This is a genomic window from Nocardia sp. NPDC055050, assembly GCF_053608345.1.
Window position 1 is genome coordinate 1 of record NZ_JBSGVG010000009.1, and the last position, 56,344, is coordinate 56,344.

Below are 56,344 nucleotides of genomic sequence, written 5' to 3' on the forward strand. Positions count from 1 at the left end.
GGCTCCGGCGAGCCCGCCGGTCCCGCCGAGTCGGTCGTCGACGACCCGGGGCGGGCCGTACTGGATCTGCGTCGTGCCGGACGGCTCGCCGTCGACTACCCCCGGCTCGGGGCGCTCCTCGCACGCGCCAACGAGGCTCAACTCGTGCGAGCGGGGCGGCTGTTGGCCGGGATCGAGCCGGACGAGGTGCTGCGCGAGCACCCCTCCAGAGCCATCTGGCGCAGGCGGATGTAGTAGAGCGTCTTGATGCCCTTGCGCCATGCGTAGATCTGCGCCTTGTTCAGGTCCCGGGTGGTGGCGGTGTCCTTGAAGAACAGCGTCAGCGACAGACCCTGGTCCACGTGCTGGGTGGCCGCGGCGTAGGTGTCGATGATCTTCTCGTAGCCGATTTCGTAGGCGTCGTCGTAGTACTCGAGATTGTCGTTGTCCAGGTAAGGGGCCGGGTAGTAGACGCGGCCGATCTTGCCTTCCTTACGGATCTCGATCTTCGACGCCACCGGGTGGATCGAGCTGGTCGAGTGGTTGATGTAGGAGATCGAACCGGTCGGCGGCACGGCCTGCAGGTTCTGGTTGTAGATGCCGTATTCCTGCACCGAGGCCTTGAGCAGACGCCAGTCGTCCTGGGTGGGGATGCGCACGCCGGCGTCGGCGAACATCTGAGCCACCTTGTCGGTCTTGGGTTCCCATGCCTGGTCGGTGTACTTGTCGAAGTACTCGCCGCTGGCGTACTTGGAGTCGGCGAACCCACCGAACGCGGAGCCGCGCTCCTTGGCGATCAGGTTCGAGGCCCGAATCGCGTGGTAGACCACGGTGTAGAAGTAGATGTTGGTGAAGTCCACACCTTCTTCGGAGCCGTAGTGGACCCGCTCACGCGCCAGGTATCCGTGCAGGTTCATCTGACCGAGGCCGATGGCGTGGGACTCGTTGTTGCCCTGCTCGATCGAGGGCACCGAGAAGATGTGGGTCTGATCCGAGACGGCGGTGAGCGCGCGGATCGAGGTCTCGATCGTCTGACCGAAGTCGGGCGAATCCATCGCCTTGGCGATGTTGAGCGAACCCAGGTTGCACGAGATGTCCTTGCCCACCTTGGAATACGACAGATCATCGTTGAATTCCGAGGGGGTGGAGACCTGCAGGATCTCCGAGCACAGGTTCGAGTGGGTGATCTTGCCCTTGATCGGGTTGGCCCGGTTCACCGTGTCCTCGAACATGATGTAGGGGTAGCCCGACTCGAACTGCAGCTCGGCGATCGTCTGGAAGAACTCGCGCGCCTTGATCTTCGACTTGCGGATGCGCTTGTCGTCGACCATCTCGTAGTACTTCTCGGTGACGTTCACATCGGCGAACGGCACACCGTAGATACGCTCGACGTCATAGGGCGAGAACAGGTACATGTCCTCGTTCTTCTTCGCCAGCTCGAAGGTGATGTCGGGGATCACCACACCGAGCGAGAGCGTCTTGATGCGGATCTTCTCGTCCGCGTTCTCGCGCTTGGTGTCGAGGAAACGGTAGATGTCGGGGTGGTGGGCGTGCAGGTACACCGCGCCCGCGCCCTGACGCGCACCCAGCTGGTTCGCGTAGGAGAAGGAGTCCTCCAGCAGCTTCATGATCGGGATGACACCCGAGCTCTGGTTCTCGATCTTCTTGATCGGGGCACCGTGCTCACGAATGTTGCTGAGCAGCAGCGCGACACCGCCACCGCGCTTGGACAGCTGCAGCGCGGAGTTGATGGAGCGCCCGATGGACTCCATGTTGTCCTCGATACGCAGCAGGAAGCAGGACACGGGCTCGCCGCGCTGCTTCTTGCCGGAGTTGAGGAAGGTGGGGGTGGCGGGCTGGAACCGGCCGTCGATGATCTCGTCGACCAGGTTGCTCGCCAGCACCTCGTCGCCGGCGGCCAGCGTCAGCGCGACCATGCACACGCGATCCTCGAAACGCTCCAGGTAGCGCTTACCGTCGAAGGTCTTGAGCGTGTACGAGGTGTAGTACTTGAACGCGCCGAGGAAGGTCGGGAACCGGAACTTCTTGGCGTAGGCCTGCTGGAACAGCTGCTTGACGAAGGGGCGACCGTACTGGTCGAGCACCTCGGTCTCGTAGTAGTTCTCCTTGACCAGGTAGTCCAGCTTCTCGTCCAGATTGTGGAAGAAGACGGTGTTCTGGTTCACATGCTGCAGGAAGTACTGGTGCGCGGCCTCGCGATCCTTGTCGAACTGGATCTCGCCGTTGGGGCCGTACAGGTTCAGCATCGCGTTGAGGGCGTGGTAGTCGAGCACCTCGCCCGCCTCGCCGCGCACCGCCGACTGCTCTAGGCGTGCTGACTTGCCTGCCGGTGCTGTGGTTGCTGTTGCCAAAACAATCCCAATCCCTCTCGGACGCGCGCGACGTCCTCAGCGGTTCCCATGAGTTCGAAGCGATACAGATACGGCACCCCGCATTTTTGCGAGATGATGTCTCCTGCAACGCAATAGGTATCGCCGAAGTTCGTGTTGCCGGCCGCGATCACCCCGCGCAGCAGCGCGCGGTTGTGTGGGTCGTTGAGGAACTTGGCGACTTGCCGCGGAACGAGGTCCTTGTCGGGACGCTCTCCACCCATGACGTGCCGACCACCACCATAGGTGGGGGTGATCAGCACGTAGGGTTCGTCGATCCGCGGCGATTCAGCGGTGGTGTGTAGCGGAAGTCGAGTTGCCGGGAGACCGAGCTTCTCGACGAAACGATGAGTGTTCTCCGAAGCGCTGGAGAAGTAGACCAGCCCGCCCGGAGTCCTCTGCTCGGGCATGGCGCCTCCTTACCGGCGAACCGGTGCGAACTAGGCAGCCGCGACGGCGAGCGCCTTGATGCGATCGGGACGGAAGCCCGACCAGTGATCGTCACCCGCGACGACGATCGGCGCCTGCAGGTAGCCCAGCGCCATGACGAAGTCACGCGCCTCGTCGTTCTCCGAGATGTCGATGACGTCGTAGTCCACGCCGACCTTGTCGAGAGCCTTGTAGGTGGCGTTGCACTGCACGCAAGCGGGCTTGGTGTACACGGTGATGGTCATGATGGAAGTCCCTCTCTCCTATGCCTGATCCACAGCCTGTGATCCGTATGCAATGCACGAACGGGTGATGCTGCGCAAACTCCTGGATCTAGCGAAGAAAGCCCTGCTCGCAACCCCTTCCCTTGGGCCCGATCAGTGGTGGCTCCACACCGTCTTCCAGTACGACAGACACTACACCTAGTGTCCGACAGATGGGAACAACACAAGGTGTTGCGAGTCGCACGGATGTAATTCCCACGCGGTAAGTCCCAGGACGGGCCACCGGCCAGCAGGGAAAACAGTGGTTCAGATCACGATTTCATCTACCGGCGAGTCTTCAGCAAACTCGGTGGACAGCGAAAGGGCGTCGCATCCGTGACGGATGCGACGCCCTGCCGAACGACCAGCTTACGCCGTGACCAACGTGCCGTTCACCGCGGCGACCAACTCGTGCACGGTCGCGCCGAGCTGGGTCAGCGCCTCGGCGTCCTCGGCCGGATGGGTCTGCGCGAAGCGCTCGCCGATGGTCGCGAACTGCGCATGCGCCGACTCGACGACGACGCCGCCCGCCACGCCGACGGACTTGACGGTGTCGCCGTGCGCCCACGCCGCGGCGTTCGGGCTGATCGACGCGCTCACCACGGCGACCGGCTTACCCTTGATCGCACCGGCGCCGTACGGACGCGAGGCCCAGTCGATGGCGTTCTTCAGCACGGCGGGCAGGGTGCCGTTGTACTCGGGGGTGACCAGCAGGACGGCGTCGGCGGCGGCGACGGCGGCACGCAGCGCCTCGGCCTGCGCGGGCACCTCGCCGGGAACGTCGAGGTCTTCGTTGTAGAACGGAATCTCGCCGAGACCCTCGTAGATGGCGATATCGACACCGGCGGGCGCGGTCTGTACGGCAGCCTCGGCCAGGCGGCGATTGATGGAGCCCGCGCGCAGGCTTCCGACGAGAGTAAGGATGCGGGTCTCGCTCATTGCGACTCCTGGTGTACTCAGTGGAATGATCCAAGTTTCATCCGACATTAACCGGACCCCGGTCCGATTACTTCCCGCGGAGGACGTGTGAGCGGCGTGAGCTATGGCACACCCCAGTCCGACGAGCCGCCCCTGCTGGGGATCGGGCGGCCGCTGCCCGGCAGCGCGGAACCCGTCGAACGTGCCGACGCCGCGCGCAATCGCGCGCTGCTGCTCGACGCGGCCCAGCAGCTGGTGCGCGAGCACGGCGTCGACGGCCTCACGATGGACGCGCTCGCCAAACGCGCGGGGGTCGGCAAGGGCACGGTCTTTCGCCGGTTCGGCAACCGGACCGGGCTCATGCTGGCCCTGCTGGATCACTCCGAGCAGAAATTCCAGGCCGCGTTCATGTTCGGGCCCGCGCCGCTCGGTCCCGAGGCAGGCCCGGTCGAGCGGCTGATCGCCTTCGGGCGCACCCGGCTGCTCGATATCGAGGTCGAGGGCGACCTGCACCAGGCCGCGGAGAAGGACGGGCGTTTCGGTGGCGGACCCTACGCCCTGCACAAGGCGCACGTCATGCTGCTGCTTCGCGCGATCGGCGTCGACGGTGAGGTTCCGCTGATCGCCGACACCCTGCTGTCCACACTGACGGCGGCGCTGGTCATCCACCAGGTCGAAGTGCTCGGCTACACGCGCGATCAGATCGGCGACAACTGGGAATGGCTCGTTCGCCGGGTCGTTTCGCCTGTCCCCCAAGTAGAGTGAGACCGCATGGGGACACTGCGTGAACAGATCATTGCCGAATTGGGTGTGCTGCCCGAGATCGAGGCGAAGCAGGAGGTCCGGCGGCGCGTCGACTTCCTGAAGGACTACCTGGCCACCACCCCGGCCAAGGGATTCGCCCTCGGGATCAGTGGCGGCCAGGACAGTGCGCTGGCCGGTCGGCTGTGCCAGCTGGCCGTCGAGGAGCTGCGCGCCGACGGTGTCGAGGCGAAGTTCCTCGCGGTGCGGCTGCCCTACGGCGTGCAGGCCGACGAACACGACGCGCAGACCGCCTTGAATTTCATCGACCCCGATCGCACGGTCGTGGTGAACATCCGGCCCAGCGCCGATGCGGTGGGCATCGAGGTGGCGGGCGCGCTCGATCACGAGCGCCTGCGCGACTTCGTGCGCGGCAACATCAAGGCACGTGAGCGGATGGTCGCCCAGTACGCCCTCGCGGGCCAGGAAAGCCTGCTGGTGGTCGGCACCGATCACGCGGCCGAAGCGGTCACCGGGTTCTTCACCAAGTTCGGCGACGGCGGTGTCGACCTGACTCCCCTCACCGGTCTCACCAAGCGCCAGGGCGCGGCCCTCCTGCAAGAACTCGGCGCCCCCTCGAGCATCTGGTCCAAGGTCCCCACCGCCGACCTCGAAGACGACCGCCCCGCCCTCGCCGACGAGGACGCACTCGGCCTGCGCTACGCCGAGATCGACGACTACCTCGAAGGCAAGGACGTCACCCCCGAGGTAGCCGCCCGCGTGGAGTCGATCTTCACCAACACCCGCCACAAGCGCACCGTCCCGGTGACCCCGCTCGACACCTGGTGGCGCTAGGGGCGTGCTCCCGGCCCCACCGGATCAGCAGATCTGGGCGCCCTCACCGGACGCGGTAGCTCGCAGCAGGTCCCGAACCAGCTCGTAGTCCGGTTCTTTGCGAAAGCGCAGGCATCCTTTGCCCATGTCCTGGCTCGCGAGACGGTCGGCGAACGCCGCGCGGACGTCGGAGCGCAGGAGGTAGAAGGAGATGTAGTGCTTCTGGCCGGCGAAGGCGACCTCGCCGGTGCCGTCGCGTTCGTAGGCGGGCATCCCGTAGGACATCACCTCGGTGAAGCCCGGCAGCTCTTGGAGGCACAGGTCGCGCAGCCTGGTGAGCGCCTCGCGGCGATCCGCCGGGACTTCGGCGAGGTAGGTCGCAACGTCGGGGGCCTTGCTCTGGACCACGGCTAGCCGCCCGCGAAAGGCGGGAGAACGTCGACTCGGTCGCGGAGCATGGCCGACGGGTCGCGGGTGAGCTCGTCGCCGATGAGGAAGGCACAGACGCCGACGAGGCTGTCGATGTCGGAGCCGTAGGTGGCGGCGAGAGTGGCGCGCAGGTCGGCGACGGTGGCGCCGTCGGGGAGGTCGAGAGATTCGGTGTTCTTGCCGACCGCGTCGGCGATGGCGGCGAAATAGCGGACCTCAACCACCGATGGCTCCCATCGTGCGTTCCGGGGGGACGAAACCGGCGGCGTCGATACCGTGACCGGCCCATTTCTGCCACATGGCACCGCGCCACAGTTCGGCGACCTCGTCGTCGTCGGCGCCTGCCCGCAGCGCGGTGCGCACGTCGAACTCCTGGTCGCTGAACAGGCACGAACGCAGCATGCCGTCGGCGGTGAGCCGGGTGCGGTCGCAGCTGTCGCAGAACTTGCGCGTGACCGTGGCGATGATCCCGACCGTTGCCGGGCCACCATCGACCAGCCATTTCTCGGCCGGGGCCGACGGGTCGGCACGGGCGGTGGGGGTCAGGGTGAAGCGCTCGCCGAGGACGTCGAGCAGGTCGGCGGCGGTCACCATGTGATCGCGGGCCCACTCGTGGTCGGCGTCGAGGGGCATCTCCTCGATGAAGCGCAGTTCGCACTGTTCGGCCAGGCACCACGCGAGCAGGTCGGCCGCACCCGCCAGATTCTGGCGCATCAGCACGGCGTTGACCTTCACCGGCGCCATCCCCGCGTCGCGCGCGGCACGGATGCCGTTGAGGACCGACTCCAGCCGGTCGCGGCGGGTGAGGCGGGTGAAATCTTCCCGGTCGACGGTGTCGAGGGAAACGTTGACCCTGGTCAGACCAGCCGCGGCGAGCTTATGGATGCGATGTTCCAGGCCGACGCCGTTCGTCGTCATAGCCAGCGGGGTGCCGGGCACCGCCGCATGACAGCCCGCGATGATCTGTTCCAGTTCACGGCGCATCAGCGGTTCGCCGCCGGTGAACCGCACCTCCCGCACACCCAGCTCGCGCACCGCCAGCGACACCAGCCGCACGATCTCGTCGGCGGTGAGCAGTTCCTGGCGCGGGATCGGCGGCAAGCCCTCTTCGGGCATGCAATAGGTGCAGCGCAGCGAACACTTCTCGGTGATGGACACGCGCAGGTCGCGAGCGATCCGGCCGAAGCGGTCGACGAGGAACGGCGTCTCGGGCCTGCCGTCCAGGGACGGCCGCTCCGATCGCACGGCGGGTATCCCCATCTCGACCAGCGTCATCTCTACAGTATGACCCGTAAGGCCCGTCACATTCCGTGCGCCGGGCCGATTCTTCGCGAACTCGTCAGCTCACCGTCGCCCACCCACCACCGTGAGCAACGCGACCCCGACCGGCCCCGACACCGACGATTAAGCTGGCAGCATGACTCCCCGGCCCGCTACCGCGTCGGCGCGCAGCGTCGACGAGTACCGCGACACCGTCGCCGCGCTGCTGGCCCGCCTCGCCGACCGCCCGGATGAACAGGTGCCGGTCCCCGAGGCGCTCGGCCGCACGCTGTCGGCCGATGTGGTGTCGCCGATCGATCTGCCGGTGTTCCGTAACTCGGCGATGGACGGCTACGCGGTGCGGGCGGCCGATGTGGCCGTCACCCCGGTCACGCTGCCGGTGGCCGGCGTGGTGGCGGCGGGTAGGCCGGGCACCGACGCGCTGCCCGCCGGATCCGCGGTGAAGGTGATGACCGGTGCGCCGATGCCCCCCGGCGCCGACTGTGTGGTGCCGGTCGAGGATGTGCAGGCGGGCGAGGGGCGGATCGTGGTCGAACGTGGCCGCGGACGTGGCGAATTCGTGCGCGAAGCCGGTACCGATGTGCGCACCGGCGAGCTCGTCGCGCGGGCAGGCACGGTGCTCGCGCCCCGCCATATCGCCGCACTGGCCGCTGTCGGCCTGCCCACGGTGCCTGCCCTGAGCCGATTACGCGCTGTCTGCATCACCACCGGGGACGAACTCCGGCCCGCGGGCGCCGCGCTGGCCCCGGGCCAGATCTACAACTCCAACGGCATCGCGCTGGCCGCCGCGTTGCGGGCCGACGGTGTCGAGGTGGTCGAGGTCGCGCACAGCACCGACGACCCCGCGGTGTTCACCTCGGTACTGCACGCCGCGACCGCCGTCGCCGACCTGGTCTTCACCTCCGGTGGCGTGTCCAAGGGTGACTTCGAGGTCGTCAAGGATGTGCTGGGTCCGCTCGGCGGGACCTTCGGCTCGGTCGCGGTGCAGCCGGGCGGACCGCAGGGCTACACGGTGGTCGACGAGGTCCCCGTGCTCAGCTTCCCGGGCAACCCGGTGAGCACGATGGTGTCCTACGCCGTGTTCGCGCGCCCCGCCGTGCGCGCGCTGGCCGGATTGCCGGAGCTCGTGAGCGGCGAGACCACTTTGCTCACACCGCTTCGCTCCCCCGCCGGTCGTCGCCAATACCTGCGCGGCCTGCTGACCGAGGACGGGGTGGAAGTGATCTCGGGCCCCGGCTCACATCTCATCGCGGGGATGGCCTGGGCCGATGTCCTGGTCGACGTTCCCGCCGAGGTCACCTCGCTGGCCGCCGGTGTCGCTGTGCGAATCTTATCGCTATGAGCGAGTTGTCCCACGTCGACCGCGAGGGTCGCGCGCGCATGGTCGACGTCAGCGCGAAAGCCGACACCACCCGGATCGCTGTCGCCGCAGGCGAATTGCAGACGACCGCGGAAGTGGTCGCGTTGGTGCGGGCCGAGGGAATGCCCAAGGCCGATGTGCTGTCCACGGCACGACTGGCCGGAATCGCCGGTGCGAAAAAGACTTCCGAGCTGATTCCGCTGTGCCATCAGCTGGCGTTGTCGTCGGTGAAGGTGGAGTTCGGGTTCACCGAGACCACCATCACAGTCGAGGCGACGGCGAAGACCAAGGGGCCCACCGGGGTCGAGATGGAGGCACTGACCGCGGTCGCCGTGGCCGGGCTGACCCTGCACGACATGGTGAAGGCGGTGGATCCCGCTGCCGTGATGAACAGGGTTCGGCTGGTCACCAAAGAGGGTGGAAAGCACGGGCATTGGGTGCGACCCGAAGATCGATCCGACACCGGCACACCGGCGCTCGACCGATCGGCACAGGTGGACGCGAGCGCCGGTGCCGAATCCGCGCTGCCTGCGACCACCGAATCCCAGGGCGGCGCTGCGACGGAATCACCTGACGCCCCGATCTTTTCGCGGACCGCGGTCGTGGTTGTCGCGTCTACCGGTACCGCGGCCGGTACCCGCACCGACACCACCGGGCCCGTCCTCGTCGACTGGCTGACCGCGCGAGGTTTTTCGGTGCGTGGGCCACTGGTCTACGCCGATGCCGAGATCGCCGCCGGGCTGGCCGACGCACTCAGCGGGGCGCCGGCGCTCGTCGTCACCACCGGTGGCACCGGTGCCTCGCCCACCGACGCGACACCCGAGGCCACCCGCGCCGTGCTCGATCGTGAGCTACCCGGTGTCGCCGATGCCATTCGGCAGCGTGGGACCGCGAAGTTCCCCCTCGCCGCGCTGAGTCGCGGCGTTGCCGGGCTGGCCGGTGGGACCGTTGTCGTGAACCTGCCCGGTTCGCCCGGCGGGGTGAAGGACGGGACGGTGGTGCTGGAACCGCTGTTGGATCATCTGCTCGCGCAAGTAGCCGGAGGCGGCAACCATGAGTGACTTCGGTGCGGTTCGGCTGGCGACCATCAGCGATCACGACCTCGATCCCCTCGCCGTCGAAAAGGCGGTCGACGGACCGGAATTCGGCGCGGTGGTGGTGTTCACCGGCAAGGTGCGCAACCACGACGGTGGCCAGGCGGTGACCTCGCTGGAGTACTCCGCGCATCCCCAGGCCGAGCGCTTCCTGCACGCGATCTGCGCGGAAGTGGCGCAGGCGAGCGGACTTCCGGTCGCGGCGACGCATCGCATCGGGTCACTCACGATCGGCGGACTGGCGATCGTGGTGGCGGTGGCCGCGCCGCATCGGGCCGAGGCGTTTACCGTCTGCGCCGAGCTGGTCGACCGGATCAAGCACGAGGTGCCGATCTGGAAGCGGCAGTTGTTCGCCGACGGGCTTTCCGAATGGGTCAACGCCTGCGGCTGACGCTACTGCGTGGCGTACCGCCACACGCCGAGCATCTCCTGCTCGTCCAACGGCGTCTCACCGTCGAAGACGGTGTCGTGCAAGCGTTTCAACGCCGCGACCGTATCCAGTCCGGCACCGATCAGCACCAGATTCGAGACACGGCGCTCGCCGCGCGCCCAGCTTCCGGGGGTGACGACCACGTGCCTGCCTACCAGGTGGACTTCGAACTTGCGGCGCTCCCCTGCCACCGCGAACGCGACACATCCCTTGGCACGGAACAGTCCTGACGGCGGATCTTCCAGAAAGGCCACCAGCGCACGCGGATTCAACGCGCGCTCGCTCGTGAACGCCACCGAGACGTAGTCGTCGTGAAGGTGGCGATGGTCGGGGTCGTCGTGATCATGGTCGTCGAGCAATGTGTCGAAGCTCAGTTGCTCGGCTGTTTTCAGCTGCTCGGGTGCCCGATCGTCGAACAGCAGACCGGGGTCGATGCGGCCGTGCGTCGTCGCGTAGACCGGCACCTGCCCGACGCAGTCGGTCAGCTGTGCGCGCAAATCGGCCAGCGCCTCGGCCCCGACTCGATCGGCCTTGTTCACCAGCACCAGATCCGCCATCCGCAGATGCGTCACCAGCGCAGGATGTTGCGTGCTGGTGGCGGCGAACTGCTCGGCATCGACCACTTCGACCAGGCCACCGTAGGCGATGCGCGGGTTGGGGTTGGCGATCACCATCCGGATCAGGTTGCGCGGCTCGGCCAGTCCGCTGGCCTCCACCACGATCACATCCACCGCGCTGCGCGGCTGCGCCAGCTGCGCGAACAGATCGTCGAGTTCGGACACGTCCACCGCGCAGCACACACACCCGTTGCCGAGCGACACCATCGCGTCGACCTGCCCCGCCACCAGCATCGCGTCGATGTTCACCGCCCCGAAATCGTTGACCACTACCCCGATCCGGGTTCCCCGATTGTTGCGCAACAGGTAATTGAGCAGGGTCGTCTTCCCCGAACCGAGAAACCCAGCAACGATCACGACAGGAATCACCGCACCCATGCTGCCACCATGTCACCGCGGCGACGTCGACCGGTCCACCACGCCGGATTCCCTCCGTCCGTCCCTATGCAGCACACCGCCCACCCCTGCGATCAGAGGTGGGCGGGTCGACGTGCGGCCAATGGTTGTCAGGACGGGCTGAAAACCATGCCTACCAGGGTGTACGCGAGATTGATCAGCTGGCCGGGGATGGTCGACTCGTCCATGCCGAGCGCTTGCGCCAGCGGCATGAGCAGCGTCATGACGGTGGTGATCGGACCGCCGAGCGTGCTCAGATCGAGCTCGGATTCGTTGGGCGTCGCCTGGGTTTTCGGGCTGGTGCCGCGGTTCTTCGGGGTGGTGGTGGACGGTGCGGCGGGAGCCCCGGGTGACGCGGTGCGGGCCGGGGCGCCGGGAGACGCGGTGCGGACGGGGGCTACCGGACCCGGGTTCGCGATCGGGACCCGTTGGGGGATCGGAGCAGCAGTGGCAGGCGCGTTGGCGTCGGCGGAAGCCGGGCGCTCGGACGGTGCCGTCTGTTCGCTCGGGCCACTGGGAGGTGCGGACGAATCGGCCGGTGCCCGGTCGGGCGCGGGAGCTTGCGCGGGTGCCGGTGCGGGAGCGTGTGCGGGCGCTGTCGCTCCCGGCGTCGCAGTCGTCGCAGCGGGCGACTGGGCCGGTGCGGGTGTCGTCGTGTCGGATTCCGGCGTCGACGCGGTGGTCCCGCTGGGCTTCTTCGACGGCTGCGTGGGCTCGGCCGGATCGGTGGTGGGCGCCGGCGCGCCGTTCGTACCCTCGGCGGGAGTTCCGGCGGCGTTGGGATCCTCGGCCGGGGCGGAAGCTCCGTTCTGGCTCCCTGCCGGTCCGGGCGCGGGTGCGTCGGTGCTGGGCGTGGGGGTCTCGGTCGGGTCGGCGGCGGGTGCGCGCTGGGGTTCCTGTGCGGTCGTCGCGACCGGGATCCGACCCGGCGCGGCGGCGTAGGCGGGAATCGGCTTGTTCAGCAGGAACCCGACGACGCCGGTCGCGATGGCGACGGCGTGCTCGAGCTGGCCTTCGCGCGATTCCAGGCGGGCGGCGTCGCCGACATTGGCGCCGTTGCCCATCTCGACGAACACCAGCGGCACCTGCGTCAGCGCCGGGCCCGCCACATCCTCGCGGGTCTGCAGGCCCGCCTTGACGCCCGCGTAGTTCGCGGGTGAGAAGCCGGCCGCCAGGTAGGCGTCGCGGACCGCGCTCGACACGAGTCGCCCACCACCGGATTGCGCCTTGTCGGCGATCGAGTCGGGAATGGGGAGCTGGGGCACGATCATGTGGAAGCCGTGCTGGTCGGGGCCCGCGCTGTCGGCGTGAATGCTCACAGCCACGTCGGCGCCGGACTGGTTGGCGGCGCGGGCGCGATCGTCGACGCAGCCGCCCCACCCGGTGTCGTCGGCGCGGCTCAGCACCACATCGGCACCCAGTGCCTCCAGAGACGCGCGCACGAGCTGGGCGACATCCCAGTTGATGGTGTGCTCGGGGATACCGTTGAGCGAGGTCATGCCGGTGGTCTGGCAGTCCTTGGTACCGCCGCGACCGTTGTCGACCTGGCGGCTCAGGTCCTCGGAATGCGCCGTCCCCTGATGACCGGGGTCGAGGAAGATCGTCTTACCGGCGAGCTGCTCGCTGGTCGCTGGTTCAGGGGCGGCGTGGGCGGTCACGGGGACCAATCCCGACAGCGACACCACCACCGCGGCGGAGACGGTAGAGCAGATTCCGGCCTTGATGATGTTTGGTTGCATGTTCGGTCGGTGCTCCGGGACCGGAGCACCCCTCCCTTCCCATTGGTAACACCTGGTAACACCAAACCCAGTGGTTCACTCTTGCAACGTTGACAACCACAGGGCAAGCACAGTTACCGAAATGTAACTGGATAGGAGTATCAAAAGACGCTGGTCGGATGCCCAGATGAGCCGTCAGCGGGCTAAGTCAGGCAACTTCTGGCAATTGGCGCAGCGACCGCAGCGCATAGTGAACCCGGGTCTTCACAGTCCCGATCGGAACGCCGAAATCGGCGGCGACTTCCCGGTAGCCGCGGTCGTGCAAGATCACCTCGGTCACGGCTGCCCGCTGCGGTTCCGGGAGTCGGGCGAGGAGTTGATCGACCAGTAACCCGTCGACCAGTCCGTCGGCGAAGTCCGGTTTGCCGCAGACGGACACCTCGGTGATGTCGTCCCAGCCCACATCACCGGGGCGGATGGCTCTGGCCCGCACGATGTCGATGATGACGTTGCGTTCGATCGCCAGCAGCCAGGTCCGCACGCTGCCCTTGCGACCGTCGAAGTCCTGGCACGAACGCCAGCCGCGCAGCAACGTTTCCTGCACCGCGTGCTCCGCCAGGCCCGCGTCGCTGAGACTGCGCATGGCCCGCCAGTGCAGCAGACCGCGATCGGTGGCCAGCACCTCGGCCAGCCCGTCCCTGGTACACAGGCGCGCGCAGTGCGCACCGCAGGAGTTGTCCGTCATATGGGGTTATCGCGGCGGACCGCGACGATGACAACGCCGCGCGTTAAGCGACTCTTCAGGATCCTGCTGGGGCCGTGCCGGAAGGTAGTTCGTGCGAGCCCGGCCGGGCCTGCTCCAGGAGGGGGGAGCAGGGACGCCGGGCTCGTTCGTTTCCGGGCCCGATCATTACGGGTTCGCGCATTCGAGCGAAGTCCAGCACGATCGGACCGGGGCGACGACAATCGCCCGCGAGGAGCGAACAAGTGGACATCCATGCATATCCGACCGACGCGCAGACGCCGGTCGACCGGGCGGAGGCCACCCGAGTGGCGGCCGACCACCTACCAGCCGACCTGCCGGGTCATGATCGGCAGATCGTCGAATTCGCCGACGGCTTCGCGGTTTTCGCGGTGCAGCCGTTGCACGCGCCACCGGATCGGCCGATCCCGATCGGCGGCTCGGTGTACGTGATCGACAAGGCGACCGGGGCGGTGTCGTTCTGGCCGACCTATCCGACCAACGTGATCGCCGCGCACTACGCGCTGCTCTTGGCGGCGGGACAGTTGGTCGTCGCCGATTCCTGGCCCGATCAGGACTGATCGAGTAGTTCACGAGGTCTCCTCGGTCGAGTGGCCAGGGCGACGCAGGGCGGCGAGTCCACAAGCCACAGCCAGTGCGATCGAGAGTGCGCCGAACCAGTCGCCCCAGCGGACGTAGGGAGTGCGATCGCCGGCGGTGCGGATGTCGGCCAGCACCGTGCGGGTTTCGGTGATGCCGGTGCGGACCGAGGCTCGAACGGCACCCTGTGCGTCGACGGCGGTCAGCTCGCCGAGTTGGGCGGGGCGGGCGATGGCGATGCCCGATTCGACGGCCCGCACCGCCGCCATCCGGCTGTGTAACCAGTGATCGACGCTGAAATCCAGCGCAGGCGCGAGCAAGAGCGTCGCGCCGTCGGCGCGGTTCTGGCGAACGAGGGCCGGGTGGTCGAGGTCGGCGCAGATCGCGAGCGCCCACGGGCGGCCGGGGATCTGGACCGGGGTCGCACCGCGTTGCAGGCCGGACTCGAGCCCGGGGACGAGATAGCGCTTGGCATAGATGGTTTCGCCCGGATAGGCGATGGCGGCGTTGACGGTGCCGCCCGGTTGCTCGAGTTCCAGGCCGACGACCACGTGGATGCCACGACGAGCGGCTACGGCGGTGAGCGGGTCGCGCAATAGGAAGAGTTCGGATCGTCGTGCATGCCATGCCTTCTCGGAGAACACGATGACTTCGGCGCCCTGATCGGCGAGTTCGTCGACGGCGGTGACCGCCTCGGCGATCATCCGCGCACCGTCGGGCGACGCGACAGGAACATACATCGGCGGCTGTGCGAGAGCCACCAGCCCCACCCGCGTTACCGGACCGCCGCTTGCCGCCGCGGAACACCACAGACCCGTGCCGATGGCGAAGGTTACGGCCACGGCCGTCACGACCGCTGTCCTCAGCAGGCGGGGCGTTCGGATGCCGGGTGCCGTCATCGTGCCAACGGCACCGGGCACCGCGAGCACGAGGAAGCTGATCCCCCACACCCCGGTGAGCGAAGCGACACCCACGATGGGGTCGACCTCGGCCTGGGAGTAGCCGATGCTCCACCACGCGCCGATCCCGCCGACCAGACCGAAAAGGAACTCGACGGCAGTCCATGCGGCGGGTAACGCGAGCACGGACCACCCGAACCTGTTCTGTATCAACAGCTTTCGGAAGAGCAGCACACACGCTCCGAAGGTGAGTGCGCTGCCGACCAGCAAGGCGACGGCAGTCACCCTGGGTTGTTCCAGAGTGCCGGTGAAATAGGACCAGTACTCGGCGTTGCCGCCGAGCCAGGACAGCACCGCGGCGGCGTACGCCGCCGCAGCTGAGCGCCGCGGCGCGAGCCACAGCACCGGGAGCGGGGCGAGGAGGGCGACTCCGGGCACCGGGTGCAGGCCGGTGCCGATACTCCACAGCACCGCCGAACTCACGGTGGCGGCCGACCACGTCGTCAGCTCCCGACCGGGCAATCGTCGGCCGATTCGCCCGGAGAACTCTTCGCGCACAGCCTCTTCAGTAGATGTCACTCGACAATCGTCACGGTGGAGCGGGTCCCCGCACATCGCCCGTGCGAGCGGACTCGTCTCCCTCTCGCGAGTGAGATCACCTCACACCACCCGGCAATTGATTGTCCCCCGGCGCCACCATTCCGGATTCGTAGGCGAAGACCACCGCCTGCGCCCGATCGCGCAGCCCCAGCTTCGAAAGAACGGAGCTGACATGAGTTTTCACGGTGTGTTCGGTGACGACCAGCCGCGCCGCGAGTTCGGTGTTCGATCGGCCGGCGGCGAGTTCACGCAGAATGTCGCGTTCCCGCGGGGTCAGCATTGCCAGCTGCGCGGACGCTTCCGGGTGGGCCCGCGCGCGTCCGGCGACCTCGGCGATCAGCCGCCGCGTCACCGAGGGAGCCAGCAGTGCGTCACCAGCGGCGACGACTCTGACGCCACCGATCAATTCGGCCCTGCGTGCGTCTTTGAGCAGGAACCCGCTCGCACCCGCCCGCAAGGCGGCATAGACGTACTCGTCGACATCGAACATGGTGAGCACCAGTACTTTTGCCGCGGTTTCCGCGCAGATCCGAGCAGTGGCCGCCACCCCGTCCAGCCGGGGCATCCGCACGTCCATCACCACCACATCGGGGGTGAGCCGCCGGGCTGCCGTCACCGCTTCCACGCCATCGCAAGCCTCCCCGACCACCTCGATGTCGGGTTCGGACTCCAGGATGAGGCGGAACCCGGCACGGAACAATTCCTGGTCGTCGACAACGAGCACCCGCACGGTCAACTCCTCTGTGCCAGTGGCAGATCGGCCGACACCACGAACCCGGCACACGTCGGCTCCGCCCGCAGCGAGCCACCGCACGCCTGTACCCGTTCGGCCATCCCGACCAAACCGAAGCCCGTCGGGCCTGCGTCCGCCCGCGCATGGTCCACGGCGGTGCCGTCATCGGCGATCCGCACCCCCAGCCGACCCGATGACCAACTCAGCGCCACCTCGACCCGCGTTGCCTTCGCGTGCTTGCCCGTATTGGTCAGCGCCTCCTGCACGATCCGATACGCGGCGGCATCGGCTTGCGGTGAGATCGGCACGCGGGTTCCGTGCTCGGTGAAACGCGCGGCCAGACCCCCGTGTTCGGCGAGGGCGACCAGATCGGCGATAGCCGCTACGCCCGGTTGATGCGGCGGATCGTCCTCGCGGAGCACACCGATACTGTGGCGCAGTTCCCGCAGGGCATCACGCCCACCGTCGGCGATCGCCGCGAAGGCCGCGTCGGCATCCGCCCGATCCAGCAGCGGACCGGTTTCGGCGCGCACGATCATCGCGCCGACCGTGTGGGCCAGCCCGTCGTGCATATCCCGCGCGATCCGCAACCGCTCGCGGACCACCGCGGCCTCGCGTTCGTCGTCGAGACGTCGTGTCCGCTCGGCGAGCGCGTCGATCTGCGCCTGCTTCGCGCGCACGCCCGACCCGAGCGCCCATGCCGTCATGAACGACATCGCGGCATAGGCGTACGAGTCAGCGGGCTCGCGTGGCACCAGCAGCGACACCAGAATTCCCACCGCGACCAGTACGAAGGTCAGCCGGCGCTGCCGTGCCGAACAGTGCGCCGCGATCGTGTACACACAGACGACCGTGCCGAACGGCAGCACCGGCAACGCGTGTACACAGCCGAGCGCCGTGATCGCCGGGCCGACCACGCACAACACACCCACCGGCGCCCGGCGCCGCCACAGCACCGGTGCCGATGCGAGGACCGACAACCCGACGACCCACCACGACGCACCGACGACGAGCGCGGGCACGACGCTCGCGGCCGTGACGACGGCGGCGATCAGTGCGTCCAGCGGCGACGGATGTTCCCGAGGTACTCCCACGACGTCCCAGTCTGTCCGGAAACAGTCCACCGCACCTCACTCTCGAGAGTGATTCGATGGGCAGCACCACGACCGTACGCTCAGGCATAGGGTGGAATTCGACGCGGCAACATCCGATGACCAGCGACGATCACGCTCGACCAAGAACGAATTGCACACATAGCGATGTGTGCATATGATTGCGACCGATCGGACCGCAGGAGAAGGGGAACGCGATGGGCGCAGGGCACGGGCACGACCACGGGGTATCGGCCGACAGCGATCGACGCTGGCTGGCCGGCGCGCTGGCGGTGATCGTCACCTTCCTGATCGGCGAAGTGATCGTCGGCATCATCGCCGATTCGCTGGCACTGCTCTCCGACGCGGCACACATGACCACCGACGCCGCCTCGATCGCGCTGGCGCTGTGGGCGATCCGGCTCGCGGCGCGACCGGCGACCGGGCGGATGACGTTCGGCTGGAAGCGGGCCGAGATCCTGTCGGCCCAGGCCAACGGGCTGACGCTGCTGCTGCTGGCACTGTGGCTCGGCTACGAGGCGATTCGCCGGCTGTTCGAGCCGCCGGAGGTACACGGTTGGCTGGTGTTGATCACCGCGCTGGTCGGCGTCGCCGTGAACGTGCTCGCGACCTGGATGATCAGCCGCGCCGATCGCACGAGTCTCAATGTCGAGGGCGCCTACCAGCACATCCTCAACGACCTGTTCGCGTTCATCGCCACCGCCGTCGCCGGTCTGATCATCATCCTCACCGGCTGGGTCCAGGCCGACGTCGTCGCGACGCTGATCGTGGTGGCGTTGATGATCAAGGCCGGCATCGGGCTGATCAAGGCGTCGAGCCGGATCTTCCTCGAGGCCGCGCCCGAATATCTCGACCCGGCGCAGATCGGTCGCGACATGGCCGCGCGCGACGGCGTCACCGAAGTCCACGACCTGCACATCTGGGAAATCACCTCCGGCTCTCCCGCACTGTCGGCCCACGTCCTCGTGCGGCCCGGCCATGATTGCCATGCGGTCCGCGAGGACATCGCGCACATGCTCGACCACGACCACCACATCGAGCACGTCACCCTGCAGGTCGACCACGCCAGCCCGAAACTGCTCGACATCGGCAACCGCGACTCCCACCCGTGCGCCGACTCGCACGGCCCCAAGCACGTGCCCGAACAAGCCCCCCACACCCACTGACGAGGGAAGGCCCCACACCCGTCGGGTGCGAGGCCTTCTCGTCGGTCACGCGCTAGCGAGGACCAGGTCGTTTCATCGACCTATGGGGCTGATTCAGCCGCCGAAGGAACCGGTCCACAGGGTGTCGACCAGCCCGTGGAGTGCGGCGCCGAGGGTGTCGAAGAGGCCGCCCAGGGCAGCGCTACCGGTGTCGATGATAACGGGGATCATAGTAATTCCTCTGTTTCTCGCATAGGCCCAGCCGGAGCTGGCTTACGAATGGCATATCGACGCTCAAACGCGACGGGTTACGGAATTTCCGATTTAGTGATACTGGTAACAGTACGGCCACAACATCAGCTCTACCTGGCATTTTCGCGCGATACCCACTGTTCCTTAAATAATTCTGAGAACTCTATGAGATTCATATTGCGACATCCGATAAGGCTGCATTTCCGTTGCCCCGAGAAATAGGGGCACCGCTACACACCGTCACACGCAAATGCGGATATTCCAGGCAGGACGTATCGGTCAGCGCGCCGGGCAGGTGTTCACATAGGCGTGACCGGGGAGGGCGACCACCCATTCCTCGCGGGTGATCGGGGTGGTGCCGCTGGCGCAGATCCGATCGGCTTCGGCGGCGGCGTCGGTGCGCCATTGCCGCAGGGTGCCGTCGACCGCGGACTCGGTGAGAACAGCGCCGTCCGCGGCGAAGGCCAGCATGGTGGGTTGCCGGTGGCGCAGCCCCCGGGCGATGGTGGCGTAGGCGGTGGGGTGCGCCGGGTCGGAGTAGTCCCAGAGCAGGATGGTGCCGCTGACGATGTCGTCGATGGCGAGCAGGGTTCCGTCCGGATCGAACGCCACCGAACCTGCCGAGCCGTTGGCGCCCGCGGGGGCGGCAAGGGCACGCGGCGGGGTACCCGGCGTGCCGAGCTGGTAGACGAAGGCGCCGGTGAGAGTGCCGACCGCGAGTGTGTTGCGCGAACTCAGGGCCAGCGCGATGGTCTGCCCCGGGGTTCGCAGATCGGACAGTTCGGCGATCGGCTGGGCGGTGGAGGTGGTCGAGAAGACGCTGACATTGCCGGTGCGGTGGCTGCCCACGGCGAGCAGGCCGCCGTCCGGGCTGAACGCGAGCGAGGTCGGGTAGCCACGCCCGAATCGGATACTCGACCGCAGTCGGGGCTCGCCGGTGACGTCGAAGAGATCGACGGTCTGGGTCATGCTGCGGCCGATGGCCAAGGCACCGTCGGGACTGAACGTGACGGCGCGGATGTCGACGCCTGCCGCGCTGAGCGGCGCGCCGACACGACGCGGAGTCACCGGGTCGGTGATGTCCCATACCTGGATCGTGAATTCGGTTCTGGTCACCGCCCTGGCCGCGTTCGGGGCGATCGCGACGACGTCGATCAGGCCGGCGGGGTCGCCGTCGAGCAGCGCTCGATCGGTGGCGTAGGGCGTTCTGGCCAGACTTCGTAAACGGGGGAACAGATCCTGCGGGAGGGCAGGCTGGTCGGGTGAAAACCGGAACAGCGTCAGCGAGCTGGTCGACACGACCGGGCCCGGCAGCTCGAACACATGCACGGCATGGTCGAAACTCGTTGTCACCAGCGACCTTCCACCGCGCAGGAAGCGCGCCCGCGCGACCATGTCGATCGGGAAGGTGACCAGCTCCTCGCCGGTGTCCAGATCGCGAATGCGCGCCCGGGTGTCGCCGCCGACGATCACGGCGGATCGACCGTCCCCGGTCGGTGATACGTCGAGGTATTCGTTGGCGCCCCGCGGCACGGTGGGCATCGGGTCGAAGCCGCCCGCGCCTACTCGCCAGCGCGCGACCTCGCCCGGATTGAGACCGACGGCCAGCACGGTGCCGTCGCCGTTGAACTCGACCGACCTCGCCTCCGCGCCGCCGGGCCGTTCGAGGCGGCGGTCGAACGCTGGTGTCTGCTCACGGTCGAGGGTCTCGATGTTCCAGGCGCGCACCGTGGTGGTCCAGATTCCGCCGAACAACGACGGCACCGCCGCGACGAGCGTGCGATCACTCAGGGCGACCTCCGCACGCTGCCCCGAACCGGACATCGTCGGCAGGGCGACCGGGTGCGCGGGATCGTCGCCGAGGCGCCAGCTCGCAATCGTCGCGCTGTGGGTGCCGATGGCGACGAATCCGAGGTCGGGACTGAGCGCTGCCGACGAAGGCAACCGGCCGCCGAGCGGGAGCTCGGTCACCAGGCGCGGTGCACCGGGGTCGGCGATGTTCCACAACGCCGATCGCAGATCGCCCGCGACCACCAACCACTCGTGGCCGGCGCTCATCGCGAGACCCCGGATGTGCCCGCTCCCGGTGTCGAACCGTGGCCACCGATCGACGCCGGACTCGCTCACCCGCACCAATTCCACGGAGCCGTCGCCCTCGCCGATCGCGATCACGTCACCCTGCGCGGTAGTCGCGATGCGTGGTGCGTCGGGATCGAAGACCACCCCGCGACCGAGCACGACGCCGGGACTGATCCGGATCGGCGCATTCGTGGCGGTGTTCTCCAACAGAGCGGACCGCGCCTCCTCGGTCGCAGCGGTGCGATAGGCGGCAAGGGCGATCTGCTGGGACAGCGCGGGATTGAGATTGCCGCCACCCCGGGCGACGCCGGCGAACAGACGCGAATTCGATTCCGCGCGCGCGGCCGCGTTCTCGATGCGCAGCTGGACCACCTTGGTCACCGACCCCACCGCCAGCAACACGGCCAGCCCGGCCGCGACGGAAACGATCCACAGCGCGAGGTTGGCCCGTGTGCGGGTCCGGGCGATCGCTTCGGCCACCGTGCGGGCGGCCGAGATCCGGTCGGCGTAATTCTGTGGCGCCTCGTCGGCGGCTTCCCGCAAGGCCTCCGACGCGACCACCACGCGCAGCGACGAGCGTTGCGCGGCAGTCAGTTTGCCCGCATAGCCACCGACGGCCGTCAGATTCGACCCGGACAGGCCCGCGGTGACCGCGCACTCGGGGTCGAGTCGACGGGGCCGCAGCTTTCGCAGCAGGGCGTGCCGCGGTGCGAGATCGTCGAGGGCGACCGCGAACGCCGCGCCCATCGACGCGCCGTTGATGTCGTTGGCCGGAGCGCTGCCGTGCGTCGAGACCGACCATCGCACACAGGCGTCGGTGCCGGCCAATCTGCTGATGCGCCAAGCCTTTTCGAGGCTGTCGGTGAAGGCTCGATCGGCCTGGAGGAAGCCCATCCGCGCCGGGTCGGGGTGCAGGCCGCTCGGTCCGCCCCGGACCTGGTCGAGGCGCAGCACGCCCACCTCGCCACCACCGCCGAAGCTGGCGAACAGCACGCTGATCCGGCTGCTGCGCACGACCGGGAGGGTATGCCCGGACAACTCCAGCGCGGCCATGATGGCGTACCCGCGCGCCGCGCGAGCGCCCTGTCCGAGGAAATGGCGCACGATCTCACCGAGCGGAGCATTCGCACTGGTGATCGGAATGCCCGCGGGCAGCAACTGGGTACCCACCGAGGTCAGACCGGCACGTTCGGCGTGATCGAGAAAGGCCGCACACCCGTCGTCGGTGTCGATCGAACCGGTCAATGCCCGCGCCAGCACCGCCATCGCGCGTGCGGCGGACAGATCCGCGGTGATCCGGCGGTCCTGCGCGTCGGGATCTTCGGCTTCTTCCTCGAGCAGATCGTCCGCGGCGAGATCCTTCCAGCGGGCCAGCGACTGCCTCGCCAGCACGCCCGTCTCCCGCCGGTGTTCCAGCAATCGGCGCGCGGCATCCGGCCCGGTCGCAACGGCAGCACGGCACAGCGCAAGCCAGCGTTGTGACGCACCGGTCAGCTCGATCAGCACCGCGTCATCGGACAAGAGCGCGTCCGTCGGCTGATCGGTCGATTCGCCTGCCATGTCTCCCCCATCTCCCTCCGGGCAGCACCGGCGACCCTGCCGAGAATGCCCCGATACGATGGAATTCCAGCACACCACCGATCGACCCAGGGGACCACGTTGTCGAGACGACACATCGCCGGACGCACCCTGACCGCCGCGGCCCTGCTCGTCACGATCCCGGTATCGGCGAGCTGCGCCGACGACGCGGACACCAGCGCGAAGCCGACAGCCGTGGTAGCGCAGGAGATTTCCGCACCGCCGCCGCTGCCCAGCGCCGACGAGGTCGAGCAACTGATGCGACGGTTGCTCGACACCACCGTGTCCAACGCCGAGAAACTCGAGCTGATCCAGGGCATCGGGAGCGACCCCGAGCTGCCGAACCGGGTCGCCGACGCGCCCCGCCAGGGCGGCGCCACCATCGCGCTCACCATCACGGGTACGCGCACCGCACCGCCCGGCATGATCGCCGACGGCACGGCTTCCATCAACAACAGCCCGCCGCAGCCGCTCATCGTGAACTTCGTCGTCGAGGACGGGAAGTGGAAGGTCGAAAAGGCCTGGTACTGCCAGATCGCGTTCTCGTTCATGGTCGCCTCCCCGGCGTGCCCGACCTGATCCGCGTGGACACCGTCGATGCCGACTGAGCGAACCGCTCCGAGCCGCAACCGCATCTGTGTAGGAGCCGATCGACCCGACAGGAGGCTCCGCGATGCGACATGCTCGACCCGGTACCGCGCGCCACTGTCTGCCCTCGGCCCGGCCTGCGGCGCGGGGAGCGTCGAGAAACCGAGCCGTGGTGTGCGCGTCGTCGGCCGAGCGGGGGTGCCGGGTGAGCACTGAGCCCTTGGACGAATGGCTCGGCGCCTCCTGGAGCGAGGTCCCCGAACGCCTGCGCCCGGCGGTGGTCGATCACATCTTCGGCGCCGACCTGGTCACCATGTCGACCTATGCGGCGACCAAAGCGCGCTACGTCCTGGATCGGCTCGACCCGGACATGCGCAGCGACTTCGAAGACGTCGCCCAGAACACCATGGTCGAACTCACCGCGACGCTGCCCACCGAGCGCATCCGGCACTGGAAAGCGCTGGTGCTCAAGAAGCTGCAGTGGCAGGTGCTCCAGGACCGCCGCAGTCGCACCGCCGAGAAACGTCACCCCGGCCAGCGGGTCGACTACGAGTCGGCGGTCCTGGTACTCGAGGATCACCGGTGCGGCGACGCCGAGAACCGGCTCGCCGACCGCGCTGTCCTGCGGGACGCACTGGCCTCGATCACGCACGCGGAGACCGCCGCCGTGCTCCGCGCGACCTTCGTGATCGCCGCGGACGGCAGCTATACCGATGTGCAGACCACCGGCGAGGTGGCCGCAGACCTGCGGTTCAGCCAGGAGAAGGTCAAGCGATTGCGCGCGGCAGGCGCCAAGTTGCTGCGCGAGGCCGTGCGCGCGCAGCTCGACGCCCGGGACAACGAGGAGACAGCGTAATGGCGCCGGATCATGACGCGGACCGGTTGAGTCTGCCTGTCGACATCGACGTGCTGGTCGCCTTCGCCGCGTCCGACAGCCCGGACGCCGACGCGGAGTCCGCCGACGCGGGGGCGCGGATCGCCGAGCGACTGTTACGCGCAGGCGCGGTGTCGGGCAGCTCAGCCGCGCTCGGCGACCTCGGTGCGCGCCGGGCCGTGATGACGGTGCCCGGCTGGTCCGTGCAGCCGCTCGCCGCGTCGTCGGACAGCGAGCAGACAACGACTCGCACGGTGCAGAAGCAGCGCGACCGGGAGTTGGGGATCGAATTCACCCGCTCGCCCGCGGGCGCGGAGCAGACGCGAATCTCGGTGCACTCGTTCGGCGCTCGGGCCGCGGCGGGCGACATCGTGCGGATCTCGGTACGCCTCGGCGCCGACCGCACCGAACTGCTCGTCGTCCTCTACGCCGGTGACGACGGCACGCTCACCGGGCAGGCCGTCACCAGGGCACTCACCATGTCCGAGGATCTCGAGATCTCGCTGTTGGCGGGTGCGGCACTCGACGGCACGCACGTATCGGCGGTGACCGATGCGGTGCGCTGCTCGCTGACGGCCGGGCGCAACGCTTGGCGGCGGGTGGCCAAGGGCCTCCCTGCCGGTGATCCGGTACGAGCGGCGATCATCGCCGGGTTGAGCTGATCGTCGCGGGTTGTCGGGCAAGGCACGGAACCCGGCTGCCGGAGATGTTCGTCCGGCAACCGGGTTCGGATACGCCCAGGGAGGGCGCGCCGACGGACCGGGTGGAACCCCCCTGCGGCTCCACTCGGCAGCGGCGGCGCGGCCGTCACTCCCAGGGCAGTAGTACTTCACCGACGTCGCCGCAGTGGTGGCGTCGACGTCGGTGAAACCCCTCACCGACACTGATGCCGTGCGAGGGGCAAACGGTTCGCGGCGAACCGCCGCCGGGGCATGGCGCATCTCTGTTCCGACGGCCGGTGCCGGTGCCGGTGGTGAGGAACACGGGGATGACACCTTCGAGGAACGACACGGCGCGGCAGCTCGCCGCGTCGGCCGATCTCGAGGCGGCGCGGCGACAACGAGGCACCGACAGCCGAACACGGCGCGACACCGCGGAGTTCGTCGCGCTCCGGCCGCTGCGTGGCGAGGCTCAGCTCACGGCGACCGCTCCTGACACACCACCACAATCGAGCACGCGCCTCACGGAGTACACCGACTCAGCATTCGATCGCGATCGAGGCATCACCGACCACGTCCGGATGTTCGGCATCGCTGTGACGCAGGCTGGTTCGTTCCGGTGATACCCCACCGATCGGCCTACCTGCCAGCATGCGCAGCGCCAGCCGCACGAACGCGAAGTGCGTACGCAGGGCCCGCGGTGAACGGGCGACGGAGGCAACGGTGCACGTGCCGGTCGGTGCGGGAATTCCAGCGAATCTGTCGGTGAGCCAGTCGAGAATCGCCGGGACGATGAGGAATTCGAGTGGCAGGTGCGAACCGCGGCGCACGCGCAGGTAGCGCACGGTCGCCCCGGCCTGCTCGTACCGGCGCACGTGGGCGTCGATATCGGCGACGGCGATCACCTCGTCGTTCACCCCCTGGACGATGAGCAGGGGTGCGGCGGGCGCGCGAGTGCCGGGTTCGATGTCGGCGAGGATGCGGCGCAGGACGGGCTCGGCGAGCAACTCCCCCATGCCGCCGCGCAGATGCCGGGTCACATCACGACGGGCGAACCGCAGCAGCAGCGCGAAGGTGCTGCGCTCCTCGGCCTCACCGAGCAGACCGCGATATCGCGCGTCGAGGTGATCGCTGAGCACCGGATCGAGCTCGGGATAGGCCTGCCGCAATCCCGCGACGAACGCCGCCGGGAACCCGGCGAACCATCCGCCGTTGAGACGCACGAACGCGGCGGCCGGGTCACCCACCGGTGATCCCGCCGCCGCACCGACGATATTCAGCTCCGGCGCGTACTCGGCGGCCAGTTCGGCGGCCCACGCTGTCGCCAACCCGCCACCCGAATAGCCCCACAGGGCAACCGCCGTGGTGGGCGTCAACGCCATCGGGGCGAAGCCGAGCGCGGCCCGAATCCCGTCCAGCGCACGGTATCCGGGTTCACGTGCCGCTCCGAACCGGCCACCCGCCCCTTCGTGATCGGGTACCGATACCGCCCAGCCCTGCTCCAGGGCCATCGCGATGATCGGCAGCTCGAGCGGCGCGATCGAACCGATCGTCCATGCGCCGCTCCGCAACGCGTACGACGGAAAGCACTGCGGGGCCACAGCATCGATCGCGCACTGGAACGACACCAGCGGCCGTGGACGCGCGGCAGCGCCCCACGGCAGCAGCACTGTCGTCACCGACACTTCCGGCGCACCGTCGAGATCGCAGGTGCGGTACAGCAATTGCCAGGCCGTGATCCGCTGCCGGATCACCCCGAACAGCGCGACGTCCACCGGCCGCGACCGCACCACCGTCCCCGGCGCGAGCGCGTCGAAACCGGATGGAGCGTCGTAGAACGGGTCGGCGGGCGGGAGCAGCGGTGCGGCGCGGCTGGTCGGCGCCGGGGCGTCGACGGTCATAGGCTGCCGCCGCCACCGAAGAACCAGGGGTTGAACGTGCAGGTCAAGGTGGGACTGCCTTCCGGATCGAGGGCACGCAGCGCGATCGAGGCGGCGCGCGGGGAATACATCATGGTCAGGTGGTCGGAGACGTCCTGCTCGCAGCCGTTCTGCAGGGCGATGTTGTCGACAGTCGCGTCCGGTCCGGCCCGCAGGAAGGCGAGGTCGAGGGGATTCATCACCTCGTCGTAACGGGAACCGACCACGGTGTAGGCGACGCCGGGCACAGTGTCGCCGGTGGCGTTGAGGGTGGTGTAGAACGACGAGCCGACGGCCTGTTCGACATTGGCGGCACCGATGATCGGCCGGTAGAAGCCCATGATGTCGATGCCGGCATTGTTGATCATGCGGCCGAGGGTGGCGATCCCGAGCAGCGAGGTGCCGTGGTGGGTGGCGCCGAAACTGACGAGCTTGCCGACCTTGCCCTGGCCGCCCTCGAACTTCAGGTAGTGATTGGCGATAGTGCCGCCCTGGGAATGGCCGACGATGTCGACCTGGTCCGACCCGGTCGCCGCGCGGACTCGTTCGATGAAATCGGCCACCTGACGGGAGGAGTCGGCCATCGGGCCCACCCCGTAGCGCCCCGGCAGCACGGCGCCGAGTCCGCCGGCCTCCAGCAGCCCGGATTTGCCGAAGTTCAGCGCGAACACGCAGTACCCGGCCTCGGCGAGGCGGGGCGAGAGATAGGAGAAGGTGTCGTAGGCGTTGAGCCAGGTGCCGTGCAGCAGCACCACCGGGCGCGGGTGCTGCGCCGAGGGCCTGCAGTCCCAGCGGTTGGCGCCGGGCGGCGCGGCGTCGGGGTGGAGCAGGCCGTAGGCGAAGGCGGGCAGGTAGGCCGACATCTCGGGGCCCTCACCGACGGCGTCGGAGGCGCGGCTGCCCGACGAACCCGAGCTGCTGCCCGAGGCGCTGCCGGTGTCGGCGATGGCGGTGGGTGTGCGGCCGTCGGCGGCGGCGACCGTGCCCGCGTTCACGTATTCGGCCAGCGAGGCGATCGTCGGCTCCAGGGTGGGAGCCGCGTCGGCCGGGCCTGCGGCCACGGTCAGCGCCGCGGCGATGCCGATTCCGCACAGCGCGCGGCGAAGGGAATGCGTCGTTGCAATCATGGTTTCACTTCCGTAGATCCGCGTCGACGAACAGGTGGCTCGGACGCGCTCTGCGAATCTATGACCCAGGACACAGTGATGTCACTGCACCGGGCAACGAGAAACTCTGGACCGGATTGGCGCGGGAGCCAAGTTCTGTACGTTTTCGATCGGATGGTCCACTACCGGGCTGTCGTCGGACACAATCGAGTCATGCTCGCCGAACACCCCGTTTCCGAACTCCCCGCTCTGCCCGCGCTGACCGCTCGGCTGCTGACGCGGTGGCCACAGATCTCCGAACGCATGCTCGCCGACGGTCTCGGCGCCAACGCGCCCGCCGAATTGCCCGACGGACACTTCACCGCGGAAGTGCTGCCGACCATCTACGCGTGCGGGCGGGCCGTGCTCGAGGCGATCGGCGCCGACCGCGAGTTCACCTACGCCGAGGTCGCGGCCTTCGTCGCCCCGGTCGCCGAGCGTCACGCCGAGGACCGGTTGCCGTTGCCGATGCTGATCGGCGCGATCCACGGCTCGGCGCAGTCGGTGTTCGCGGAGGCGCTGTCGCTGGCTCTGCCCACCGAGACCGCGGAGATGGCGCGGGTGGGCAACCGCCTGCTCGATCTGCTGCGTCATATCAACATGACGGTCGTGGAAACCTACACCGAGGTCGAGCAGTCGATCTATCACGCCGAACGCGAGGCGCGCCGGGAGCTGTGTTCGGCACTGGTGCGCGGCCTGCCCGCCGAGGAGCTCGCCGCCCGCGCCGACACGATCCTCGCCGATCAGTACACGGTGCTGGCGGTCCATCTGAGCGAGCCACCGCGCGTTGGCACTGCGGCCAACCTGGTGACCAGGCGACGGATCCGGGTGTTGCAGCGCGCTTTGGACGAGCTCACCGGCACCACCACCCCGGCCACCTTCGACGGCGCTCACGGCATCGCGTTGCTGAGTCACAGTTCCGAAACCGACATCCTCGACGCGGCGAAGTTCGACGAACTCGCCGACCGCCTGCGGGCCCAGTTCGGGGTACCGGTGTATCTGGCCGAGTTCTCCGGTGTCAGTCGTGACGCCATTCCGGCCGCGGCGAAGGACGCGACCGAACTGACCGAACTGGCGCGACTACGCGGCAAGCCCGGCGGCTGCTACCGGCTCGACGATCTGCTGCTCGAATATCAGCTCACCCGGCCCGGCCCGGCCCGAGAACGCCTGGCGCAGCGGGTGATTCCGCTTTTGAGCAGTCCGCACCTGATCGATGCGCTGGAAGCGCATCTCGTGCACGGCGCCGACCGCAAAACTGCGTCACGACTTATTCACGTGCACCCGAATACTTTTACCTATCGCCTGCGCAGGATCGCCGAACTCACCGGTCTCGACCCGGCTGATCCGAAAGATTCACGTATGCTCGCCGCGTCGCTCACGGTGTATCGACTCGATTCTCTGGAGAACGAAAAAACCCGCTATTCGACGTGTGCATCGAATAGCGGGTAATTCGTTTCCCGACAAGGAAAGTCTTACTTGTCAGCGCTCTTTACAGGTAGGCGCTGCACACGGGCCAGGCGCCGGGACCCTGCGCGGCCAGCACGTTCTCGGCCACGCGGATCTGCTCTTCACGGCTGGCGTTGTCGGCGGAGCCCGCGCCACCGTAGGCTTCCCAGGTGCTCTGCGAGAACTGCAGGCCGCCGTAGTAGCCGTTACCGGTGTTGATGTTCCAGTTGCCTGTGCTCTCGCACTGCGCCACGGCGTCCCAGTTGTTCGCCGAGGCGGTTGCGGTGGTCAGACCGGCCGGAACGGCGATCATCGCGCCGGCAACAGCGGCAAGACCAAGGGCACGGGTGGTGAACTTGCGATTGAAAGACATAAAGTATTTCCTGCCTGCGCCCACCGACTCGGTGATGAAAACTACCGCGTCCCTGCCCCTCAGTCATGTCGGGGATCCTCGAATCACGGGGCAGGCTTTCTGGCGTTCTGCGATTCGATTCGGCTCGGGTTGTTGTTCAAGCCGTGATCGAATGTAGCCGGTTTGCGACCTGAGATCACGTACCGATCACGACGCCATTTGTAGCGAGCATTGTCCAAACGAACACCGTTCACCCCTGGTCGACCGTAATAAATCCGTAATCACACCACTGTCGTTATAGCGTCGTAATGTGACGGGGCTCATAAGGAATCAGAGACCCCGATCACGTTTCTTTTCCGGCAATTCGGGCAGTCTGCCCACGCCCGGCCGGGGGATGATGGGTGAAAAGGAGGCACACATGAGCACTCGCCGGACCCTGTTCACCGTCCTCGCGCTCGGCGTGGTCGCGGCCGTAGGCGTAGGTCTCTATCTGTTCCAGCCGTGGCGACTGTTCACCACGGTCACCGTCGACGAGGCACCGATCGTCGCGGTGGACGGCGCGCCACCGCCGGTGATCGCCGAGGGTACCTTCGTCTCCCACGAGCACGACACCTCCGGCACCGCCCAGCTCCAGCGCACGTCGGAGGGCACCGTCGTGCTCCGGATCGTCGACCTGAAGACCTCCGACGGGCCTGCCCTGCACGTCTGGCTCACCGACCAGCCGGTGATCGTCGACGACTGGCACAACTTCGACGACGGCGACCGCATCGACCTCGGCGCCCTGAAGGGAAACGAGGGCAGCCAGAACTACGAGCTGCCCGCCGGTACCGATCTGGCCACGGTGAAGTCGGTCAGTATCTGGTGCGAGCGCTTCCACGTGTCCTTCGGCGCCGCCACGCTGGCGCCCGCGTAGGCGCCGCCCTGTCCGATCAGGGCCTGCCCCGACCCTTCTGCCCCTGCCGAGTGGGCACTCGAACCCTCAGGCGAGCAAGCGCCGCTCGGTGGCCACCGCGACCGCCGCCGCACGGGTGTCGACCCCGAGTTTGTCGTAGATGCGGCCCAGATGCGTTTTCACCGTGGCCTCGCTGATGTGCAGTGCGCGGGCGATCTCGCGGTTGCCGAGGCCGTGGGCGAGCTGACCGAGGATGTCACGCTCACGCGCGGTGAGCGTGGGTCCTGGATTGCGCATCTTGGCCATCACCTTGGCGGCGACCGGCGCCGACAAGGCGGTCTGCCCGCCGGCGGCGGCGTGGATGGCGGCGAACAGTTCCTCCGGCCGCTCGGCCTTGAGCAGGTATCCGGTGGCGCCCGCCTCGATCGCGCGGGTGATGTCGGCGTCGGTGTCGTAGGTGGTCAGCACCAGGACGTGCGGGGTGGGGGCGGGCTGGGAGGTGATCCGGCGGGTCGCTTCGACACCGTCCATGTCACTACCGAGCTGCAGATCCATCAGCACCACGTCGGGGTGCAGGCTCGCGGCCAGCGTGACCGCGGTCGGTCCGTCGGCAGCCTCGCCGACAACCTCGATACCGGGCGCGCTCGACAGCAGTGCGTGCAGTCCGGCGCGGACGACCGCGTGATCGTCACAGATCAACAGGCGCACGGTGGTGGTCACGTGCCGATGTTAGTGCGCGCGTTCCCCGACGATGCGAATCCCTTCGCGGGCCGGCGCCGGCGCGGTCAGCGGATGTTCGTGGCGGCGAGCGCTTCAGTGGCCGGCGATCGCGTCGTCGATGATCCCGGGCGCGAGCGGAATCGCGGCGGAGAGCACCGTGCCGTCACCGGCCGCGGATTCGATAGTGCAGGTGCCGCCGAGTTGGCGCACTCGCGCGCGAATCGCGGGCAGGCCGTGTCCGCGATGTTGTTGCGGGTCGGCCTGCGCGTCGGGGTCGAAGCCGCGTCCGTCGTCGGCAACGTCGAGCACGATCTGGTCGTCGAGGCAGGTCAGGGTGATCGTGGCGGTGGTGGCCGCCGCGTGTTCGCGCACATTGGCCAGCGCGCCCTGAGCGATGCGCAGCAGGGTGGCCTCGACCCGCTGGGGCAACGGGCCCGGCGCTCCTTCTATATGGCAGCGCACGGTCAGGGTGTCCGTGGTCTCTCGTTCGGCGAGCGCGGCCAGCGCGGCGGGCAGGGATCCGCCCGCGGCGAGGTCGGCCGGGGCCAGATCGTGGACGAACCGGCGAGCCTCGGTGAGGTCACGTTCGGCGATGGCGGCGGCCGAGCGTAGATGCGTGTGCGCGAGTTGCGGGTCGCTGTCCCACACCAGGTCGGCGGCTTGGAGCAGCATGCGCTGACTCGACAGTCCCTGGGCCAGGGTGTCGTGGATTTCCATGGCCAGTCGTTGCCGTTCGGCCAGGGTGCCCGCCGTGCGTTCGGTGGCCGCCAGTTCCTGTCTGGTCCGCACCAGGTCGTCGATCAGCGCGGCCTGCCGTTCGGCCTGACGGCGCATTCCGACGAACAGCGCCGTGGTCACCGCCGCCACCGCGGGTGGGGCGAGCACCAGATTCGGATCGAGCCAGCCGGCGATGCGCACCTGACTCGACACCACCAGCGCGGTGAGTACCACGACCAGAATCACCGCGACCCGCTCCGACAGAATCCGCAGCCCCGTGTACACCAGTGGCACCGCGCACCAGGCGAAACTCGGCGCGAGCACCACCAGCACCGACCAGGTGAGCACCAGCGTCGCGAACCACACCAGCCGACCCGACTGACGCAGCTCGCTCAGCGCGTACAGCACCGCGAGCACCACGGAGAGGACGACGATCAGCGGCGTCGACCGCGTCTCGCTGTGCCGGATCAGCCACCGCATCAACGACGCGGCGAGCAGCACATAGAACGCACTGTGGACGATGACGGCGAGCAGGCGCGTGTCGTCTCGCTGGGCGCCGAGCAACTGAGCCATGTCATCCACCTGGGTTCTCGGCGGCTGCCGCCGCGGTTGCCGGCCTCTCGACCTCGATCTTGCCTCCCGCGAGCACTCCGGCGTCGCACCCTCCGGTCGGTCCGGGTCGAGGCGGCCGAGAAAACAGCTCGGCCTGGGCGAACTGTTGATTCTTCCCGATGATCGCCCGAGGTGGGTCATCCGATCGGTTGACCCCGGTGTCGGCCGATCCGGCCCCGGAGTGCAGCCGGTACGCCGATCCGCGCGGGCCCGCGAGCGAACAGGATGGATATCAACAGGCCACGGCAGACCGCCGGCCGGCCGAGATCCGCACAGGAGCAGTCATGACCGCCAAGTCCACCACCCGCAACCGTCTCATCATCGCCGGCGCCACCGTCGGTGTCGTCGCCGCCGGTGTGGTCGGCGTCGTGACGGTCCAGGCGCAGGATCAGGACCCGGCCACTCGCACCCCCGTCGTCGTCAACGCCGCCGACGCCAACCTGGCCCAGTCGACTCACCTGTCGATCGCCGCCGCCACCAAGGCCGCGCAGACCGCCCTCGACGCCGCCGCCAAGGAGAACCAGCGGGTGAGCGTCGCGGTTGTCGACCGCAACGGCAATGTCATCGTCACCCTGCGCGGCGACGGCGCGGGCCCGCAGTCCTACGACGCCGCCCAGCAGAAGGCCTTCACCGCGGTCTCCTGGAACGCCCCCACCACCGAACTGGCCAAGCGCCTCGAGTCGGCTCCCCATCTGGCCGACATCGACGGCACCCTCTTCCTCGGTGGCGGCGCCCCGGTGAAGTCGAACAACGCCCCGATCGCGGGCATCGGCGTGGCAGGCGCTCCGAGCGGTGACCTCGACGAGAAGTTCGCCCAGGCGGGCGTCGCCTCGCTCGGAAGCTGATCAGGATCTGAAGTACTGTCCCCCTGCCGAATTCGGCAGGGGGACAGTGTTCATTCGGTGCGCCGGGCGCGCGCCCGGCGTTTACCCTCGTGCATCGCCTGGACTCGGGCGATCGGAATGGTGTGGCCCTCGGCGATCAAGTCGGCTGGAAGTACTTGTGGCGCAGGCATTTCCGTGTCCCACGGGTCAGCGTCACCGAGCAGGTCCCGCGCCGTACGCAGAGTGAAGTCGGCGGGGGTCACCGAGTCGATGTCGTTCCAGCGCACGGGAAAAGACACCGGTACACCCGGACGGATGCGCGGGCTGTATGCCGCGATCACCGTTGCGCCACCGGCTCGCGTGGAGTCGAGAAAGACCTTGCCCGCGCGGTCCTCGCGGATGAACGCGGTGGTTCCGACGGTGGGGTCGATGCGCTCGGCCCTGGCCGCGACGGCCCGGGTCGCCGCCGCGGCGTCCTCGATCGCGACGCCGGGCTCGATCGGCACGTAGACGTGTAGTCCCTTGGCGCCGCTGGTCTTCACCGCACCGGCGAGCCCGTCGGCCGCCAGCGCGGCCCGGATCAGCTGCGCACCCGCGGCCGCGTCGCGAAACGTCTGTCCCGGTGAGGGATCCAGATCCAGCACCAGGTGCGTCGGTCCCGCGCTGTGGTCGACCGGCAGCAGTAGCGGGTGGTATTCCACCGCGCGCTGGTTTCCGAACCACAGCAGCGTGCGCACGTCGTCGCCGAGCGCGTAGGTGACCTCGCGATGCGAGCTCTCGGCCCACACCGTCGCGCGCGGAACCCAGTCCGGAGTGTATTTCGGCAGGTTCTTCTGCATGAACGGCTCCTGCCCCGGCCGCACCCGCACCACCGACAGCGCCCGCCCCCGCAACACCCGAACGAGCCGCTCCCCCACGAACTCGAGATAGTCGACCAGATCCCGTTTGGTCGCCTCGGCCCCGTCGAACAACGGCTGATCGAGATTGCTCATCTCCACCCCACCGCGCAGCTCTTTGCTGGTCATGGCCCCACCTTGCCCCGCTGCCAGAGGGCGGTCAACCGGTCACGGACACAAACCCGCCGCCCGGCCCCAGCCGAACGCAGGGCGCCTCGATCTGCGGTCACCACCCGTTTTGGTCGATCACCAGGTCGTCGGCTATCGTATGTTCCGCGCGGCTCACCCCGGTGAGCTGTAGTTCTGGCCCCGTCGTCTAGCGGCCTAGGACGCCGCCCTCTCAAGGCGGTAGCGCGGGTTCGAATCCCGTCGGGGCTACAGAGAGAACTCCTCGGTCATGGTGACCGGGGAGTTTTTTTGTGCCCGCGTCTTGTGCCCGGAGTGCAACACATTGACAGACGTTGCACGGTTCATACACTGTAGGAAACGGTGCATGGAGGTGACGTGATCGAGCAGACGGCGTTGGAGAAGCGACTCCAGGACGCCGCGGCGCGTCCCGATGCCGTGAGCGCGTTCCGCGCCGCCAGGGCCGTATTCCTGGCCGGGCACCGACTCGAGATGAAGGAACTCGCCGTCGCGCTCGGGGTGAACCGGGCGACGCTGTTCCGATGGGTCGGCGGGCGCGACGAACTACTCGCCGAGGTGATCTGGTCGGTCGCCGAGCCGACCTTGCGTCGCGCGGCCGCCGCGGCTCCCGGCCACGGCGCGTACCGCATCGCGACGATCCTCGGTGATTTCGCGCAGGCCACCAACACCTCCTACGCCTTCCGCCAGTTCCTGCTGCGCGAACCCGAGCGGTCGCTGCGACTGCTCACCACACGCGCGGGATCGGTGCAGCACCGCGTCGTCGCGATCGTGGAAGAGCTACTCGCCGAGGAGATTTCGGCCGAGAATCTCGATCCGCTGCTGCCGGTGCCCGAGTTGGCGCTGCTGCTGGTGCGGATCACCGAGACCTTCATCTACACCGATGTGATCAGCGGTGAGGAACCCGACGCGGCCAGAGTTGTCCGGGCGTCATTGGTTCTGCTGGGCGAACGGCCCGAACAGTAAGTCAGCGAAAGGACACCATGAAGCGCTCCATCTTTACCGAGGATCACGACGCCTTCCGCGCGTCGGTCGCCGAGTTCGTCAAGCGCTCGATCGAGCCGAATGCCGAACGCTTCGTCGAAGAACGGGCGATCGACCGTGAAACCTGGCTCGCGGCAGGTGAACTCGGCTATCTCGGCCTCGGAGTGCCCGAGGAGTTCGGTGGCAGCGACGCGGGCGACTACCGCTTCAACGCGGTGTTCGGCGAGGAGCTGTCGAAGGCGAGCGCCGCGATCGCGTCCTCGTTCGGCATCCACTACGACGTGTGCGCGCCCTACCTGGTCGAGCTCACCACCGATGAGCAGAAGCAGCGCTGGCTCCCGAAGTTCTGCACCGGCGAGATCATCACGGCCATCGGCATGACCGAGCCGTCGGGCGGCTCCGACCTGGCCGCACTGAAGACCACCGCCGTGCGCGACGGCGACGACTGGATCGTCAACGGCTCGAAGACGTTCATCACCAACGGTTTCAACGCCGACCTGGTGATCGTCGCCGCCCGCACCAGCCCGGAGAAGAAGGCCAAGGGCATCACGCTGTTCGTCATCGAGACCGGCATGGACGGCTTCACTCGTGGTCGCAAGCTCGACAAGGTCGGTCAGCCCGAATCCGATACCGCCGAACTGTTCTTCGACAATGTGCGTGTCCCCGACGCCAACCGGCTCGGCGAGGCCGACCGTGGCTTCATCGCCATGATGGAGCGGCTGCCGCAGGAACGCATCGGCGCGGCGGTCTCCAACCTCGCGCACGCCTCGGCGATCCTGGACGAGACGCTGCAGTACGCCAAGGAGCGCAAGGCATTCGGGCAGCAGATCGGTAGCTTCCAGTACAACAAGTTCCTGTTCGCCGAGCTGGTCACCAAAATCGAAGTGACACAGGCGTTCGTCGATCAGGGCATCGTCGCCCACGCTGCCGGTGAGCTGTCCGCGGTCGACGCGGCGAAGGCCAAGTGGTGGTCGGCACAGGTGCAGAACGACGTGCTCGACGCGTGTGTGCAGTTGCACGGCGGCTACGGCTACATGCGTGAATACCGGGTCGCGCGGGCGTGGATGGACGCCAGGGTGACCAAGATCTGGGCGGGCTCCAACGAGATCATGAAGGAACTGATCGGCCGCGATCTGGGTCTGTAGCGCACAGATAGCGTCGCGCCCGGCGTAGGAGCCACCGGGCGCGACGCGTCGCCGGTCAGTTCAGGATGATCGGCAGCGCGGCCAGATCGTTCTGCGTGAGCACCGGCAGGTTGCCGATCTCACTGTCGGGCACGGCAAGGCGCAGCTTCGGGAAGCGGGCGAACAGCGCGGGCAGCGCGATCGCGGCTTCCAGACGCGACAGCGCGGCGCCGGGGCAGATGTGCGGACCGTAGCCGAAGGCCAAGTGGCGGTTGGCGGTCGGGCGGGTCACGTCGAACTCGTCGGCGGTCTCGCCGTGCACCGCGGTGTCGCGGCCGACGGCACGGTAGGACATCACCACGCCCTCACCCTTGGCGATCACGGTGTCGCCGACAACGATGTCCTCGGTGGCGAAACGCATCAGCAGGTGCGAGACCGGGCCGTCCCAGCGCAGCGATTCCTCGATGACCTGCTTCCACTCCACATCCCCGGCAAGGACTTTCGCCAGCTGCTCGGGTTCGCCGAGCAGCGCGCGCACGGTGTTGATGATCAGGCTGACGGTGGTCTCGTGGCCCGCGGCGACGAGCGCCTTGATGTTGCCGATCGCCTCTTCCTCGGTGAGCGGCTCGCCGCCCTCGTCGGCGGTGACGAACGCCGAGGTCAGATCATCGGCCGGGTCGGCGATCTTCTGCCGGACCAGGTCGGTGAAGTACACATCGAGGCCGCCGATCACCTCGAGGCGCTCGTCCTGCGGGGTCATCACCGAGAAGAACTTCTTGTACCACTCGAGCAGCTGCGCGTGGTCTTCGCGCGCGACGCCCATCAGGTCGCCGACCACGCGCATCGGCAGCGGGTAGGCGAAGACCTCCTTGAGGTCCACGGCAGCGCCGTCGGCGCCGGCGGCTTCGAGGTCGTCGAGCAGGTCGGCAGTCAGCTGTTCGATCACCGGACGTAGCTCTTCCAGCCGCCGCGGGGCCAGTGCCTGGGCCGTCTTGAGCCGCAACCGGCGGTGCTCGGCGCCGTCGACGCTGAACATCGAACGGTCGACGAGGACCATCCCGATCAGCGGCCACTGGGTGGTCACCACGCCGTCGGCATACAGCGACCACGCGTTGATGTCCTTGACCAGCCGGGTGTCGGTGGTCAGCTGACGCGCGAGGGCGTGATCGGTGATCGTCCAGGCGGGCACACCGAGCAGGTCGATCCGGGTGATCGGACCGAGTGCTCGAAGTCGGGCGGTTTCCCCGTTGAGGTCACCGACCATGGGGTCGATGGCGAAAGGGCATGGCGAGCTCACGAGAAACCTCCGACGGGTCGAACTGGTGTGAAACGAACGGGCAGTGCGGTCATGCCCCGAAGGAAAGCCGAAGGTCGCCGGGTGAGCTGGTCGGCGGGCACCCCGAGGTCGACATCGGGCAGCCGGTCGAGCAGCACCTCGATCCCGGTCCTCGCGATGATCTCGGCGATCTGCTGCGCCGGGAAAGGGCAGCGATATTCACCGTAACTGAACGCGAAGTGCGCGTTGTTGCCGGTGGGTACCGAGCCGCCATCGGTAAACGATTGGCGCACATGCGGATCCAGGTTCGCGGCCGCGAGACCGAGCAGCAGCAGGTCGCCCGAACGAATCGTCTTGTCGGCGAGACGGGTGTCGCGCGCTGCCCAGCGCCCCGCCAGAATCGAGGTGGGACCCTCTTCCCAGAGCACCTCGTTCATGGCCTCACCGACACTGCGCCTGCCACCGCCGAGCGCGTTCGCGAACCGGTCGTCGGTGAGCATCAACCGCATGGAGCTGCCGAGCCAGTCGGCGGTGGTGAGGTGACCCGCGGCGGCGATCGCCATCAGGTCGTTCATGTATTCCTCGTCGGTGAACGGCTCGGGGTCGGCCAGCATCATCGAGGCCAGATCCCCAGCGGGACGTGCCCTTTTCGCCGCGACCAGGCGGGCCATGTGCTCGGCGAAGCGGGCGTGCCCGGACTGGGCGTCGGCGCCACCGTCGGCGAGCTGTTTCATCGCCAGGGCGAGGTCTGCGGCATCGATGTCGGGCAGACCGAGGATGCGCGCCAGAGCGAGCGCGGGCAGCGGCACCGCGAACTCGGCGATCAGGTCGGCGCTGCCGCGACCACAGAACCCGTCGACGAGGCGGTCGGCCAGTTCCTCACAGGCTCTGCGCAATTCGAAGTGATCCACCGCGTCCAGTGCCGGTTCCACCATCGCCAGGTGCCTGCGGTGTTCGGCGCCCGCGGTGAAGTAGATCGAAGGCATCGGGTGCCCGATCATCGGCAGCAGCGGCCAGTCCTCCGGAACCCGGCCCCACTGATTCCACAGCGACACATCGCGCGGGAACAGCAGTGGATCGCTGGTCACCTGGTGCAGTTCGCGATAGCCGATGATCAGCCACGCCGGAAAACCGCCCGGCAGCTCCACCTCGACGACCGGGCCGTGGTCGCGGCGCATCCGCCGGTAGACCTCGTGCGGTTCGATGTGGAACTCGGGCCCGCTCAACGGCACCGCGCCGGTGATCGGGCAGGCGCCGGTCGGTGTGCTCATCAGACGGTTTCTCCCTGCGGGACAGCGGAATACAGGTGCTCGACCAACGTGATCAGCACCTGCTTGCTCGATTCGCGCGAGCGCGCGTCACACATCACCAGCGGCACCGCCGGATCGAGATCGAGCGCGTCACGCACCGCTCCGGGCGAATGGGAATCGCCGAAGTCGTTGCAGGCGACCACGAACGGAGTGCCCTGATGTTCGAGCCGGTCGATCGCGTACCAGGAGTCGCTGATCCGGCGCTGGTCGACCAGCACGATCGCGCCGAGCGCACCGGCGAACAGCCGGTCCCACAGGAACCAGAACCGCTGCTGCCCAGGAGCTCCGAACAGATACAGCACGTGTTCGTCGTCGAGGGTGATGCGGCCGAAGTCGAAGGCGACGGTGGTGGTCGACTTGCCGGGCACACCGCTGGTGTCGTCGACACCTGCCCCGACGTCGGTCATCGTGGCTTCGGTGTCGAGGGGCCGGATCTCGCTCACCGAGCGCACCAGTGTCGTTTTGCCGACACCGAATCCGCCGATCACCACGATCTTCAACCCGTGCATTGCCGTGCTGTGCAGCGGCGCTCGAGCCCGCTCGGGCACGTTCTCAGAGCTTGCGAAGTCCAACGAGCACCTTCTCGAGGGTGGAAGCGTCCAGCGACATCGCCGCCGACAGCGGTGGGCGCACCGTGATCTTGCCCGAGGCCAGCAGGTCCGACAGCACGACCGTGGCCACCCCGACGGGCAGGCGCAGCTCGGCCGCGATCTCCACCACGGCGGTCGGCGCCCGGCACATGTCGAGGATCGCGGCCTGCTCCGAGGACATGCCCGCGGTGGGCGCGGACTCGCTGACCACCAGGGTGACCAGGTCGAAGTCCTCGGTTACGGGGGCGCGTCCGCCGGTCAGCGTATAGAAACGGTCGGGATCGTCGTCGCGACCCGCCCTGGTCACTCGATCGCTCCGCGTCTGGGCTGGGCAGCCAGATGCTCACCGAGCTGTTCGACCAGCTCGTGCATCGTGTGGCCGACCAGACCGGCATCGGCGTCCTCGGCGGCGACCACCGCCAGGTGCGCGCCGCGCCCCGCCTCGACCACGAACAGGATGCCGCCGTAGAACTCGGTCATCGACTGGCGAACTCCGCCACGCCCGTCACCGAACTCCACGGATGCCCCGTGCGACAGGCTCTGGAATCCGGCGGCGATGGCGGCCAGCTGATCGGCGCGGTCCACATCGAGTTCCGGTGTGTGGCAGATCTTGAGCCCGTCGCCGGACAGCAGCAGGGCGTGCCTGGCGCGCGGGGTGCGGGCGAGCAGCTTCTCGAGCAGCCAGCCGAGGTGGGCGGGGGCGGTGGTGGTCATCGGTCCTCCATGGGGTCGGGAGCCGCGGCGGCGCTGCCCGGTTCGTGGCTTGTGGTGCGGCCCGGCGCGGAGCGCTGGAAGGCACCGAGGGCAGTGGGCTTGGCCGGGGCCGCCTTGGCGGCGGGTGCGGCGGTGAGACCTTCGGGGTGGACCTGGGCCAGGGTGTCGCCCCGGCGGCGTTTCGGCAGCGAGGGCGAGGTCGGGACCGCGCCGTCGGTCTCCGGTCGCGCGTGCTGGCCGGCCGGCTCGCTGAAATCCATGGTGCCGGTGTCGGTTCTGCGCGGGATCGGACTGTCGAACTGGCTCAGCGTGGCGGGTTCGGCGAAGCGTGGCGCCGCCACCACATTGCGACTGCGGCGTTCGGCGCGGGCGGTGAGCTCGCGCGGGATGACGACGACGACCGCGGTGCCGCCGATCGCCGACGGCCGATACGACACGGTGAGTTCGTGTTTGCGCGCCAGATGCCCGACCACCGCGAGGCCGAGCCGGGTACCCGACAGCGAGGCGAGATCCACGCCCTTGCCCTTGTGATCGCGCCCGGTGACGGCGGATTCGGCGCGGCGCAGCGCGGAATCGCTCATGATCAGGCCGCTGTCCTCGATCGTGATCACCACGCCCGCGGGCACTTCCGCGGCGTAGACGTGCACCTCGGTGGTGGGCGGCGAGAAGTTGCAGGCATTGTCGAGGAGTTCGGCCAGTGTGTGCATCACGCCTTCGGCGGCGTGCCCGGCGATGCCGACCTCGGCGATCGCCCGCAGCCGCACGCGCTGATACCCGGCGACACGGCCCATCGCGCCGCGCAGAATCGATTCCATCGCGATCGGTTTCGCCCAGCGGCGGCCGGTGCGCGCACCGGACAGGACCGCGATGCTGTCGGCCAGTCGTCCGGCCTGGGCGGTGCGGTGGTCGATGTGGAGCAGGTCGGTGAGCACTCGCGGGTCGGCGTGGCGGTGTTCCATCTCCCGCAGTTCGGCCAGCATCGAGGTGGTCATCGCCTGGATGCGGCCGGCCGCACCGGCGAAGGCGGCCAGTGCCGCCGCGCCCCGGCGCGAGTTCTCCTGGGCTTCCCACGCGTACGCGGCGGTGTGCTCGTCGGCCTGGGTCAGGCGCGCGCTCGCCTCGGCCACGGTGGCGGCCAGTTGCTGCTCGGCCTGCTGGGCAGCGGCCAGACTCGCACGCGCCTGCGCGCGCTGACGCAGGGCGAACCACACCGCGGGGCAGCCGATCAGTGCCGCGGCCACCGCCGCGGCGACCACCGGGATGCCGATGGCCGGTGGCGTGAACACCGCGGTCACCGCGGCGATCGCCACCACCGCCACGCCGGCGCCGAGCACCACAGATCCGGCGCTGTCGCCGGACGCCTTCGGCGCAGCTACTGTCTGTGCCATCGGCAGTACTTCCGCAGTACTCACAGGCCCCCTGCCATAGTGGTCGATCAAACACGCAGCAAGGCAGCCTGTTTCGAAGTCGGAGTCGAGCATATCGAGCCCCCGCCCGACCTGCCACTCGACCGATCAGGGTTCACCGGCCGTTGGGGTACGGGTCAGTATCGGGCCTGGTCACGGCAGGTGGGGCGAGACGGCGATCACGTCGCCAGAGCAGGTGCGATGACCGTTGCCATGGCTCGGTAGCCGGAGTCGTTGGGATGCAGGTGATCACCGCTGTCGAACGCGTCGGCGAGGCGGGTGCGATCACCGGGAGTGGCCAGCGCTCGTTCGAGATCGACCACCGTGTCGAAAGCGCCCGACTCCCGAATCCAAGTGTTCACCTCGGTCCGCAATCGTTCCTTCTCCGGCGAGTAGTACGCGGATCCGGCGAACGGCAGAATGGTCGCGCCGACGATGCGCACGCCCGCCGCGCGCGCCTGCGCGATCAAGTCGCGGTATCCGACGATGAGCTGCTCGGTCGAAACCGGCGGGAAGACAACCCCATCCGGGCCCGCACTGCCCGACAGGCCGATGTCGTTGATCCCGATCAGGACGACGGCGGTGCCGACGCCCGGTTGGTCGAGAACGTCGCGACGGAACCGCGCCAGCGCGCTGTCGCCGAGCACGGTCGAGTCGGTGAGCAGCCTGTTGCCGCTGATTCCGGCGTTGACCACCGGGCCGTGGTGGCCTACCGCCGCGAGCTGGTCGGGGTAGCGCAGGTCGGCGTCGGGGGTGGAGCGATAGCCGTCGGTGATCGAATCGCCGAAGGCCACGGTGACGTCGCCGGTGCTCGACCGCAGCGTCTCGATGCCCGCCACGTAGTACCAGGACTGCGAGGTGTCGGTGAACGGCGCCGCCGTCGGGTCGTCGGCGTGATCGCCCTGCGCTCGGTAGCTGGTGGCCAGCGACTGGCCGTGCTGAGTCGCGGGGCCGGTGGGTCGGTCGAAATAGAGCGTGACCGCGATCGATGACCCCACGGTGCGCACCGCGTCGCTGATCACCTCGGCCCCCGGCGCGATCACGAAGGTGGACTGCCCGCCGACGCTCAACCCCCGCACCGATTCCGGGACGATCGCCGCTCCGCCCGCGCTGGCGGCCACCGTCGCCGCCGACACGGGCAGGGGGTACTCGCCGAAGCGATTCGACAACCGAATCCTGACTTGCGGCCCCTCCTGCGACAGGCGAAACACCTGTCGCACAGTCTGATCGGCGAAACCCATCGCCGACCAGTTCTGGTAGACCGGGTACTGCACAGCGGTCGTCCAGGCACTCGACCACGAGGTTTCGGTGTCGCGCGCACCGAACGCCACCAGAATGAGCGCGGCCACGGCGGCGACGGGCGCGGCGATCCACCGCGGGCGCACCGTCAACGCAGCGACCATGTCATGCCGAAAGCCGCCAGAGCGTCGAGGAATTCGACCGGCTCGAACAGCTCGGCGGGTGACTGCGCGCCCGGCTTGCCCACACCGGCGGCGATTCGCGTCGCGACCTCGACCGCGAGCTGGGCGCTGTTGCGGTAGGCGTCGGGACCGCGGCCGATCCCACGCAGGGTCCGGCCGTCGCGGTGGATGTCGACGACCATCGAGTACGCGGCCGGGGCCGACGGTGTTTCGGGCGCGGCGTCCAGATCGGCTTCGGTGACGGTGCCGACGATGTCGAAAATCGACTTCGCGAGTACGCCCTCCACCGAGCGTGCCGGGGTGTGGCGCGGAATCGTCACCACGGAGGGTTGCGGAAACTTCAGCACTGCAATGGGTTCCGTCTCGTCTGGAAGTAGGAAGGTGGTCCGGCGGGGCTGGGGACCGGTGTGGAATTCGCCGTCGGACCAAGACAGGCCGCCACTGGTGAAGACATCTAGATTCTGGAAGACGGTGCGCATACTTCCGCGCGAGCCCTCACCGCCGGGCGTGGCGACATGGCTCAGGACGATCTCGTCGGCGCCGCCGAGTCGCTCGGCGCCGAGGTGGGCGAGCAGGTCGCCGAAGATCCCCGCTTCGGTGGTCGCGGTCGAGAGCGTCACCCCGGCTTGCGCCGCGAGCGGGCCGAATTCGGCGAAGACCTTCTCGACGAAGAGCTGTTCCCCCGCGACGTCGACGTAATGAACGCCGGCGGCGATGGCGGCGCGCAGCACTCCCTCGCCGCGACCGGTGTAGTCGGGCAGCGTACTGATCACGGCGTCGACGTCGGCGAACGCGGCGACGAGCGCGGCGTGATCGTCGGCGGCGGCGACGCGGACCTCGGCGGCGAGTCCGGCGAGCCGCGCGGCGTCGCGGCCTACGGCCACGGTCTCGATACCGCGCTCGCGCAGTTCCCGCACCGCGAATGTTCCGACGTGGCCACTGGCTCCGTAGACGGCGATCTTCATGTCGTGCTCCTTGTGCTCATCGGGCTGATGAACACAGCGTATGAACCATTCGTGAGACAAGAAATCATCCAGAATCTCGTCTGGATATCCGACCGTCTCTGCGAGTACCGTTTTGAACATGGATCTGCTGAGCGATGTCCTGGCCACCGCGAAGACCGGCAGCCCAGCCTCCGGCATGTTCGTGCGGCACGCGCCGTGGGGTCGGGCGTATCCACGCATCGAGAGCGCGGGCTTCCATGTGATTCTGCAGGGTTCGTGCTGGCTGACGCGACCCGATGCGCAGCCGCTGGCACTGGGCGCCGGTGACGCGGTCTTCATGCCTCGTGGGGTCGCCCACGATCTGCTCGACCAGCTCGACAGCCCGGTGACCGAAACCGCGGGCCCCGAGGATGTCCGGATCGTGACGGGGCCGGGCGCTCCCGCGACCCTGCTGTGCGGTTCCTACCAGCTCGCCGCCGACCGAACCCATCCGCTGCTGACGGAACTGCCCGAGGTGGTACACATTCCGGCCCGGCTCGGCACGCATCCGTCGCTGCGCGCCGCGGTGGACCTGCTGGCCGACGAACTCACCCACCCCAACCCCGGCGCCGACGCGGCGATACCCCCACTGCTGGACCTGCTGCTCCTCTATCTCCTGCGCGCCCGGCTCGCGGACTCCGCCCAGACGACCGGCTGGGCGGCCGCGGTCGCCGACCCGGACATCTCCCGCGCCCTGCGCGCCGTCCACGACGACCCCGCCCACGGCTGGACCGTCGAATCCCTCGGCGCCCGAGCAGGTCTCAGTCGCGCCGCCTTCGCCAAACGTTTCACCACACTGGTCGGCGAGCCCCCGCTGACCTACCTCACCCGCTGGCGCATGCTCACCGCTGCCCGCCTGCTCCGCGACACCGACCACCCACTCTCGACCGTCGCGAGGCACACCGGATACAGCTCCGAGTACGCCTTCAGCAAGGCCTTCAAACGCGAATTCGGCACGGCACCTGGCCGATACCGCTCGACATCGACCGAGGTCCTGCTGGCGGGCGCGCGGTAACCGTCAGTCGAGCACAGCCGTAGCCTCCACCTCGACGCGCAGATCCGGCTCACCGAGCGCAGCCACCCCGATCAACGTGATCGGCTTGACCGGATCCACACCGAGCTTCGCCGCCGCCCTGGCAACGCCTTCGCCGCTCCTCGACACGCGAGATCAGTTGAGTTGGGCTACAGCGGCTTTCGTTGCCTCGGCGACAAGGTCGTTGGAGGGTTCGGCGTTCTGGTCCGGCTTGGTGGTGAGGACGGCGAGGACCAGGGGCGCGCGGTGAGGGGGCCAGGCGATAGCTACGTCGAGGGCGGAGCCGTAGGCGGGGCTGCCGGTTTTGTCGCCGACGATCCAGTCCGTGGGCAGACCTGCCTTGATGCGTTTGGCGCCGGTCTTGCTCGCCTTCAGCCACGTGGCGAGTTGGGCGCGTTCGGGTTCCGGGAGGGCGGTGCCGACGACGAGGGCACGGTAGTTCGCCACCAGGGCGGCAGCGGTGGTGGTGTCGCGTTCGTCGCCGGGGATCGCGGTGTTGAGTTCGGGCTCCCAGCGATCGAGACGGGACACGGTGTCGCCCAGGGTGCGCAGGAAGGCGGTGAATCCCGCTGGGCCACCGAGCAATCGGAGCAGCATGTTGCCCGCGGTGTTGTCGGACAGGGTGATCGCCGCGTCGCAGAGCGCGGTGACGGTCATGCCGGTGTCGATGTGTTTCTCCGTCTCCGGCGAGTTCACGACGATGTCGGCCGCGGTGTAGCGGATGACCTGGTCGAAATAGCCGGTGGACAGCGGATGCGCCTGCAGGAGTGCGCCGCACGCCACACCCTTGAAGGTCGAGGCCATCGGGAAGCGTTCGCCCTCCCGGTAGTCGACCGTGGCTCCGCTTGCGGTGTCAACTACCGACAGACCCAGTCGGGCACCGTATTTCGCCTCCATGCCGGCGAATGTCGCGGTGGCGGGCACGGCCGCCGAAGTACTCGGTGCCGGTTCGGCGTCGTTGCGCGAGCAGGCGGTGCACGTCACGGCCGAGATCGCCAGCGCGACGGCGGCGATCCGGGTGCGGAGGCGGGGCGTCAGTGTGGAGGAAGTCACCGGTGCACGCAATCATCGCCGACCGGTTCGAAGCCAATACCGGACAGCGGGCTGGACGAGTCGCACCCGATATCACCGCAGGTGAACAGCGGTAAGGCGACAGGGAAGACCGATACCCACCAGCTCGTCCGCCCAGATCGACCGAGCCGTGGCAAGAGCGCTGGTTCAATGGCCGATATGGATCTGATCCGCCACCTCCGGTTCTTCGTCTCCGTCGCGGACGAGGGCCACTTCGGGCGGGCAGCAGCGGCACTCGACATGACCCAACCTCCCCTGTCGCAGGGGTTGCGCCGCCTCGAACAACATCTCGACGTCGAACTCATCCACCGCACCAGCCAGGGCGCGCTACTCACCACCGCGGGCAAACACCTGTTGCCGCGTGCCCGGCTGCTCGTCGACGACGCCGACCGATTGCTCGCCGAATCACTGCGGATCGCGCAGCTCAGCGGGACCGTGCGGTTCGCGGCGACGACCGCGCTCCCCGATCGTCTGGTCACCGCGTGTGTCACCGGCTTGCGCGCCGCGGGTGGCAGCGTGGCGACGACACTGGCCACGACCGTCGATCTCGTCGCCGAGGTGCGCGCGGGCATCTGCGATGTGGCGGTGATCGAACATCCGGCGCTGGTCGACGGGGTGGAGGCCGGACCGGTGGTGAAGTTACCGCGCTGGTTGGTGGTACCCGCCGAGCACCGCACCACCACCGCCGAACGACCGACCTTCCCGATGCTCGCCGGACTGCACTTCGCGCATCCACCGCGCGCCGCGAACCCGCCCGCCTTCGACAGCATCATCGACCTGCTGCGGGAACGGGGGCTGGACGCACCACCACTCGCGGCTCCCGACGATCGGGCGGTGTTGGCCGCGGTGGCGGCGGGCACGAGTTTCGGCGTCACCGCCACCTCGCCGACGCCGACACCGGGGGTGGCCTGGCTCACGCTGGCACCGCAGTCGATTGCCCTGCGGATCAGGGTAATTCGCAGAGCGGACGCGGGAGCGCATGCCGATGCGCTGGATCGGGTGCTGTACCGGGAGCGGCTGCGATGAGTGTGTTCGACGCGGCGAGGGACGGCATGACGGAATCGGCGAGTGCCCGGATCCGTGCCGTGTTCGCCGATGCCGGCTGCGTCGGCTGGTTGCACGCCCGGCGCTGCGATGGGTCCGCCGGCGAGATCTCCGTCGGTGGGCACGAGCGGGTGGTGATCGCGTCGGTCTACAAACTGCTGCTGCTGGCAGCGTTCTTGCGACAGGTCGACCACGGCCTGATCGACCCCACCGGCCGGCTCACCATCGATCCCGCCGACTGCACGCCGGGCCCTACCGGACTGGCGGCACTCCATGATCCGGTCACGCTGAGCCGCCGCGATCTGGCGGCATCGATGATGACCGTGTCCGACAATGCCGCCGCCGATGTCCTGCTCGGCGAGGTCGGTCTCGCCGCGGTGAGCGAGCTGGTGCACGAGCTCGCTCTGACGGATACCCGGATCGTCGGCGGGACGGCCGACCAGCACCGCAGCCTGGTCCGCGATACCGATACCCACAGCACCGCAGAGGCTTTCGCGGTCCTGGCGGACAACGACGAGGCGTGGACCGTTTCCGCCTACGACCCCTCCTACGCCAGCGCGACCACACCTGAGGAGATGACCCGGTTCCTGGGGAAGCTGTGGACCGGTGACATATTGTCCACGGCCGGTACGGCATTCGCGCGCACGGTGATGAGCAAGCAGATCTGGCCGCACCGCATCGCCGCCGGATTCCCCCATCGAGGAGTCCTGGTGGCGGGCAAGACCGGCACCATCGGGGTGATCCGCAACGAAGTCGCCGTCGTCGAATTCCCTGGCGAAACACCGGTAGCGGTAGCGGTCTTCACCCGCGCCGCCCGCGCGGATCCGATGCTGCCGGTGGTCGACACCGCGATCGGCGAAGCGGCACGGATCGCCGTCACCGAACTGCGCCGCCCACGCTGAGGTGACAACTCTCTGACGACCATGGCTAGCATCGTCGTTTGTGGGTGGAGATTCTTCCGGCTTCGGCCGAGTGCAGAAAATCGGGATCGCGGCGGGGGCGCTGGGTGTGGTGCTGGCGGTGGCGACTCCGTTGCTACCGGTTCAGCAGCAGCGCGCGAGCCTGGAGTGGCCACAGCCCCAGTCGATGCAACTCAGCGCGCCACTCGTGGACTACGTGCCGTTGTCGCTCGACGTGAGCATTCCGTGTACGGCGTTGCGCGACATGACCGGCGGGACAGTCCTGGCCACCGTTCCCGCCCAGGCGCCGCGAGCAGGATCGAAAGGCTTGGTCGCGCGCATCGAGAACCGGCCGGGAGCCGGGCCCACATTGTCCGTGGTGCTGCGCGACAAGCTGCTGTTGAGCGCGCCGATCGCGGATATCGCGGGGAACGACCCCGTGAAAGAGAGCTCAGCCGCCGACGGCCGTGATGGCACACAACCACCCCCTACCGACGCGAACCGGCCACCCGCCCCCAACGGCGCACCGCCCGTCGGCGGCACTCCCCCTAACAACGCACCACCCGCCAGCGGCACCCCACCCAACAACGCACCACCCACCAGCGGCACCCCACCCAACAACGCACCACCCGCCAGCGGCACCCCACCCGGCGGTGCACCGCCCTCTAGCGGCGCCACTCCCAACGGTGCGCCACCACCCGGCGGCACCACTGCACCTAACGGCGCGCCACCCACCGGCACCACTCCACCTAGCGGCGCTCCCGCTCCTGGCAGCACTCCCCCTTCGGGCGCGGTTCCGCCGAACGGGCCGAGCGGTGCACCGTCCTCGACGACGAAGCCACCGGCCGGACCGGGCGGCGCGCCCGGCGCAGCCGTGCCCGAGACCGCACACGACGCCCGATGCGGAGCGCTGACCGTGGTTTCCACCGGCTCGAGCACGACCGCCGAGCTCACCGGTATGACCCGGGCCGACGGATCGCCGATGAAGACGACCGTGGACGCTGATGTGCGCCCGCAGGTGGTCGGAGTCTTCACCGAGCTGGATCGCGGACGGATGGGAGACGCGCGACTGCATGCCGAGATCGATGCGCGGTTCTCGTCGAGTCCGAGTGGCTGGAAGCTGGCGGCGATCGTCGGGGCGGTGTTGAGCGCCTTGCTCGCCCTGATCTGCCTGCACCGCGGCGACGCTCGCGACGGCCGCCGGACGCGTCGCGTTCTGCCCGCCCGGTGGTGGCGGTTCACCGGTCTCGACGCGGTGGTCGCGGGCACATTGGTCAGCTGGCATGTGTTCGGCGCCAACAGTTCTGACGACGGCTACATCCTCACCATGGCACGCGCGTCGAAGGAAGCGGGCTACACCGCCAATTACTACCGCTGGTTCCAGGTCGCCGAGGCACCGTTCGGCTGGCCCTACGAGGTGCTCGCCCAGATGACCCGGGTCAGCGAGATCGGGGTGTGGATGCGGTTGCCCGCATTACTCGCCGGGTTCGTGTGCTGGCTGGTGCTCAGCCGGGAAGTGTTGCCGCGCCTGGGTTCCGGTGTGCGCGCGAGCCGGGTCGCGCGCTGGACCGCGGCCCTGGTGTTCCTGTCGATCTGGCTGCCCTACAACAACGGCCTGCGTCCCGAACCCCTGATCGCGGTCGGCGCGCTCCTCACCTGGTGCTCGATGGAACGGGCGATCGCCACCCGCCGCCTGTTGCCCGCCGCCGTCGCGGTGCTGATCGCCGCGTTCTCCCTGGCGGCCGGTCCCACCGGATTGATCTGCGTGGCAGCACTGCTGGCCGGTTCGCGACCGGTGCTGCGCACGATCATCGCCCGCGCCAGACCGGCTTCGGGCGCCAGCGCGTCCGCTCGCGGAACTGTGGTCCTCCGATACGCCGCACTCGTGGCCCCGATCGTCGCCGCGGGCACTCTCGTACTGGTCGTCGTCTTCGCCGACCAAACCTTCTCGACCGTCCTCGAAGCCACCCGCGTGCGCCAGCTCGTCGGCCCCGACATGTCCTGGTTCGAGGAACGCACCCGCTGGGATTCCCTGCTGTCGGTCAACCCCGACGGCTCCCTGGCCCGTCGCTTCGGCGTCCTCGCCATGCTCCTGTGCCTCGCGGTCGGCATCGTCGCGACGCTGCGCCGCGGGCGGATCCCGGCGACCGCGCGTGGCCCGGTGACCCGAATCCTCGCCGTCGTCTTCATGGCACTGCTGCTGATGATGTTCACCCCCACCAAGTGGACGCATCATTTCGGCGTCTACGGGGGCCTGGCGGCCGCACTCGCCGCGATCACGGCTGTGGCGCTGGTCCGCGTCGGCCGGAACTATCTGCGAACACTGTTCGCCGCCGCGGTGCTGTTGCTGCTCGCCGTGAGCTTCACCGGCTCCAACGGGTGGTGGTACGTCTCCGGCTACGGGGTCCCGTGGCCCGACCGCGCCCCCACGCTCGGCGGGATCGAGGTGTCGACCCTCTTCCTCGCCGCGACAGCCGCAACCCTCCTCGCGGCCCTGTTCCAGTACTACCGTGCAGGCATCGAGCCCTCCGCCGTAGGGGACGGTGCCGATGACCTACGCGACCCGAGCGATGACGACGGCGGCACCGGTGATGACAGAACCGATGGCGATGCCGCCGGTTCTGACACGAGTCGAGTACTCGAACGCGGAAGCGGCGTGCAGCGGAAGTCCGGTGGCGGTATCGGTCCCCGCAGGCCGAATCGCAAGATCCCGGCCGTCGCACCGCTGACCGTTGCCGCAGCGGCCATGGTGCTGTTCGAAGTGGGTTCGCTTGCTGCGGCAGCTGTTTCGCAGTACCCGGCCTATTCGGTCGGGCTGTCGAATCTGCGCGCGCTGACGGGTGACCGGTGCGCGATGGCCGATGACGTTCTCGTCGAGACGAATACCGCCGACTCCCTGCTGACCCCGTACAACGGCACCGTCGCTGACGGGCTGGCCGCCGAGAACACCGGCTTCACCCCGAACGGTGTCGGAAGCCTCGCCCCCGATCCCGGTCCCGGCCAATCCTCCGCCCCGCCGTCGGGTTCCGGCCCCAGTCCCAGCGGAAGCGGACCCGGCGGCCCAGGCCCCGGCGGAGGTGCACCCGGCAACTCAGGCCCCGGCGGAGGCGCACCCGGCAACTCAGGCCCCGGCGGAAGTGGACCCGGCGGTGCGAGCCCCGGTGGCTCAGCACCTGGTGGGGGCACTTCTCCAGGTGGCGTGAACGGGACGCCGGGCAGCAACGGCGGCTCTACCGAGGCACCACCGGGCGGTCCGAACGCGGGACCACCCGGCGCGTCCGGTCCTGCCGTGACCGGCGTGAACGGCAGCACGGCGGCATTGCCGTTCGGCCTCGCCCCGGAACGAACACCGGTACTCGGCAGTTACTCGACCGGCGAACCGCAGCGAACGCAGTTGACGACGCAGTGGTATCGGCTGGATCTGGCCGCCGCACAGCAGAATCCGGTGTACCGGGTGATGATCCTGACGGTGGCCGGTCGGATCGAGTCCACGGCGCCCGATGGCTCACGCATGCCAGGGCAGCGCTTGCGAGTGGAGTTCGCTCGTCGGGCCGAGGACGGAACCACCACCGCCCTGGGCGATGCGGTCCCGCCGACGGTTGGTGGCGCTCCGGGCTGGCGGAACCTCCCGATCGCGCTGGATCGAGTTCCTGTGGGCACCACTGCCGTTCGTCTCGTCGCCGACGCGACGGAGCCCGACCCCATGCAGTGGCTCGCGATCACCCCACCGCGCCTGCCGAAATTGTCGAGCCTGAACACCGTCGTCGGCAGCACCGACCCGGTCTTCGCGGATTGGCATGTGGGACTGGCTTTCCCGTGCCAGCGTCCGTTCGACCACCACACCGGTGTCGCGGTGATGCCGATCTGGCGAATCCAGCCCGACAAGCTCAACGCCCAGGTCTCCGAGACCTGGCAGGGCGACACCGGCGGCGGCCCCCTCGGCTGGACCGGCATGCTCATGCAGTCACGCACCATTCCGGCCTATCTGGCCGAGGACTGGGCCCGCGACTGGGGCGAGCTCCAACGCCTCACCCGCACCGTCGCCGCACCACCGGCCGACATCACCGTGCGCACCGAGCTCCGCTGGGGCCTGACGAACGAAACCCCGATCAAAACCAGTTGACCGCCGCAAACGCGAACCGCCGCTACCCGAGCACGGGTAGCGGCGGTTTCGGTTGTGGCAGAGGCTACTTCGGCGGTTCACCACCGGCGGGCGGGCCACCGGCCGGAGGCCCGTCGACGGGCGGTGCGCCACCGGCGGGCGGGGTCGCGCCCGCGGGCAGCGGCTTGCCGATGTTGCGCGCCATGTCGGGCATCAGCCGGATGGCGACCTGTTCCCAGGTGCCCCAGTTGTGGATGCCGATGTCGGGGAAGTCGTAGCTGACGTTCTCGTAACCCAGTGCGGTCACCCGCTTCTCGAACGAGCGGGTGTTGGCCAGGGCGATCGCCTCCAGTGGCATGCCCTGGGTGATCGCGTCGACCGAGGACAGGTCCTGGTCGGCGGGCTTGGCGCTCCCCGCGGAGACGTAGAGGCGGGTGTTGTTGGCGATCAACTTCTCGACGAACCCGTACGGGTCCATCCGCTTCCACTTCTCACTGCCCGCGGGCGCCATCGCCTCGATGTTGTACCCACCGCTGGCGATCATCGCCCCGCCGAGCGCCTCACGCATGCCGGGCATCGACATGTGCAGGTAGCCCGACAGCGACCCCGCGTAGGTGAACTGCTCAGGGTGGTAAGCCGCCATCAGCATCGCCGCGCTACCGCCGCTGGACAGGCCGACCACACCGTTGCGGGTCGCGCTGAAGCCCAGCCGGGACTTCATCGCCTCCGGCAGCGTCTTGGTGATGAAGGTTTCCCACTGGTAGGTGTTGACCTTGCCCTGGGTGTCCTCCCAGCCGCCGATCGCCGAACCGGAGTCGGCGCTGGGCAGCATCGACCCGTCGGGGTTGACGCCGAAGAAGTTGCTCGGCTGCTCCCAGTCGGCGTAGAAGCTGGACTGCCCGCCGACCGGCATCACGACGTTGATGTTGAACTTCGCCATCTGCGCCGGGATGGTGGTGTGCTTCTCCCACCCGTTCAGGTCGTCCTCGGCGCGTTCGCCGTCGAGCAGGTAGACCACCCGATCGGTGTTGCCGTCGGCCGCGCGGATGATCCTGGTGTTGATCTCCCCCATCGACGTATCCACCCGGAAGTCGATCGCGGACGGGTCGGCATCGGCGGCGGCAGGTGCGACGGAGGCGCCGAACGGCACCACCACCACGACGGCGCCTGCCATCACTCGCCGAAGAACTGTTCTTACCCCACGCATGATCGGTGTTCTGACCTTCCCGTCTGTGCGGCCTCGCCGCTTCCCCACTCGACCCGCCGCGGTACTGCACCTGCGCGCGGGGCCCTGTCGGGCAGCATAGCGCGCACCCGATCCCAGGGGTACATCGAATTGTGAAGTGGGGCAGCCCGCTTCGTGCGCCCGCTCCGAACTGCGGATTCTCGGCGAGGGGCGACGTCGGCGGAGCGCTACCCTGGGAGGTCGATTCGTGGCCGCGCCCGGCCGCCCTGCCCAGAACGGGAACGCCGTGAAGCTCGCCGTACGCCTGATGCTGTTGTCGCTGGTCCTCGCAGTGCTGTTCGGAGTCCCCTGGTGGACGGTGGTCTCGGCGCCGACCGGTGGCAGCGGCACGCTGTTCTGGATCGGAACGGCGATCGCCGCGGCCGCCCTCGTGTGCCTGCCGCTCACGATGTTCCTCGGGCACGGGCCCGCGCAGTCCGATCCGGCGGTGATCGTCGGCGACACCCTGCTCGGGGTGCTGTGGGTGGTGTTCTCCTGGTCGGTGATCGGGCTGCTCGTGCGGGGCGCGCTGGCCGTCGGCGGGGTCGACGGTGCCCGGATCGTGGCGGCAGGAGTGCTGGTGATCTCGGCTGCGCTGGTCGGGTGGGGCGTGTACGAGGCGCGCCGGGTGCCGCGGGTGCGCACCGTCGACGTCGCGATTCGTGGGCTGGCGCAGGGCCTGGACGGGTTGCGCGTAGTGGTCGTCACCGACACCCATTACGCCGCGCTGAATCGGCGGCGCTGGTCGGAGCGCGTGGTCGAGGTGGTCAACGCGCAGCGGCCCGATATCGCCTGCCACGCCGGTGACCTCGCCGACGGTTCGGTCGTGAAACGCCAGGCGCAGGTCGATCCGCTCGGCAAGGTCGAGGCGCCGCTCGGCCGGTTCTACATCACCGGCAATCACGAGTACTTCGGTGACGCGCAGGGCTGGATCGACTACATGGCCTCGCTCGGCTGGCAGCCGCTGCACAACCAGCACAGCGTCCTGACCCGCGACGGCGACCGGCTCGTCATCGCCGGTATCGACGACCCGACCGGCGTCGGCCTGCCCGGTCACGGTCCCGATCTGCCCGCCGCGCTCGCGGGCGCCGACCCTTCACTGCCGGTCGTCCTGCTGGCCCACCAGCCCAAACAGATAGCCGACAGCGCCGCGGCGGGCGTCGCGCTGCAGATCTCCGGTCACACCCACGGCGGGCAGATCTGGCCGTTCCACTACCTCGTCCGGCTCGACCAGCCGGTGGTCGCGGGCCTGAGCAGGCACGCGAACAACACCCAGCTCTACACCAGCCGCGGCACCGGTTTCTGGGGTCCCCAGCTTCGGGTTTTCGCCCCCAGCGAGATCACGGTACTGGTGCTGCACCCGGACAACTGAGCCCCAGTTGCCCAGCGCACAGGGGCGTCCGAGATCGGATCAGCGGTGCGGCTGGGTGACTTCGGTCGGCAGCGTGCCGCCCATCACCACCTTCGAACCGTTCCACGAGTAGGTGATCGTCGCCGGACCGCCCTGCGGCGCGGCAAAGGGTTCGTCACCGGCGAGCCAGCGGTAGTCGACGGTCACCGCGTTGTTGCTCGATCCGACGACGGTGGTGAAGGCATACGGCTCAGAAGTGCCCGTGCCCAAGTACTTTCCGTCGCGGAAGAACAAGAGGTGGATCGGCGCACCCGCGGAGTTGCCGCCGATGGCGCGCACATACAACAGCTGACCACAGCTACCCGGCTGATCACTCGAAGCCTGTCCGGCGACCCAGCTTCCCTCGAGGCTCGCGAGGGCGTTCTGCACACCGGTCGAGGCCGGGTCTATGCAGCGACCCGGTCCACTGATGTTGTCAGCGGGGGCGGGAGAGGTGGTGTCGGGGGCCGGGATCAGCGTGGGAGCTTGTGTGACCGGCGGTGTTTCGGGCTCCGGCGCGATGGTGGCGCCGGGCTGGGGGGCGGCGGTCTCCTCGGCCGCGGGCGACCCCGGGGCCTGGGTACCCGGCGCGGGCGCGCGGGAGGTCGACGAAGCGGCCGTCGCGCGAGAGGTCGATGTGGTTGTCCCTGAACCACTCTCGTCGGTGCAGCCTGTGACCAGTGCCGCGGCGACGGCGATGAGCGCGCCCATTCGAACTGCGTTCTTCATGGTTCCTCGATTCTGTGTCCCCTACGCGCTGTAGCGCGTACATGCAGACTTCATCGGGGCCCCCGACACGGTCGTTAGGCGATTCAACGGAATCCTCACCCTAGGGTGCGACATCCACACCCATATACCTAGATCTGCTAGGTTTTTACCTAGATCTTCTAGGTATAGGAGTGCGATGCGGATAGACAAAGACCTGGTGGCAGCCTCGGCGACGCCGCTGGTGCTCGGGATTCTGGCCGAGGGCGAGTCGTACGGCTACGCCATCCTCGAGCAGGTCAACCAGCTCTCCCACGGGCGGATGCAGTGGACCGACGGGATGCTGTACCCGCTGCTGCACCGGCTGGAACGGCTCGGGCACGTGTCGTCGACGTGGCGGGTGTCCGAGGGCGGACGCCGCCGCAAGCACTACCTGATCACCGAGTCGGGCCGGGCGGCGCTCGCCGAACGACAAGCCCAGTGGAGTGTGGTCGCCGAGGCGCTCGACCAGGTCTGGCGCAGCGCCACCCAGCCGGTCGAGAAGGGGTGGGCGTGACGGAGACCGAATTGCAGGCCCATATCGACCAGTGGCGTGGGTACGTCCAGCGTCATCGTGCGATTTCGGTCGCCGACGTCGACGAGATGGAAGACCACCTGCGC

53 protein-coding genes, 1 tRNA gene and 1 pseudogene (1 of these 55 cut by a window edge) are annotated in these 56,344 nt (G+C 68.4%); 23 read left to right on the forward strand and 32 right to left on the reverse strand.

Going from position 1 to position 56,344, the window contains the following annotated elements; translation table 11 throughout:
• Positions 1 to 137 precede the first annotated feature (137 nt).
• From nrdE to ACWGCN_RS11455, 4 genes are all read right to left on the reverse strand, one after another.
• On the reverse strand, positions 138 to 2,294 hold the full coding sequence (gene nrdE / locus ACWGCN_RS11440; protein WP_452529019.1) for a class 1b ribonucleoside-diphosphate reductase subunit alpha: 2,157 nt from the start codon (positions 2,292 to 2,294) through the stop codon (positions 138 to 140).
• An 11-nt stretch (positions 2,295 to 2,305) separates the two neighbouring features.
• Positions 2,306 to 2,779, reverse strand: a complete 474-nt coding sequence (gene nrdI / locus ACWGCN_RS11445) for a class Ib ribonucleoside-diphosphate reductase assembly flavoprotein NrdI (protein ID WP_378991494.1) — start codon at positions 2,777 to 2,779, stop codon at positions 2,306 to 2,308.
• Between the two features lie 30 nt (positions 2,780 to 2,809).
• Positions 2,810 to 3,043, reverse strand: coding sequence for a glutaredoxin-like protein NrdH (gene nrdH / locus ACWGCN_RS11450; RefSeq protein WP_358063548.1), 234 nt, complete (start codon positions 3,041 to 3,043; stop codon positions 2,810 to 2,812).
• A gap of 387 nt (positions 3,044 to 3,430) precedes the next feature.
• Positions 3,431 to 4,000, reverse strand: coding sequence for an NAD(P)H-dependent oxidoreductase (locus ACWGCN_RS11455; RefSeq protein ID WP_378991493.1), 570 nt, complete (start codon positions 3,998 to 4,000; stop codon positions 3,431 to 3,433).
• Positions 4,001 to 4,096: 96 nt separating this feature from the next.
• Here ACWGCN_RS11455 and ACWGCN_RS11460 point away from each other — a divergent pair, with 96 nt between their 5' ends.
• Both ACWGCN_RS11460 and nadE read left to right on the forward strand, forming a co-directional pair.
• Complete coding sequence (locus ACWGCN_RS11460; RefSeq protein WP_378991491.1) at positions 4,097 to 4,744, forward strand: TetR/AcrR family transcriptional regulator; 648 nt, start codon at positions 4,097 to 4,099, stop codon at positions 4,742 to 4,744.
• 6 nt (positions 4,745 to 4,750) lie between these two features.
• A complete protein-coding gene (gene nadE, locus ACWGCN_RS11465; protein WP_378633155.1) occupies positions 4,751 to 5,575 on the forward strand; it encodes an ammonia-dependent NAD(+) synthetase in 825 nt (274 codons plus the stop codon).
• Between the two features lie 24 nt (positions 5,576 to 5,599).
• On the opposite strand, the gene ACWGCN_RS11470 is transcribed toward nadE, so the two are convergent.
• The 3 genes from ACWGCN_RS11470 to moaA are packed head-to-tail and all read right to left on the reverse strand — an operon-like array spanning position 5,600 to position 7,258.
• A complete protein-coding gene (locus tag ACWGCN_RS11470; protein WP_387447182.1) occupies positions 5,600 to 5,962 on the reverse strand; it encodes an iron chaperone in 363 nt (120 codons plus the stop codon).
• 2 nt (positions 5,963 to 5,964) lie between these two features.
• Entirely contained in the window at positions 5,965 to 6,207 is a 243-nt protein-coding gene (locus ACWGCN_RS11475) for a MoaD/ThiS family protein (RefSeq protein WP_056812377.1), read from the reverse strand.
• Positions 6,200 to 7,258, reverse strand: coding sequence for a GTP 3',8-cyclase MoaA (gene moaA, locus ACWGCN_RS11480; protein WP_378991486.1), 1,059 nt, complete (start codon positions 7,256 to 7,258; stop codon positions 6,200 to 6,202). Before moaA ends, ACWGCN_RS11475 begins: the two co-directional genes overlap by 8 nt.
• A 142-nt stretch (positions 7,259 to 7,400) precedes the next feature.
• Here moaA and ACWGCN_RS11485 point away from each other — a divergent pair, with 142 nt between their 5' ends.
• From ACWGCN_RS11485 to ACWGCN_RS11495, 3 genes are read left to right on the forward strand one after another with little or no spacing between them, the layout of a single operon-like run.
• The gene (locus ACWGCN_RS11485; protein WP_452459470.1) at positions 7,401 to 8,606 is read left to right on the forward strand and encodes a molybdopterin molybdotransferase MoeA; all 1,206 of its coding nucleotides are present in this window, start codon (positions 7,401 to 7,403) and stop codon (positions 8,604 to 8,606) included.
• Entirely contained in the window at positions 8,603 to 9,685 is a 1,083-nt protein-coding gene (gene moaCB, locus ACWGCN_RS11490) for a bifunctional molybdenum cofactor biosynthesis protein MoaC/MoaB (protein ID WP_452459471.1), read from the forward strand. The genes ACWGCN_RS11485 and moaCB overlap by 4 nt, the downstream gene beginning before the upstream one ends.
• On the forward strand, positions 9,678 to 10,109 hold the full coding sequence (locus ACWGCN_RS11495) for a molybdenum cofactor biosynthesis protein MoaE (protein ID WP_378991482.1): 432 nt from the start codon (positions 9,678 to 9,680) through the stop codon (positions 10,107 to 10,109). The genes moaCB and ACWGCN_RS11495 overlap by 8 nt, the downstream gene beginning before the upstream one ends.
• 2 nt (positions 10,110 to 10,111) lie before the next feature.
• Here the strand turns inward: ACWGCN_RS11495 and ACWGCN_RS11500 are convergent, their stop codons facing one another.
• The 3 genes from ACWGCN_RS11500 to ACWGCN_RS11510 form a co-directional block, all read right to left on the reverse strand.
• The gene (locus ACWGCN_RS11500; RefSeq protein WP_452459472.1) at positions 10,112 to 11,143 is read right to left on the reverse strand and encodes a CobW family GTP-binding protein; all 1,032 of its coding nucleotides are present in this window, start codon (positions 11,141 to 11,143) and stop codon (positions 10,112 to 10,114) included.
• Between the two features lie 128 nt (positions 11,144 to 11,271).
• Entirely contained in the window at positions 11,272 to 12,900 is a 1,629-nt protein-coding gene (locus ACWGCN_RS11505; protein ID WP_452459473.1) for an N-acetylmuramoyl-L-alanine amidase, read from the reverse strand.
• Between the two features lie 187 nt (positions 12,901 to 13,087).
• Complete coding sequence (locus ACWGCN_RS11510) at positions 13,088 to 13,624, reverse strand: sigma-70 family RNA polymerase sigma factor (protein ID WP_452459474.1); 537 nt, start codon at positions 13,622 to 13,624, stop codon at positions 13,088 to 13,090.
• 242 nt (positions 13,625 to 13,866) lie between these two features.
• Between ACWGCN_RS11510 and ACWGCN_RS11515 the strand changes: the two genes are divergently transcribed.
• Complete coding sequence (locus ACWGCN_RS11515; protein WP_452459475.1) at positions 13,867 to 14,202, forward strand: hypothetical protein; 336 nt, start codon at positions 13,867 to 13,869, stop codon at positions 14,200 to 14,202.
• 9 nt (positions 14,203 to 14,211) lie between these two features.
• On the opposite strand, the gene ACWGCN_RS11520 is transcribed toward ACWGCN_RS11515, so the two are convergent.
• The 3 genes from ACWGCN_RS11520 to ACWGCN_RS11530 all read right to left on the reverse strand — a co-directional run bounded on the left by ACWGCN_RS11520 (position 14,212) and on the right by ACWGCN_RS11530 (position 17,547).
• Positions 14,212 to 15,699, reverse strand: coding sequence for a nitrilase-related carbon-nitrogen hydrolase (locus ACWGCN_RS11520; protein WP_452529012.1), 1,488 nt, complete (start codon positions 15,697 to 15,699; stop codon positions 14,212 to 14,214).
• A gap of 76 nt (positions 15,700 to 15,775) precedes the next feature.
• Positions 15,776 to 16,456 (reverse strand): response regulator, encoded by a 681-nt coding sequence (locus ACWGCN_RS11525; protein ID WP_378991474.1) that lies wholly within the window; start codon positions 16,454 to 16,456, stop codon positions 15,776 to 15,778.
• Positions 16,453 to 17,547, reverse strand: coding sequence for a sensor histidine kinase (locus ACWGCN_RS11530; RefSeq protein WP_378991473.1), 1,095 nt, complete (start codon positions 17,545 to 17,547; stop codon positions 16,453 to 16,455). The genes ACWGCN_RS11525 and ACWGCN_RS11530 overlap by 4 nt, the downstream gene beginning before the upstream one ends.
• Before the next feature lie 215 nt (positions 17,548 to 17,762).
• Between ACWGCN_RS11530 and ACWGCN_RS11535 the strand changes: the two genes are divergently transcribed.
• Positions 17,763 to 18,731, forward strand: a complete 969-nt coding sequence (locus tag ACWGCN_RS11535; protein ID WP_452459478.1) for a cation diffusion facilitator family transporter — start codon at positions 17,763 to 17,765, stop codon at positions 18,729 to 18,731.
• Between the two features lie 510 nt (positions 18,732 to 19,241).
• Here ACWGCN_RS11535 and ACWGCN_RS11540 read toward each other — a convergent pair.
• On the reverse strand, positions 19,242 to 22,601 hold the full coding sequence (locus ACWGCN_RS11540) for a WD40 repeat domain-containing protein (RefSeq protein ID WP_452459479.1): 3,360 nt from the start codon (positions 22,599 to 22,601) through the stop codon (positions 19,242 to 19,244).
• 99 nt (positions 22,602 to 22,700) lie between these two features.
• On the opposite strand from ACWGCN_RS11540, the gene ACWGCN_RS11545 reads away from it, so the two are divergent.
• From ACWGCN_RS11545 to ACWGCN_RS11555, 3 genes are all read left to right on the forward strand, one after another.
• On the forward strand, positions 22,701 to 23,198 hold the full coding sequence (locus tag ACWGCN_RS11545) for a hypothetical protein (RefSeq protein ID WP_452459480.1): 498 nt from the start codon (positions 22,701 to 22,703) through the stop codon (positions 23,196 to 23,198).
• 214 nt (positions 23,199 to 23,412) lie between these two features.
• Positions 23,413 to 24,063 carry a hypothetical protein gene (locus tag ACWGCN_RS11550; RefSeq protein WP_378991467.1) on the forward strand — a complete coding sequence of 217 codons (651 nt, stop codon included), beginning with the start codon at positions 23,413 to 23,415 and terminating at the stop codon, positions 24,061 to 24,063.
• A complete protein-coding gene (locus ACWGCN_RS11555) occupies positions 24,063 to 24,743 on the forward strand; it encodes a hypothetical protein (protein WP_452459481.1) in 681 nt (226 codons plus the stop codon). Before ACWGCN_RS11550 ends, ACWGCN_RS11555 begins: the two co-directional genes overlap by 1 nt.
• A gap of 536 nt (positions 24,744 to 25,279) precedes the next feature.
• On the opposite strand, the gene ACWGCN_RS11560 is transcribed toward ACWGCN_RS11555, so the two are convergent.
• Both ACWGCN_RS11560 and ACWGCN_RS11565 read right to left on the reverse strand, forming a co-directional pair.
• Positions 25,280 to 26,641, reverse strand: a complete 1,362-nt coding sequence (locus tag ACWGCN_RS11560; RefSeq protein ID WP_452459482.1) for a lipase family protein — start codon at positions 26,639 to 26,641, stop codon at positions 25,280 to 25,282.
• Positions 26,638 to 27,786: an esterase/lipase family protein gene (locus ACWGCN_RS11565; RefSeq protein WP_452459483.1), complete on the reverse strand. Its 1,149-nt coding sequence runs from the start codon at positions 27,784 to 27,786 to the stop codon at positions 26,638 to 26,640. The genes ACWGCN_RS11560 and ACWGCN_RS11565 overlap by 4 nt, the downstream gene beginning before the upstream one ends.
• A gap of 192 nt (positions 27,787 to 27,978) precedes the next feature.
• Here ACWGCN_RS11565 and ACWGCN_RS11570 point away from each other — a divergent pair, with 192 nt between their 5' ends.
• A complete protein-coding gene (locus ACWGCN_RS11570) occupies positions 27,979 to 29,253 on the forward strand; it encodes a PucR family transcriptional regulator (RefSeq protein ID WP_378991460.1) in 1,275 nt (424 codons plus the stop codon).
• Between the two features lie 43 nt (positions 29,254 to 29,296).
• Here the strand turns inward: ACWGCN_RS11570 and ACWGCN_RS11575 are convergent.
• Positions 29,297 to 29,623, reverse strand: a pseudogene (locus tag ACWGCN_RS11575) (transglycosylase family protein); the annotation flags it as partial.
• Between the two features lie 397 nt (positions 29,624 to 30,020).
• On the opposite strand from ACWGCN_RS11575, the gene ACWGCN_RS11580 reads away from it, so the two are divergent.
• On the forward strand, positions 30,021 to 30,515 hold the full coding sequence (locus ACWGCN_RS11580) for a DM13 domain-containing protein (protein WP_379314650.1): 495 nt from the start codon (positions 30,021 to 30,023) through the stop codon (positions 30,513 to 30,515).
• A gap of 66 nt (positions 30,516 to 30,581) precedes the next feature.
• Here ACWGCN_RS11580 and ACWGCN_RS11585 read toward each other — a convergent pair whose 3' ends face one another.
• Both ACWGCN_RS11585 and ACWGCN_RS11590 read right to left on the reverse strand, forming a co-directional pair.
• Entirely contained in the window at positions 30,582 to 31,214 is a 633-nt protein-coding gene (locus tag ACWGCN_RS11585; protein ID WP_378991457.1) for a response regulator, read from the reverse strand.
• A 93-nt stretch (positions 31,215 to 31,307) separates the two neighbouring features.
• Positions 31,308 to 32,504, reverse strand: coding sequence for a sensor histidine kinase (locus ACWGCN_RS11590; RefSeq protein ID WP_452459484.1), 1,197 nt, complete (start codon positions 32,502 to 32,504; stop codon positions 31,308 to 31,310).
• Positions 32,505 to 32,827: 323 nt separating this feature from the next.
• Between ACWGCN_RS11590 and ACWGCN_RS11595 the strand changes: the two genes are divergently transcribed.
• Positions 32,828 to 33,388, forward strand: coding sequence for a GlcG/HbpS family heme-binding protein (locus ACWGCN_RS11595; RefSeq protein ID WP_378633096.1), 561 nt, complete (start codon positions 32,828 to 32,830; stop codon positions 33,386 to 33,388).
• A 50-nt stretch (positions 33,389 to 33,438) separates the two neighbouring features.
• Here the strand turns inward: ACWGCN_RS11595 and ACWGCN_RS11600 are convergent, their stop codons facing one another.
• The gene (locus tag ACWGCN_RS11600) at positions 33,439 to 34,392 is read right to left on the reverse strand and encodes a DNA polymerase domain-containing protein (protein ID WP_387447168.1); all 954 of its coding nucleotides are present in this window, start codon (positions 34,390 to 34,392) and stop codon (positions 33,439 to 33,441) included.
• A 176-nt stretch (positions 34,393 to 34,568) separates the two neighbouring features.
• On the opposite strand from ACWGCN_RS11600, the gene ACWGCN_RS11605 reads away from it, so the two are divergent.
• From ACWGCN_RS11605 to ACWGCN_RS11615, 3 genes are all read left to right on the forward strand, one after another.
• Positions 34,569 to 34,641: transfer RNA gene (locus ACWGCN_RS11605), tRNA-Glu, on the forward strand.
• A 126-nt stretch (positions 34,642 to 34,767) separates the two neighbouring features.
• On the forward strand, positions 34,768 to 35,373 hold the full coding sequence (locus ACWGCN_RS11610) for a QsdR family transcriptional regulator (RefSeq protein WP_378991452.1): 606 nt from the start codon (positions 34,768 to 34,770) through the stop codon (positions 35,371 to 35,373).
• A gap of 17 nt (positions 35,374 to 35,390) precedes the next feature.
• Entirely contained in the window at positions 35,391 to 36,536 is a 1,146-nt protein-coding gene (locus ACWGCN_RS11615) for an acyl-CoA dehydrogenase family protein (protein ID WP_452460003.1), read from the forward strand.
• Positions 36,537 to 36,591: 55 nt separating this feature from the next.
• On the opposite strand, the gene ACWGCN_RS11620 is transcribed toward ACWGCN_RS11615, so the two are convergent.
• From ACWGCN_RS11620 to ACWGCN_RS11655, 8 genes are all read right to left on the reverse strand, one after another.
• Entirely contained in the window at positions 36,592 to 37,812 is a 1,221-nt protein-coding gene (locus tag ACWGCN_RS11620; RefSeq protein WP_452460002.1) for a cytochrome P450 family protein, read from the reverse strand.
• Positions 37,809 to 39,062 carry a cytochrome P450 gene (locus ACWGCN_RS11625; protein ID WP_378991449.1) on the reverse strand — a complete coding sequence of 418 codons (1,254 nt, stop codon included), beginning with the start codon at positions 39,060 to 39,062 and terminating at the stop codon, positions 37,809 to 37,811. The genes ACWGCN_RS11620 and ACWGCN_RS11625 overlap by 4 nt, the downstream gene beginning before the upstream one ends.
• Positions 39,062 to 39,610 carry a GTP-binding protein gene (locus tag ACWGCN_RS11630; protein ID WP_378633469.1) on the reverse strand — a complete coding sequence of 183 codons (549 nt, stop codon included), beginning with the start codon at positions 39,608 to 39,610 and terminating at the stop codon, positions 39,062 to 39,064. Before ACWGCN_RS11630 ends, ACWGCN_RS11625 begins: the two co-directional genes overlap by 1 nt.
• A 43-nt stretch (positions 39,611 to 39,653) precedes the next feature.
• The gene (locus tag ACWGCN_RS11635) at positions 39,654 to 39,998 is read right to left on the reverse strand and encodes a DUF742 domain-containing protein (protein WP_378991448.1); all 345 of its coding nucleotides are present in this window, start codon (positions 39,996 to 39,998) and stop codon (positions 39,654 to 39,656) included.
• Entirely contained in the window at positions 39,995 to 40,405 is a 411-nt protein-coding gene (locus tag ACWGCN_RS11640) for a roadblock/LC7 domain-containing protein (protein WP_378633077.1), read from the reverse strand. The genes ACWGCN_RS11635 and ACWGCN_RS11640 overlap by 4 nt, the downstream gene beginning before the upstream one ends.
• Positions 40,402 to 41,793 carry a sensor histidine kinase gene (locus tag ACWGCN_RS11645; protein ID WP_452460001.1) on the reverse strand — a complete coding sequence of 464 codons (1,392 nt, stop codon included), beginning with the start codon at positions 41,791 to 41,793 and terminating at the stop codon, positions 40,402 to 40,404. Before ACWGCN_RS11645 ends, ACWGCN_RS11640 begins: the two co-directional genes overlap by 4 nt.
• Before the next feature lie 197 nt (positions 41,794 to 41,990).
• A complete protein-coding gene (locus ACWGCN_RS11650; RefSeq protein WP_452460004.1) occupies positions 41,991 to 43,196 on the reverse strand; it encodes an SGNH/GDSL hydrolase family protein in 1,206 nt (401 codons plus the stop codon).
• A 2-nt stretch (positions 43,197 to 43,198) separates the two neighbouring features.
• Positions 43,199 to 44,197, reverse strand: coding sequence for a saccharopine dehydrogenase NADP-binding domain-containing protein (locus tag ACWGCN_RS11655; protein WP_452460000.1), 999 nt, complete (start codon positions 44,195 to 44,197; stop codon positions 43,199 to 43,201).
• A gap of 118 nt (positions 44,198 to 44,315) precedes the next feature.
• Between ACWGCN_RS11655 and ACWGCN_RS11660 the strand changes: the two genes are divergently transcribed.
• The gene (locus ACWGCN_RS11660) at positions 44,316 to 45,230 is read left to right on the forward strand and encodes an AraC family transcriptional regulator (RefSeq protein ID WP_452459999.1); all 915 of its coding nucleotides are present in this window, start codon (positions 44,316 to 44,318) and stop codon (positions 45,228 to 45,230) included.
• Between the two features lie 3 nt (positions 45,231 to 45,233).
• Here ACWGCN_RS11660 and ACWGCN_RS11665 read toward each other — a convergent pair whose 3' ends face one another.
• Together ACWGCN_RS11665 and bla are read right to left on the reverse strand one after the other, a co-directional pair.
• Positions 45,234 to 45,377: a hypothetical protein gene (locus ACWGCN_RS11665; protein WP_452459998.1), complete on the reverse strand. Its 144-nt coding sequence runs from the start codon at positions 45,375 to 45,377 to the stop codon at positions 45,234 to 45,236.
• A 6-nt stretch (positions 45,378 to 45,383) separates the two neighbouring features.
• Positions 45,384 to 46,301, reverse strand: a complete 918-nt coding sequence (gene bla / locus ACWGCN_RS11670; RefSeq protein WP_452459997.1) for a class A beta-lactamase — start codon at positions 46,299 to 46,301, stop codon at positions 45,384 to 45,386.
• 168 nt (positions 46,302 to 46,469) lie between these two features.
• Between bla and ACWGCN_RS11675 the strand changes: the two genes are divergently transcribed.
• Genes ACWGCN_RS11675 through ACWGCN_RS11685 form a run of 3 tightly spaced genes read left to right on the forward strand, consistent with a single transcriptional unit; the run spans position 46,470 to position 52,385 of the window.
• Complete coding sequence (locus tag ACWGCN_RS11675; RefSeq protein ID WP_378991439.1) at positions 46,470 to 47,345, forward strand: LysR family transcriptional regulator; 876 nt, start codon at positions 46,470 to 46,472, stop codon at positions 47,343 to 47,345.
• A 26-nt stretch (positions 47,346 to 47,371) separates the two neighbouring features.
• Positions 47,372 to 48,265, forward strand: coding sequence for a serine hydrolase (locus ACWGCN_RS11680; RefSeq protein WP_378991631.1), 894 nt, complete (start codon positions 47,372 to 47,374; stop codon positions 48,263 to 48,265).
• 40 nt (positions 48,266 to 48,305) lie between these two features.
• Positions 48,306 to 52,385 carry an arabinosyltransferase domain-containing protein gene (locus ACWGCN_RS11685; protein WP_452459996.1) on the forward strand — a complete coding sequence of 1,360 codons (4,080 nt, stop codon included), beginning with the start codon at positions 48,306 to 48,308 and terminating at the stop codon, positions 52,383 to 52,385.
• 64 nt (positions 52,386 to 52,449) lie between these two features.
• Here ACWGCN_RS11685 and ACWGCN_RS11690 read toward each other — a convergent pair whose 3' ends face one another.
• A complete protein-coding gene (locus ACWGCN_RS11690; RefSeq protein ID WP_378991437.1) occupies positions 52,450 to 53,538 on the reverse strand; it encodes an alpha/beta hydrolase in 1,089 nt (362 codons plus the stop codon).
• Between the two features lie 259 nt (positions 53,539 to 53,797).
• Here ACWGCN_RS11690 and ACWGCN_RS11695 point away from each other — a divergent pair, with 259 nt between their 5' ends.
• Entirely contained in the window at positions 53,798 to 54,961 is a 1,164-nt protein-coding gene (locus tag ACWGCN_RS11695; RefSeq protein ID WP_387447160.1) for a metallophosphoesterase, read from the forward strand.
• A 39-nt stretch (positions 54,962 to 55,000) separates the two neighbouring features.
• Here ACWGCN_RS11695 and ACWGCN_RS11700 read toward each other — a convergent pair whose 3' ends face one another.
• Entirely contained in the window at positions 55,001 to 55,708 is a 708-nt protein-coding gene (locus ACWGCN_RS11700) for an LppP/LprE family lipoprotein (RefSeq protein WP_452459786.1), read from the reverse strand.
• Positions 55,709 to 55,883: 175 nt separating this feature from the next.
• On the opposite strand from ACWGCN_RS11700, the gene ACWGCN_RS11705 reads away from it, so the two are divergent.
• The gene (locus ACWGCN_RS11705) at positions 55,884 to 56,240 is read left to right on the forward strand and encodes a PadR family transcriptional regulator (RefSeq protein WP_378991431.1); all 357 of its coding nucleotides are present in this window, start codon (positions 55,884 to 55,886) and stop codon (positions 56,238 to 56,240) included.
• Positions 56,237 to 56,344, forward strand: partial view of a permease prefix domain 1-containing protein gene (locus ACWGCN_RS11710; RefSeq protein WP_452459787.1) — the 5' end (the start) only. Its footprint extends 1,230 nt past the window's final position; only the first 108 of its 1,338 coding nucleotides appear in the window; the start codon lies at positions 56,237 to 56,239; the stop codon falls past the right edge of the window. Before ACWGCN_RS11705 ends, ACWGCN_RS11710 begins: the two co-directional genes overlap by 4 nt.

Bases quoted from the DNA above. Each gene is read 5' to 3' on its own strand.
- ACWGCN_RS11630 (WP_378633469.1), bottom strand. From the start codon at position 39,610: ATGCACGGGTTGAAGATCGTGGTGATCGGCGGATTCGGTGTCGGCAAA.
- ACWGCN_RS11705 (WP_378991431.1), top strand. From the start codon at position 55,884: ATGCGGATAGACAAAGACCTGGTGGCAGCCTCGGCGACGCCGCTGGTG.
- nrdH (WP_358063548.1), bottom strand. From the start codon at position 3,043: ATGACCATCACCGTGTACACCAAGCCCGCTTGCGTGCAGTGCAACGCC.
- ACWGCN_RS11615 (WP_452460003.1), top strand. From the start codon at position 35,391: ATGAAGCGCTCCATCTTTACCGAGGATCACGACGCCTTCCGCGCGTCG.
- ACWGCN_RS11580 (WP_379314650.1), top strand. From the start codon at position 30,021: ATGAGCACTCGCCGGACCCTGTTCACCGTCCTCGCGCTCGGCGTGGTC.
- ACWGCN_RS11495 (WP_378991482.1), top strand. From the start codon at position 9,678: ATGAGTGACTTCGGTGCGGTTCGGCTGGCGACCATCAGCGATCACGAC.
- ACWGCN_RS11500 (WP_452459472.1), bottom strand. From the start codon at position 11,143: ATGGGTGCGGTGATTCCTGTCGTGATCGTTGCTGGGTTTCTCGGTTCG.
- nadE (WP_378633155.1), top strand. From the start codon at position 4,751: ATGGGGACACTGCGTGAACAGATCATTGCCGAATTGGGTGTGCTGCCC.
- ACWGCN_RS11680 (WP_378991631.1), top strand. From the start codon at position 47,372: ATGACGGAATCGGCGAGTGCCCGGATCCGTGCCGTGTTCGCCGATGCC.
- ACWGCN_RS11700 (WP_452459786.1), bottom strand. From the start codon at position 55,708: ATGAAGAACGCAGTTCGAATGGGCGCGCTCATCGCCGTCGCCGCGGCA.
- ACWGCN_RS11590 (WP_452459484.1), bottom strand. From the start codon at position 32,504: ATGGCTCAGTTGCTCGGCGCCCAGCGAGACGACACGCGCCTGCTCGCC.
- ACWGCN_RS11505 (WP_452459473.1), bottom strand. From the start codon at position 12,900: ATGCAACCAAACATCATCAAGGCCGGAATCTGCTCTACCGTCTCCGCC.
- ACWGCN_RS11625 (WP_378991449.1), bottom strand. From the start codon at position 39,062: ATGAGCACACCGACCGGCGCCTGCCCGATCACCGGCGCGGTGCCGTTG.
- ACWGCN_RS11535 (WP_452459478.1), top strand. From the start codon at position 17,763: ATGGGCGCAGGGCACGGGCACGACCACGGGGTATCGGCCGACAGCGAT.
- ACWGCN_RS11600 (WP_387447168.1), bottom strand. From the start codon at position 34,392: ATGACCAGCAAAGAGCTGCGCGGTGGGGTGGAGATGAGCAATCTCGAT.
- ACWGCN_RS11565 (WP_452459483.1), bottom strand. From the start codon at position 27,786: ATGATTGCAACGACGCATTCCCTTCGCCGCGCGCTGTGCGGAATCGGC.
- ACWGCN_RS11690 (WP_378991437.1), bottom strand. From the start codon at position 53,538: ATGGCAGGCGCCGTCGTGGTGGTGGTGCCGTTCGGCGCCTCCGTCGCA.
- ACWGCN_RS11660 (WP_452459999.1), top strand. From the start codon at position 44,316: ATGGATCTGCTGAGCGATGTCCTGGCCACCGCGAAGACCGGCAGCCCA.
- ACWGCN_RS11645 (WP_452460001.1), bottom strand. From the start codon at position 41,793: ATGGCACAGACAGTAGCTGCGCCGAAGGCGTCCGGCGACAGCGCCGGA.
- ACWGCN_RS11675 (WP_378991439.1), top strand. From the start codon at position 46,470: ATGGCCGATATGGATCTGATCCGCCACCTCCGGTTCTTCGTCTCCGTC.
- ACWGCN_RS11510 (WP_452459474.1), bottom strand. From the start codon at position 13,624: ATGACGGACAACTCCTGCGGTGCGCACTGCGCGCGCCTGTGTACCAGG.
- ACWGCN_RS11455 (WP_378991493.1), bottom strand. From the start codon at position 4,000: ATGAGCGAGACCCGCATCCTTACTCTCGTCGGAAGCCTGCGCGCGGGC.
- ACWGCN_RS11655 (WP_452460000.1), bottom strand. From the start codon at position 44,197: ATGAAGATCGCCGTCTACGGAGCCAGTGGCCACGTCGGAACATTCGCG.
- ACWGCN_RS11560 (WP_452459482.1), bottom strand. From the start codon at position 26,641: ATGACCGTCGACGCCCCGGCGCCGACCAGCCGCGCCGCACCGCTGCTC.
- moaA (WP_378991486.1), bottom strand. From the start codon at position 7,258: ATGACGCTGGTCGAGATGGGGATACCCGCCGTGCGATCGGAGCGGCCG.
- ACWGCN_RS11555 (WP_452459481.1), top strand. From the start codon at position 24,063: ATGGCGCCGGATCATGACGCGGACCGGTTGAGTCTGCCTGTCGACATC.
- nrdI (WP_378991494.1), bottom strand. From the start codon at position 2,779: ATGCCCGAGCAGAGGACTCCGGGCGGGCTGGTCTACTTCTCCAGCGCT.
- ACWGCN_RS11570 (WP_378991460.1), top strand. From the start codon at position 27,979: ATGCTCGCCGAACACCCCGTTTCCGAACTCCCCGCTCTGCCCGCGCTG.
- ACWGCN_RS11640 (WP_378633077.1), bottom strand. From the start codon at position 40,405: ATGACCACCACCGCCCCCGCCCACCTCGGCTGGCTGCTCGAGAAGCTG.
- ACWGCN_RS11540 (WP_452459479.1), bottom strand. From the start codon at position 22,601: ATGGCAGGCGAATCGACCGATCAGCCGACGGACGCGCTCTTGTCCGAT.
- ACWGCN_RS11485 (WP_452459470.1), top strand. From the start codon at position 7,401: ATGACTCCCCGGCCCGCTACCGCGTCGGCGCGCAGCGTCGACGAGTAC.
- moaCB (WP_452459471.1), top strand. From the start codon at position 8,603: ATGAGCGAGTTGTCCCACGTCGACCGCGAGGGTCGCGCGCGCATGGTC.
- ACWGCN_RS11595 (WP_378633096.1), top strand. From the start codon at position 32,828: ATGACCGCCAAGTCCACCACCCGCAACCGTCTCATCATCGCCGGCGCC.